Genomic DNA, 56,742 nt, shown 5'->3' with positions numbered 1-56,742 from the left:
GAGCCCGGCATGCAGGTCGCTCCGCACCCGCACATGGGGCTGCAGACCGTCAGCTGGCTGCACGCCGGCGAGGTCCTGCACCGCGACAGCCTCGGCAGCCTGCAGACGCTGCGCCCGGGGCAGTTGGGGCTGATGACCTCGGGGCGCGCCATCGCCCACGCCGAGGAGTCCCCGCGCGAGCACGCTCCCGTGCTGCACGGCGCGCAGCTGTGGGTGGCCCTGCCCGACGCCCACCGGCACACGGACCCGGCGTGGGAACACCATGCGGAACTGCCGCGCGTGACGGGCGGCGGCATCGACGCCACCGTCATCATGGGCGAACTCGACGGCACGCACTCCCCCGCCACCGCCTTCAGCCCCCTCGTCGGCGCCGACATCACCCTGCCCGCAGGCTCCTCGGCCCGCCTGCCGGTACAGCCGGACTTCGAGTACGCGGCCCTGACCATGTCCGGCGAGGCCGAGGTCGACGGCGTACGCCTGCCCCCCGGCTCCCTCCTCTACCTGGGCTGCGGCCGCCGCGAACTGCCGCTGCGCGCCGACGTGGACAGCGCGTTCATGCTGCTGGGCGGCGAGCCGTTCGAGGAACGGATCGTGATGTGGTGGAACTTCGTGGGGCGCAGCCATGAGGAGATCGCGCAGGCTCGGGAGGACTGGACGACGGGGTCCCGGTTCGGGGAGGTGCGGGGGTACGACGGCCCCGCACTGAAGGCGCCGGCGCTCCCGCCGGTCGCGCTCAAGCCGCGGGGAAGGGTGCGCTGAGCCCCGCCCACACACCCGCCCCCGGCCCCCGGCCCCCGGCCCCCGCCCAAGTGGCCAGTTCCCCCCAACCGTTCACACACCCCCCTTGTCGCACAGGTGTCCGTTTGCCAGGATGCGGTCACATGTGTGCCCACGACCGCTCCGAGTCGATCGCCCCGTATGTCCGGTGACTTCGAGGCTCACGCACAAGCCGCCGGTGTGATCCTCCTGTGGGTCGCCGTGCTGGTGCGGGCCCGTGGGGCCCTGCGATGTGCGGCGCAGCGGGCGCTCTGGCTCGCCGTCGGGACCGCGGCGCTTGCCATGACGTTGAATCTGCCCTTCGTGACGCGGACGGCGGCCGAAGTGTTCGGGCGGAGTGCCGAGTTGACCGTGGCCAGGAATCTGGTCGGCGTGGTCTCGGCCGGTGCCGTGCTGCATTTTCTGCTCGCCACCGCGGGGGTGCGGCGGGTGCCGCGGGTGCTCGTCCCGGCTGTCGGTCTCACCATCGTCTTGCTGGTGGTTCTCGACCGCTGCGCCGGGTCCGCGCCCTCCGCCGCGTACCGGGTCATCGTCATCTGCGTTCACATCGTGGTGAACACGCTCTGCGTGCTCGTGTGCTGGCATCACGGGCGGCGTACCGGGAACCCGTCCCTCGCCGCCGGGCTCCGGCTGTTCGGGCTCGGGACCGCGTTCGCCTGGGTGTACTGGGCGGGGCAGGGCGTCCGGCTCGCCGTCGGGGATGCAACCGCCCTTCCGCACCTCACCGTTGCCCTCACCCTGCACGCGCTGTTGCGGGCCGCGGCGATCCTCGTGCCGGTTTTCGCGGCCGCCCGCCGGCTGGCGTCCGATGCCCGTACCGCCTGGCGGCTGTGGCCGCTGTGGTACGACCTGATGGTCGCCGTGCCGCAGGTGGCGCTGACCGCGCCGCGGGGCAGGGTCGCCGAGCTCCTGCGGCCGCTCGTGCCCCGGAATCTGCTCGTGTACCGGAAGGTCATCGAGACCCGGGACGCCATCATCGCCCTGCAGGGCCACATACCGGCCGGGGCCGCCGGGCTCGCCCGGCAGTACGTCGCCGGCCGCAGTGTGCCGCCGCACCGGGCCGCGGCGGCCGAGCTCGCGTGTGTGGTCGCCGCGGCCCGGGCGGCCAGGCTCGCCGGCCGCCCGGAGCAGGTGGCGGATTTCGGTCACCCCGGGCCGGCCGGCGGCGGGCTCGATGCCGAGAAGGCCTTCCTCGTCGACATGGCCGCCGCCTGGCCGGGCATCGCCCGGGACTTCGCCGAAGGGTGATGCCTGCGTCAGCGGCAGTCGCGGACCGGGTTGTCGTGCGTCAGCGCGCATCCGATCCGGTCGCCCCGCTCCTTGCCGTAGCGCTCCGCCAAGAGGCCGCGGAAGTCCGCCCATTGGCGCCGCGTGTCCGCGACGGCCCCTTGGACCGCCCGGTCGAAGTTGCCCGCGACCTTCCCCCGGGGCGTGGTCGGGCCACTGGTGGTGCCGGTCGCCGGGTCGATCAGCCCGGTGTCCTTGTTGAGGGCGGCGTGGTCCACCCGGCTCGAACAGCCGCCCAGGAGCGAGAAGCAGCCGGTGGTGAGGTCCTCGGGGATCGCACCGGGCGACGGCGGCTTCCCCTCCGAGAGCTGCAACAGCGGGGACGGGGCCGCACGTTGCAGGCCGGGCGGGTTGTCCTTGCCGGTGGGACGGTCCGGGTCGGCCCGGTCGGTCCAGTTGCTGTGCGAGTAGAAGTCCTGCACCCCGTGCAGCGCGCGCCCGAAGCCCTCGATGGCATTGCACTTGCCGCGCCCGGGGATGCCGAGCGTGAAGACGCAGTCCTTGCCGAGGTCGACTTCGGCGGGTGCCACGGTGCCGTCGCCGCCGAGCACGCCGGAGGCGGTGTCCGCGCCCCTTCCGAAGCGCCGTTGCAGGTGCGTCACGCACGATATGAGCTGGCTCGACGCCTGCTCCCGGCTGGTGGGATAGCCGGGCCGGGCGAGGTGGTCGGCGTTGTCGCAGTGTGCGGCGGAGACGGTGATCTCGTCGGAGTCCGGGGAGCCCACTGCCCCGAACGTGCCGGTGTGTCCGGCGACTTGGTCCAGGGACCGCGGTTCGAAGCAGGATCCGTCCGAGGCCCGGCCCGGCGGGCAGGCCAGTGCGGCGCGGGTGATGCGCTCGTGCTCGGCATGCTGCCCCAGCGAGTTGATCGTGCCGAAGGCCGCCGCCGGTCGGGCCTGCCAGCCGAGCAGCACGGCCGCCGCCAGGGGAACCGCCCCCAGTGACAGCATGCCCCGGCGGACCGCTCTTGCCTTCTTCCCCATGCTTCGACTCCTCTTGTCGTCTATTCCGTCCGTGAGAAGGCCCTGCTGGCGGCCGCCACCACGACCGCGCAGAACGCCGCCACCAGTGCCACCGACAGCAGCGGCGGGACCGCGTGCCCGCCCCACCTGACGGGGTCGAAGAGGCGGCTGCCCGCCGGTGCGTCGTAGTGGGAGAGCACTGAGCGGCGCATCGCGTCGACGGCGTACGTCAGCGGGTTGACGACGGTGACGGCCGCCATCCACGCGGGCATCGCGCTCACCGGAAACATCAGCCCGGAGAGGAAGACCAGCGGTGCCGTCAGCACCGTGAGGACCGTGTGGAAGGTCCGTACGCGGCGGGTCCGCACCGCGACCACCGCGCCCATGACCGTCATCGCCAGTGAGGCAAGGACGAGTTCGGCGAGCAGTTCCGCGAACATCCCGAGCCGGTACGGAATCCCGGTCAGCCCCGCGCTGGCCAGCACCACTCCCCCCTGGCAGGCCGCCACGGTCGCGCCGCCCAGGCACTTGCCGACGAGCAGGGTGCTGCGGCGGACCGGCGCCACCAGCATCTCCCGCAGGAATCCGCTCTCCCGGTCCCACACGATCGAGGCGCCGACGGAGATCGCGGGCGCCTGGGCCGCCATCACCAGCACGCCCGGGAAGAGGAACACCATGTAGTCGGAGGACGAGCCGGGTCCGGAGAACATCCGGGACAGGCCGATCCCGAGGATGTAGAGGAAGAGCAGCGGCTGGAGGAGGGAGACGGCCATCCCCGTCCGGTTCCGCAGGAAGTGGATCATCTCGCGGCGCCACACCATGACGCCGGCGCGCCATTCGGCGGCGAACCGGCCCGGTTCCGGCGCGGCGGACGGTGCCGGGCCCACGGACGTCGCCGTCATGACAGGCCCCCCGCCCCGGTCCGGTCGTCGCGGATGTCCCGCCCCGTGAAGTGCAGGAAGACGTCGTCGAGGCTGGGCCTGCTGACCACGACCTCGTAGACGGCGACGTCGAGTCCGGCGCACACCGCCGGGACGAGCCGGGCGCCGTCGGCCACCCGTACCGTGATCCCGTCGTCCGCCACGGCCGGTTCGAGCCCGAACCGTGCGCGCAGGAGCGCGGCGGCGGCCTCGTCGTCATCCGTGCGCAGCTGCACCCGGTCGGAGCCGATGACGGCCTTCAGGGCGTCCGGGCTGCCCTCGGCGACGATCCGGCCCTCGTCGATGATGGCGATCCGGTCGCACTGTTCGGCCTCGTCCAGGTAGTGCGTGGTGAGGAAGACGGTGGTGCCCTCGCGGCGGCGGATCTCGGCCAGGTGCGTCCACACCTGGGCCCGGGTCTGCGGGTCGAGGCCGATGGTCGGTTCGTCGAGGAAGAGCAGGCGGGGACGGTGCATCAGGCCGCGGGCTATTTCGAGGCGGCGCTGCATACCGCCGGAGAACGTGCGCACCAGGGAGTTCCGGCGTTCTCGCAGCCCGACCAGGCCGAGCATGGCGTCGATCCGCCCGCCGAGGCCTGCGGCCGGCAGCGCGTACAGGTCGGCGTGGAAGCGCAGGTTCTCCTCGGCCGTCAACTCCGGGTCCAGGGTGGTCTCCTGGAAGACCAGGCCGAGGCTGCGCCGCACCTGCCGGGGTGCGGTGCGGGTGTCGTGGCCGGCGATCTCGATACTGCCCGCGGACGGTGCCGCGAGGGTGCACAGCATGCGGATGGTGGTGGTCTTGCCCGCCCCGTTCGGTCCGAGGAAGGCGAAGGTCTCCCCTTGTGCGACGGTCAGGTCGATGCCGCGGACGGCTTCGCGCCCCCCGTACGACTTGACCACGCCCCGCATGCGCACGGCCGGGGGGTCGGCGTGCGCGGCCGGTGCCGCGCCGGCCGCCGCGGGGCGGCGTGCCGCCCGCTGTCCTGCTCCGAACATCGTTCCTCCCGTTGCCGTACCCGGTCACCGGTCAGCCGCTGCGGCGGAGCCCGTCCCTCCAGTTCTCCGGGACGACGAAGCCGAAGCTCCAGCGGTGCCGGTCGGTCGGGTTGGCGATGCAGTGCCACAGCAGCTGTTCCGGGTCCTGGGAGACCTTGAAGAACCGCACGGTCCGGGGGCGTTCGCGCAGGGTGACGAGTTCCTGGGTGCGCGGGTGGAGGTAGCGGAAGAAGGAGGTCCGCCCGTCGTCGTCGAAGGGGCGGTCGAAGTCGACGACGTACATGCGCCAGCCCGGGTCGTCCTCGTTGGTGTGCCACAGCCGGTAGCTGTCCGGCGGGTACCACAGGGATCCGGAGCAGCGGACCTCGCCGCCGAAGACGTTCTCCAGGGCGGCCACCACCCGGCTCTTGGCCGCGAAGTACTCCTCGTAGCCGTCGTGTTCGACATGCTCGTCGAGGTTGATCAGATGGAAGTCGCGGCGGGGTGCGCCCGGTGTGCCGGGGTCGCGCCAGCCGTCCGCGGCGAGCTTGCGGTGCCAGGCCCGGTAGCCGGGGTCGGCGGGGTTGCGGGAGGTGGAGTCCAGGTCGTCGGCGCGGAAGGCGGCGGCGAACCGGGCCAGGTCCACGCCGGGCGGCATGGTCTTCAGGCGGGGCAGTTCGTCCAGCACGGGCGCGAAGCCGGGGAGTTCGGCGAGCTCGTACTCGTAGTGGGCGACGGTCGTCGGCCCCGTCGCGGCCGGGCCGGCCGGCAGCCGGGGGCCGGGGCCGTCGAAGGCCCTCGCCTTCTCCAGGAACTCGGCCACGGTGAAGCCGTAGCCGTGCCGGCGCCCGATGGCGACGACTTCCTCGACGGCCGTGACGGCCTTGAACTCGTCGCGGAACAGGTCGGGTTCGAGGGTGTCCCGGAGGAATTCCTCACAGGTCTTGAGCGGCATGCCGGTTCGGCTCCTTCACGGTTCGGGGTGCGGCAGCGGTTCGAGGAGCAGGGCGGAGGGCACCCGGTCGGGGGCGGCGAGGCGCAGGAGGTGCATCCCGAATCCGGAGATGCCGAGCATGAGGCCCGGGAAGAAGTCGGCGCTGTGCTCCGCCGTGCCGCTCTCGGCGTCCTCGAAGCTCCGCCAGAGCGCCTGGACCTGGACGTTCGCCTCCAGCTGGAAGGCGGGCTCCGCACGCAGCGCGGCGAAGCGGAGCAGGAGTTCGGCGTTGCCGGAGGTGCCGTGGCACAGGGTGTGGTTCTTCAGCCGGGGGAAGTTGCGCAGGGTCGCGCTCAGGGCGCGGTGGGCGTCGAGCAGCAGGTCGTCGTCGGTCTTCCCCAGGGCGGCCCAGCTGGTGATGCGGGCGAGGCCGATGCCGGCGGCGCCGTTGCACCAGGCGTTGGCGAAGTGCCGTGCGCCCTTGACGGCGGCCCCGTTGTCGGTGCGCAGGTCGTACCAGTCGTGTTCGGCGGTGTCGAAGTGCCGGTTCTCGTAGGCGAAGGCCTTGCGGCCGGCGGCCACGTACTCCGGGTGCCCGGTCGCCACGCCCAGGTGGACGAGCGCCCAGCCGATGCCGCCGGCGCCGTGCGAGAACCCGGTGAGGTCGGCGTAGGCCTCGTCGGGCGAGAAGGGCGGCCAGCTCAGCGCTCACACATCGGTTTCAGACCGCTTTCACAGCGGTCCTCGGTAATGCGCTCAGAATTCCCGGGAGTTGTCCCCGTGGAGTCCGGCGTCCCGCACGCACAGTGCGGCCTGCACCCGGTTGCCCACTTCGAGGGCCGCCAGTATGCGGCTCACATGGGCTTTCACCGTGCTTTCCCGCATGCCGAGGACGGCGGCGATCTCCGCGTTGGACGCCCCGTCGGCCAGCAGCTCCAGCACGTCCCGCTCGCGCGGGGTGATCCGCTCGATACGGGCCCTGGCGGCCTGCACGCGGCCGCCGGCCGTGCGGTGGTAACGGTCGACGAGGCGGCGGGCGGCCGACGGGTGCAGCATGGCCTGGCCCTCGGCGACGACGTGTACGGCGCGGACGATGTCGGACGGTTCGGCGTCCTTGAGGAGGAAGCCCGAGGCGCCCGCGGCGAGCCCGTCGTACACGTACTGGTCCAGGTCGAAGGTGGTGAGCAGGACGACCTGCGGCGGCCGGGGCAGGGCCCGCAGCCGCTGCGTGGCGGCGATGCCGTCCAGGCGGGGCATCCGCACGTCCATCAGCACCACGTCGACGCTCTGCGCGGCGGCCCGTTCCAGGGCTTCCCGTCCGTCGCCGGCCTGCGCGACGACCGTGATGCCCGGGTCGTCGTCGAGGATGTCGGCGAGGGCGATGCGGACCAGGCGGTCGTCGTCGACGATCAGTGTGCGGATCATTCGGCTCCCCGGGCGGGACGGATGTCGGCGGTCTGTTCCACGGGGAGTTCGGCGGACACGCTCCAGCCGCCGGAGCCGGACGGCCCGTAGTGCAGGCTGCCGTTCAGGGCGGCGACGCGCTCGGCCAGTCCGATCAGCCCGTATCCGCTGGCGACGACGGGCTCCCGGGCAGCCGTGCCCGGGCCGTTGCCGACCTCGACGGCGGACACCGGCGGGCCGTACTGCACGCTGACCCGCACCGGGGCTCCCGGCGCGTGTTTGCGGGCGTTGGTGAGGGACTCCTGGACGAGCCGGTGGACGGCGAGTTGGTGGCTGGCGGGGAGGCCGTCGGCGCTGCCCCGGACATCGGCCTCGATCCGCTGGCCCGTGGCGCGGGCCTCGTCGAGCAGCTCGGTCAGCTTCTGCAGACCGGGGGTGCGCGGGCCCCCGCCCTCGTGGTCGCGGAGCGCCCCCAGGACGTCGCGCAGATCGCCGAGCGCCTCGGTGGAGGTGGTGCGCAGCTGGGCGATGCGTTCGGCGACCGGCTCGGGGAGCTCGTGGGCGCGCCGGCGCAGCGCACCGGTGTAGAGGGCGATCAGGCTCAGGCGGTGGGCGAGGACGTCGTGCATCTCGGCGGCGATGCGGGCGCGTTCGTTCAACCTGGCCTGTTCCGCCCGGAGTTCGCGCTCCACTCGGAGCTGCTCCACCTGCGTGGTGAGACTCGCGACGAGCCGGCGCCTGCTGCTCGCCCACATCCCGAGGACCAGGGCAAGACCGAACGGCAGGACCGGGCCGTAGGAGCGCACGCTCCACAGCAGTTCGCCGGACTGCAGGAAGTGGTTGCCTGCGAGCGCCGCCGCCGCGCACAGCACGCCTGCCGCGATCCGGCCCCGGGAGGCGAAGTGGAAGACGGCGACCAGCAGCGGCATCGGATCGCCCAGCCAGGCGGCCGCGGCGGTGGTGACGACCGCCGTGACGGCGGGGAGACGGTACCGCAGGAGCAGCGACAGGCTGGCGACGGCCGCGACCGCGACCCGCGGATCGAACGGGTTGCCATCGGCCCCGATCACCGCCGTCTGCACCGACAACTCGCCGACCAGCGCGATCAGCAGGGCCTCCGCCCACCAGGGCCATCGTCGAACGTCCGCGCTCAGCACACGTACGAGCGTAGGTGTCCCCGATCTTCCCCGCATCCGGCGACCGGCGGTCCGGACCCCCTACTTTCGTAGGGTGCGGGCGGCGACCGCCGGCCGATGGCGCGGTGTGCTCCGCTTCCTAGCGTCGGGGTCATGGATCTGAAGCACGTGCCACCGCAGCCCGCACCCGTCCCGGCCACCCGGCCCCTGTTCCTCCGCGAGGCCGCCCGCACCTTCCGCACCACCGGGGCCGTCGCGCCCAGCAGCCGCCGTCTCGCCGACCGCCTGGCCGCCCCGATGTGGCCCTCCTCGATGGTGCGGCGCCCCGCGGCGGTGCTGGAGGTGGGTGCCGGGACGGGCCCGGTGACGCGGGCGCTGGCCGCCCTCACCGGGCCCGCCGACCGGCTGGACACCGTCGAGATCAACCCGCGTTTCGTGGAGATCCTGTCCGGATCGCTGCGCACCGATCCGGTGCTCGCCCCCGCGGCGGACCGCATCAGGATCCTGTCCGGGTCGATCACCGAGATGCCGCTGGACCGGGACTACGACGTCATCGTGTCGTGCCTGCCGTTCACCAACTTCGCGCCGGACGTGGTGCGTTCGATCCTGGACCGCTATCTGTCCGTGCTGGTGCCCGGGGGGCACCTGACCTTCTTCGCCTATCTCGGCACGCACACCCTGCGCTCGGCCTTCAGCAGCCGCGCGGAGGCCGCCCGGCACCGTGAAGCGGGCGCCGTCGTCGACGCGTTCGCCCGGCAGCACGGCGGGCGGCAGAGCGTGGTGTGGCGCAACCTGCCGCCGGCCCGGGTCTGGCACCTGCGCACCCCGGAGCAGCCGGGCCGGTACGCGGACGCCGCCTGATGCGGCTGCCCGCCGAACTCCTCACGGACGTACCGCCGTCGGCGGCGTACGCCACCGTGTTCGGCCTGGTGCTGCTCGAATCGGTCCTGTTCGTCGGCTCGTTCGTGCCCACGCTCAGCCTGCTGGTGTGCGCGGGAGCGCTGGCCCGGGCGGGGGTGCTGCACCTGCCCCTGGTGATCGCGACGGCCGTCACCGGAGTGGTGACCGGCGACCTGGTGGCCCAGCGCACGGGGCGGCGGCTCTCGGACGGGCTGCTGCACGGCCGGCTGGGGCGCCGGGTGCCGGCCGCGGCCCGGGAGCGGGTGGCCGGCCTGATCCGGCGCCGCGGCGGACCGGCCCTGCTGGTCTGCCGGTTCGTGCCGGTGGTGCGCACGTTCGCACCGTATCTGGCCGGTGCGGCCGGGCTGCGCTACCGGCAGCTCGCGCCGTACAGCCTGGCGGCGGCAACGGTCTGGGCGAGCGCGGAGGCGGGTGCGGGGTACGCGGCCGGGGCGTCGTACGGGCGCCTCGCGGCCCGGCTCGGCGGGGCCGGTGCGCTCGGGGTGACCGCCGGGGTGCTGCTGCTCGGCGCGGTCACCGTCCTGGTGCTGCGCCGGCGGGCACGGAGGTCAGGCGCCGCACGCGAGGAGGCTGCCGTCGGTGCGGAGCATCGCGAGGTGGAGCCGGTGCAGGTCGGCGCCGGGGTCGACGCCGAGTTCGGCGCGGAGGAAGCCGCGCACCTCGGCGTACACCTCCAGGGCCTCGCCCCGGCGGCCGCAGCGGTAGAGAGCCAGCATCAGCTGGTGCCACAGCCTTTCGTGGAAGGGGAACTTGGCGGTGAGCGTGCGCAGACCGGCGACGATCTCGTCATGGTGGCCCAGCGCGAGGCACACGTCGTGGTACCGCTCCCGCGTACTGATCCATTCCTCCGTGAGCCCCTGCACCACGTCACGGTGCAGCACCTCGGACCGGACGTCGGCGAGGGGCCGGCCGCGCCACAGCAGCAGGGCGTCGGCCAGCAGGGTCCGCTCGCACTCCAGGTCGCCGAGGCGGCCCGCGGTGCGTGCCCGCTGCGCCAACTGCCGGAAACGGTGCAGGTCGAGGGAGCCCGGAGGCACGTCGATGCGGTATCCGCCGGCCGAGGTGTGCAGCAGCCGTGACAGGTCCGCTCCCCCGCCGTCCAGCCCCTGGCGCAGCCGGGTCAGGGCCGTGTGCAGCGCCGGACGCGGCTGCCTGGGAAGGGAGTTGCCCCACACCGCCTGCACGAGGTCCTCGGGGGTGAGGGTCTCCCCCGCGTTCACCAGGAGAGCGGCGAGCAGGCTGCGCGGCCTGCCGCCCGGTATCGGGATCTTTCTGCTGCCGGATGCCACGTCGAGTGGCCCGAGTACACGGAAGGACATGTCGCGGCCCATGAACACTCCTCTTCGCCCCACCCGCCGCCCACTGGGCACGGCCGGAAGACTCCACGTTCACTGTCCACTTCAGCGGATGCTGCGGAGCTCGAGCGTACGCTGCCCCAAGACTCGATTGTCAACATGGGCGGATGGTTGGATGGTTTTCCGGACAACGGACGCCTACGGCAGCGGGCCGGCGGGCCCGGCCGGCCACCAGCGAAGACGGAGAACAGAGCATGGGCGGCAGCGAAGCGGCACCGGACCGGCCCGGCCGGCCCCTGGTGCGCAAGTTCGACCAGCGGCTCAACAAGCTGATCGCCACGATCTATCCGGACGAGCGCAGACGCCCCGGGTACAGCCGGCTCGCCAAGGAGATATCCGAGAAGACCGGCGGCACCATCTCCGGGACGTACCTGTGGGAACTGGCCACCGGCAAGAAGCGCAACGTGACCCTGGAGCAACTGGACGTCCTGGCCGAGTTCTTCGGGGTGCCCCCGGAGTACTTCCTCAACGACGAGGCGGCCGAGCGGATCGACGCCCAGCTGGCCCTGGCCGTCGCGCTGCGCGACGCCAAGGTGCGCAACCTCGCACTGCGCGCCGAGGGGCTCTCCCCGGCCAGCCTCGACGCGCTCATCACCATGGTCGACGAAGCGCGCAAGGTCCAGAACCTGTCTCCCATCGATGACGACGACACCGGGACGAAGGCACCGCCGGGCGGCCGTTGAACACAGCCGGCCCCGTCCCCGGCACCGCGTTCGCTCCCGCCGGCCGGGAGAACCGATGCCTCCGCGCGCGCATGCCCTCTATCACCGCTGCCCAGGATTCGGGGGACGGGAAGCCGTCATGCCTCAGCCCATTGCAGATCTGCGCCGATGTTGTCAGGACGTACTGGACCGGGTGGGGCCGCCCCGCCCGTTCTCCGTCGAAGCCCTCTGCCGCCACGTCCGCGCCCTGCGCGGACGCCCGTTGCACCTGCACCCGATGCCGATGCAGGCCGTCCGCGCGGGCGCCTTCGGCCTGTGGATCGCCACCGCGACCGACGACCACATCTTCTACGAGGAGCACACCAGCCGCCTGCACCAGGAACACATCGTGCTGCACGAGATCAGCCACATCCTCTTCGACCACCACTCGGTGACCGAGCACGACGGGCAGCTCCACCGGCTCCTGCGCGACCTGGACCCGCAGCTCATCCACCGCCTGCTCGCCCGCGCCGACCACTCGACGCACGAGGAGCAGGTGGCGGAGATGCTGGCCAGCCTGATGCGCACCTGCGAGCAGGCCGAGGGGGCGGAACGGCCGCCCGCACCCGGCATGCTGGGCCGGCTCCAGGCCGCGCTCGGCCTGGCCTCCGGTTGACCGGGCGGGTCGGGGCGGGACACGGAAAGTGTCCGAAGATCGACGACCGTGCCCGCCCACCGCGGCGGCGACGGGCGGGCAGGCGACCACTACCGCGCCGGCCGCTCCAGGTACCCGGTCGTGTAGAAGTACTCCAGGTACCGGTCCAGCAGCTCCGCATCCACCGGCGGGCACGCCAAACCGCTCCCGGCGAGGTCGCGTTCGACGTTGGCCCGTCCCAGGACGGGGAACGTGTCCTCGAAGTACATCTCCTTGACCGACATGTCGGCCTTGTTGCTGCGGTCCACGCACAGCGACACGAACGGTGCCGTGGCACTCGTCGGGTGCTCCGCCACGTGCCGGACCAGTTCCTCCACCCATTGCGGGTACGGGAGTTCGCGGACGGAGTGGCCGGCGGCGCGCATGCGGCCGAGCATGTCGTGGAAGTCCGCCGGGTGCGGGTTGGTCAGGTGGTAGGTGCTGCCGTCCGCGGGGCGCGTGGTGGCGATGTGCACGATGGCGTCGGCCAGATAGTCCACCGGGACGAAGTCCATCGGCAGCCGGATGTCGGGGGCGAGACCCGTCTCGGCGACGGTCTTGAACAGCGAGCAGATCGCGGTCTCGGTGTTGCAGGCACCCGTGCGCCGGTCCCCGGTGATCTCGTACGGGCGATGGACGGCCACCGGAACGCCCTGGCGCGCCGCGTCCTGCAGCACCTGTTCGGCGACCCATTTGCTCTCGGCGTAGCCCATGGTGAGCCGGTCGGCGTGGTCGAGCGGCAGGTCCTCGGCGACGTGCCGGACACCCGCGGTGCCGAAGCCGGCCACCACCGCGACGGTCGACAGGAAGTGCACCGGCACCCGGCGGCGGGCCGCGAGCCGGACGATCTCCCGCGTGCCGTCGACGTTGGCGCTGCGCAGCGCCTCGTACGGGTAGAGGAAGTTGACCTGTGCCGCGGAGTGGACCACGAGGTCGAGGGTGCGGGCGAGTTCCTCGGCGCGGTCGGCGTCCAGGCCGAGGCCGGGCCGGGCGAGGTCGGCGGGGAAGCACACGATGCGGTCGGCGTCCTCGGGGCGGGCCAGGCCGTACCGGGCCAGGTTCCGCAGGACCTTGTGCCGGGCGTGTGCCTCGTCGCGGCTGCGCACGGGGCAGTGGACGCGGGCCCCGGTGGTGCGCAGGAAGCGGTCGAGGAGGAAGGCGCCGACGAACCCGGAGGCGCCGGTGAGCAGGACGTCGCGGGGCTGCTGCCACCGGGGTTCGGGCCCCTGCCGCGGCGGCAGGCGGAAGCCGAGCCGGCCCTCGGCGCGGAAGTCCACGGCCCGGGCCTCGGCGGAATCGTTCCTGCCCTGGACGTCGGCGACGGCGGAGGCGAAGCCCTCCAGTGTGGGGCGGCGCAGCAGGCCGTGGATGAGGGTGCTGCCGTGCCGGGGGTCGAGGCCGAGCGCGGTGAGGGTGCGCGTGACGGCTTCCGCCGCCAGGAGCGAGTCGCCGCCCAGGCCGAAGAAGTCGTCGCCGGTGCCGGGGCGCACGGCCAGGACCGTCTGCCACACGTCGGCCAGTGTCGCGTGCAGGCCCGACAGCCGTGCGGGGGCGGCCGGTCGGGCATCGTCCGGGCCGGCCAGGGCGCGCAGCCGCCTCCGGTCGACCTTGCCCGCGGACGTCACCGGGAATGCGGCGACCTCCGTCAGCCGGGACGGCACCGCGGCGGCGGGCAGCCAGGCGGCGAGCTGCTTGCGGACGCGGTCGACGGGCACGGCGGTGCCGGGGCGGGCGGGCGTGACGTAGGCGGTCAGCAGGTCGCCGTCCAGCTCGACGACGGCCTCGCCGACCGCGTCGTCCGCGCGGATCCGGGCCTCGACCTCGTCCAGTTCGATGCGGTGGCCGCGGAGTTTGACCTGGCGGTCGGCGCGGGCGCGGTACTCCAGCGTGCCGTCCTCGCGCCGGACGGCGCGGTCGCCGGTGCGGTACATCCGGGCGCCGGGTTCGAAGGGGTCGGCGACGAAGCGTTCGGCGGTCAGTTCGGGGTCGCCGAAGTACTCCAAGGCCAACCCGGCTCCGCCGACGAACAGTTCGCCCTCTTCGCCCGGGTCCGTGACGGTGCCGTCCTCGCGCAACACGTGGCAGGAGGAGTCCTCCAGCGGGCGGCCTATGGGCACGGTGGTCGCGTCGGCGGGCACGTCGTGCACCAGGTGGGCGGTGGACACCACGCTGTTCTCGGTCGGGCCGTAGAAGTTGACCACCGTGGTGTCGGGGCAGGCGTCCAGCACGGCGCGCGCCAGGGCCGGGGCCATCGCCTCGCCGCCCGCCGAGACGAACCGCAGGGTGCGCAGCGCGTGCGGCCGGGTGCGTGCCACGTGGTGGAACACCCCGGTGGTCAGGTAGGCGAGGGTGACCCGGTCCTCCAGCAGCCGGGCCTCCAGCGCGGCGGGGGACAGCAGTTCCTCGCGGTCCACCAGGACCAGGCAGGCGCCGGCGAGCAGGGCGGACCAGATCTCGATGGTGGAGGCGTCCGAGGACAGGCCGTAGGCGTGCAGCACCCGGTCGCCGGGGCGCGGCCGCTGGGTGACCAGGTCGGAGGCGGCCAGCCGGAGGACGCCGCGGTGCGGGATCGCCACCGGCTTGGGACGGCCGGTCGAGCCGGAGGTGAACATCACATAGGCGCGGCCGTCCGGGCCGGGCCGGTCCGCCGAGTCCTCGGCGGGCGCCGGGCAGGCGGGTGCGGGGCCGTCGAGTTCGACACGGGTGCGCACCCGCCGGATGCGGCAGACGCTGCCCGGGAGCGTCACGACGGTGTGCACCCCGGCGTCCTCGGCCATGGCCTGCAGCCGCCGGGGCGGGGACGTGTCGTCGAGGGGGACGTAGGCCGCGCCCGCCTTGAGCACGCCGAGGAAGCCGGCGAGCGCGTCGAGGGAACGGCCGCCGTAGACGCCGACGTTGTCGCCGGGCCGGACGCCGGCGTCGCGCAGCCGGGCCGCCAGTGCGTCGGACCGGTCCTTGAGTTCGCCGTAGGTCAGCGTCGTGCCGTGGTGCACCGCGGCCGTCGCGCGCGGGCGCCGTTCCGCGCGGGCGTCGAACACCTCATGAAGAAGGCGGTCCGGCGCACCGGAATCCTCCGGGTCCCATAAGTCCTGCGGATTTCGCGTTTCCTGTACGTGCCTACCCCGCCCGGCGTGCAGAGCCGGCTCGGGACAAGCGATCGTGTCGGGCGACAGCAAGATGGACACACTCCCGTACTGCCTGTTTCCGGTGATGGACTGCCGTGCGTTCCGCGGATTTCCGGCGCGGCTCAGCTGAACTCCGCCGCGAATGCCGAGAAATCGGCGGTGCGCCACCGCTGCGGCCGCATGCGCAGGAGAATGTCCTCGGCCAGCTGGTGCCTGTTGGCCTCCAGATAGGCGGGCGCCGTGCCCGCGTCCAGGTACCGGTGCGCCAGGGCCTCCCGGTCGGCCGGCGGCACGGGATCATCGACGGCCACGACCGGCCCTTCCACGCTGACGTACCGGTACGGCGCCGTCTCGTCCTGCACACACAGGCTGAACCGCCCCGCGTCGCGGACGAGCCGGCCCTTCGCCGAATCCCGCCCGGTCTGGACGATCACCTCTCCGCCGGGGCGGTAGTCGTACCAGACGGGGACGAGCAACGGCGCGCTCACGCCCCGGGGATCGTCCACTCCCAGAACTCCGACGTGCAGACCGGCGAGAAAATTCTGCCGGTCCTCTACGGACATGCCAATGTCCATGACCACTACCTCACTTCGGGACGTCGTTCCGAACTGCCGACCACAATCGTCAGCAGCGCCTCGGCGGCCCCAAAAGCACTGCCCTGCCCCTCCTTTTTCAATCGCCCCGGGAAGTTGATTGTCCGAAAACGATCAGCGGATATCGGGGGTGGTTACCCGGCGTCTCGGACAGCTCAGACGGCTCAATCGACGTCCACCGCCGCCAGCACGGCCAGGCGGCGCCCGTCCGGTGTGAGCGCCGCGATGCCGTAGTCGAAGATCCGGTCGGCGAACCACGGCGTGTCCGCCTCGAAGCGGAACCAGTTGCAGGCGAGAGCCTGTTGTTCCACCTCCGCCGCCGCGGCGTCCTGCGGGGCGCCGCAGAGTCCGGCGACGGACCGCCATGCGGACAGGCGGCCCATGGCGCCGTGCACGCCCGGGCCCCACAGGCCGCCGTGGGCAGCGCTCGCGAACAGGATCCGCCAGGCCTCGGCGGGCGAGGAAGGAGCGGCCACGAAGCGGTCGTTGTCGCCGAGCCCCGCCAGGCAGTCCATCGGCAGCGCGGCCAGCACTCCCGTGACGGCATCCGGGCCGACGGGCTGTTCCGTCCTGAACACGCGCACCTCGTGGGCACCCCAGTTGCCCGCCTCGGCCGGTCCGCCGATCGACTCGGCCAGGTGCGCCGGGGTGGCCTCCTGCACGGGATGCGCGGCTCCGGCACGGCGGGCGGCCGCATCGACCGGCACCGGGTCCGCGATGCCCGCCCACGCGACGCCCGCACCGCCCCGGTACGAACGGCTGGGGAACGGTGCATCGCGCTCCCACTCCGCGAGCCGGCCGGGCAGCCGGGCGAGGCCGTTCCACTCGGGGATGCGGAAGGCTCCGCCCGCGCGCCGCCGCAGGTCCTCGGGATCGGCACCGCGCAGCACCAGTTCGTGGAACAGGCAGGCCGCCAACCGACCGTCGCCGTCGGCGGACAGGACCCGGGCGGCGTCGTCCGGCGACTGCGCCTCGGCGAGCAGGGACGCGAGCAGTCGCGGGTCCGGGCCGAGGTCCAGGTCCCGTTGGCCGGTCCACAGACGCACCAGCTGGTCCACGAACCGCCGGCCGGGTGTGAGGGCCAGGACGCGCAGCACATGGTTCAGGTCGCGGTCCAGGCCGCGGAGCCGCTCCCGGACTTCCCGCCGCTCCGCGGCGAGACCAAGCCCGAGCTCCGCGATCCGTTCCGCCTCCCCGTTCGCCGCCCATGTCTCGGCGGTCCCGTGCAGCGTGTTCGTCACGTTCGTTCCCTCATGTACGGTCCGGCATGGTCGTGGAGAGATCGTTTCACGGGTCCCGCGACCCACGGTCCGGGCGGCGCAACCGGCCGGGGAGACTGGTCACCATGACCGTCAAAGGTGTGCTCTTCGACTTCTCCGGAACCCTCTTCCGCATCGAGTCCGTCGAATCGTGGCTGCGGGCCGCGCTCGACCGGGCCGGAATTCCGCTGGGAGGGTGCGCGTTGCAGGCGCTGGCCCGGCGGCTGGAGGAGGCCGGGGCGCAGCCCGGTGGGCGGCTGCCGCGGGCCGTGCCGGCGCACCTCGCCGCGGCGTGGGCGCAGCGGGACGTGACCGCGGAGCAGCACCGCGCCGCGTTCACGGGGCTGGCCCGCGAGGTGCCGGTGCCCGATCCGCGGCTCCACGACGCGCTCTACGCACGCCACATGGAGCCGGCCGCGTGGGACCCGTACCCCGACGCGGCCGGTGTGCTGGCCGCGCTGCGCCGGCGGGGCGTGCGGACGGCCGTCGTGAGCAACATCGGCTGGGACCTGCGGCCGGTCTTCCGGGCGCACGGGCTCGACGAACTGGTGGACGCGTACGTCCTGTCCTACGAGCACGGCGTGCAGAAGCCCGACCCGCGGCTGTTCGAGGCGGCGTGCGCGGCCCTGCACCTCCCGCCCGCCGAGGTGCTGATGGTCGGCGACGACCCGCGCGCGGACGCGGGGGCGGCGGGCGTGGGGTGCGCGGTGCACCTGGTGGAGCACCTGCCGGTGGCGGAACGGCCCGACGGACTGCGGCCGGTGCTGGACCTGGTGGGGTGACGGCAGGCAACGGCCCCCGCGCGCGAGGGCCGTTGTCAGTGCCCCGTCCTACGCTCGTGAGCATGCAGTCCCCTTCCGACTCCCCCGCGCGCCACGATGCGGCCGCGCTGAACGCCGAGATCCGGGCGTTCCTCTCGGCACGCCGCGACCGTGCGCTGACGCGCGAGGAGCGCGCCGAGTACGAGGCGCTGCGGGCGCGTTGGGTGGAGGCGGTACGGGCCGGGCTGGGGACTGCGGCATGAGACGGGGCGCCTCGTCAGCCGGCGGAGGCGGGCTCCTCCGGGGCCGCGGCCGCGCCTTCCGCCCACGCCCGCAGCGCGGAACGGCTGCCGAAGCGGGCGACGTTGTGGTCGATGCCGCCGGACTCGCTGTACTGGTGGAACGTCCATGCGTGCTGCACGCCCGGGTGTCCGGCCGAGTGGTCGGGGTCGGCGATCCACAGGCCGTCGCCCGCGTTGTCCGTGGTGTCCCGGTGTAACCAGTAGTCGCGGTTGCAGTACAGCACGACCCGGTGACCGGGGGCCTTGGCCCTGGCGTCGGCGAGCCAGCGGTCCTTGTCGCGGCAGGGGACGCCGGGCTCCTCCCAGTCCAGGGCGAGGACGTCGCCCCGCCGTAAGGCGATCTTGTCGAGGAAGTAGCTGCACTGGGCCGACATGGAGCCGGCGGTGACGTAGTGGTAGTAGCCGACGACGAGCCCGTGTTCGCGGGCCCGGTTGCGCTGCGCCACCCACTTCGGGTTGACGTAGGACGTGCCTTCGGTGACCTTCACGAAGACGAAGTCCAGCCCGCTGACGGCGTAGTTCACACTGTTGTGGCTGCTGACATCGATGCCGTGGAGCATTCCGGTCTCCTCCCGGTGGGGCGGACGGAGCGGACGGGGATGTTCGAAGTATCGTTCCTGCACCCCGTTCCCGTAAGGGGCGCTGGGGGCACCTCTGGGGGTCCCCCCAGCGTTAGCTGGGGGAGGTAGCTGGGGGAGGAACTGCGCGAGCAACCACGACGCGCCCGCAGCCGACGTCCCCGGGGCCGCGCCCCTTACGGGGCGCCCCGGAAAGCCCGCAGCAAGCGCTCGGCAGCCACGCTCGCCGGCAACGCCCCCTCCCGCACCTGCTGTTCGAGGTCCGGTCCCAGGCGCCGCACCTCGGGGTGGGCGTGCAGTTCGGACAGCAGCTGGTCGCGGACCATGGACCAGGTCCACTCGACCTGCTGCGCACGGCGCCGCCCGTCCAGCTCGCCCGTCGCCGACAGCACCCGGCGGTGCTGCTCGATCCGCTCCCACACGGTGTCCAGGCCTGTGCCCTCACGCGCGCTGCACGTCAGCACGGGCGGGTTCCAGGAGGCGTCCGGTGCCTGCAACAACCGCAGTGCACCCGCCAGTTCGCGCGCAGCGGCCTTGGCGTCGCGCTCGTGGGGGCCGTCGGCCTTGTTGACGGCGACGACGTCGGCGAGTTCGAGGACGCCCTTCTTGATGCCCTGGAGCTGGTCGCCGGTGCGGGCGAGGGTGAGCATCAGGAAGGTGTCGACCATGCCGGCGACGGCGGTCTCCGACTGGCCGACGCCCACGGTCTCGACGAGCACCACGTCGTAACCGGCCGCCTCCATCACCACCATGGCCTCGCGGGTGGCGCGCGCGACCCCGCCCAGGGTGCCCGCGCTGGGCGAGGGCCGGACGAAGGCAGCGGGGTCGACGGCGAGCCGCTCCATGCGGGTCTTGTCGCCCAGGATGCTGCCGCCGGTCCGGCCGGAGGACGGGTCCACGGCCAGCACGGCGACCCGGTGGCCGAGCCCGGTGAGCATCGTGCCGAAGGCGTCGATGAACGTCGACTTGCCCACGCCCGGCACACCCGTGATGCCGATCCGGCGCGCCGCACCGGTGTGCGGCAGCAGTTCGGTCAGCATCCGCTGGGCGGCCGCCCGGTGGTCGGCCCGGGTCGACTCGACGAGCGTGATGGCCCGCGCGACGGCGGCCCGCTTGCCGTCGAGCACGCCCTTGACGTACGCGTCGGTGTCAATCGTGCGCGCCATGGGCGCTCACAGCTCGTGGCCGAGGACCCCGGCGAGGGTCTTCAGCAGGTCGTGGGCGGCGTCCGGGACGACCGTGCCGGGCGGGAAGACCGCAGCGGCGCCCATCTCCAGCAGGACCGGGACGTCCTGCGGCGGGATGACCCCGCCGACGACGACCATGATGTCCTCCCGTCCCTGCTCGGCCAGTTGCTCGCGCAGCGCGGGCACGAGCGTGAGGTGGCCGGCCGCCAGCGAGGAGACGCCCACGATGTGCACATCGGCCTCCACCGCCTGCCGGGCGACCTCGGCCGGGGTCTGGAACAGGGGGCCGACGTCGACGTCGAAGCCGAGGTCGGCGAAGGCGGTCGCGATGACCTTCTGGCCGCGGTCGTGGCCGTCCTGGCCCATCTTGGCGACCAGGATGCGGGGGCGGCGGCCCTCCTCCTGCTCGAAGGCCTCCACCAGTGCGCGGGTGCGCTCCACGCCGGACGATGCTCCGGCTTCCTCGCGGTACACACCGGAGATCGTACGGATCTGCCCGGCGTGCCGCCCGTACACCTTCTCCAGGGCGTCCGAGATCTCGCCCACGGTGGCCTTGGCGCGGGCCGCGTCCACGGCGAGGGCGAGCAGGTTGCCGTCGAGCCCCTGTCCGGGGGCCGAACCGGCGGCGCGGGTCAGGGCGTTGAGCGCGTCCTGGCAGGCCGCCTCGTCGCGCTCGGCCCGCAGCCGGCGCAGCTTCTCGATCTGCTGGGCGCGCACGGAGGAGTTGTCGACCTTGAGCACCTCGATCTGCTCGTCGCTGTCGACCCGGTACTTGTTGACGCCGATGACGGGCTGCCGGCCGGAGTCGATACGGGCCTGGGTGCGGGCCGCGGCCTCCTCGACGCGCAGCTTGGGGATGCCGGCATCGATGGCCTGGGCCATGCCGCCGGCCGCCTCGACCTCCTCGATGTGCTGCCAGGCGCGGCGGGCGAGGTCGTGGGTGAGCCGCTCGACGTAGGCGCTACCGCCCCACGGATCGATGACGCGACAGGTCCCGGACTCCTGCTGGAGCAGCAGCTGGGTGTTGCGGGCGATGCGGGCGGAGAAGTCGGTGGGCAGGGCGAGCGCCTCGTCGAGGGCGTTGGTGTGCAGCGACTGGGTGTGCCCCTGGGTCGCGGCCATGGCCTCCACACAGGTGCGGGCGACGTTGTTGAAGACGTCCTGGGCGGTCAGCGACCAGCCGGAGGTCTGCGAATGGGTGCGCAGGGACAGCGACTTGCTGTTCTTCGGGTCGAACTGCTTGACCAGCCGGGCCCACAGCAGGCGGGCGGCGCGCAGTTTGGCGATCTCCATGAAGAAGTTCATGCCGATGGCCCAGAAGAACGACAGGCGGGGCGCGAAGGCGTCCACGTCGAGCCCCGCGCCGAGTCCGGCCCGCAGGTACTCGACGCCGTCGGCGAGGGTGTAGGCCAGCTCCAGGTCGGCCGTGGCCCCGGCCTCCTGGATGTGGTAGCCGGAGATGGAGATGGAGTTGTAGCGCGGCATCTTCTGCGAGGTGTACGCGAAGATGTCGGAGATGATCCGCATCGAGGGCCGGGGCGGATAGATGTAGGTGTTGCGGACCATGAACTCCTTGAGGATGTCGTTCTGGATGGTCCCGGCCAGCTTCTCGGGCGGTACGCCCTGTTCCTCGGCGGCGACGATGTAGAGGGCGAGCACCGGCAGGACGGCGCCGTTCATCGTCATCGACACGCTCATGCGGTCCAGCGGGATGCCGTCGAAGAGCTGCCGCATGTCGTAGATCGAGTCGATGGCGACGCCCGCCATGCCGACGTCGCCGGTGACGCGCGGGTGGTCGCTGTCGTAGCCGCGGTGGGTCGGCAGGTCGAAGGCGACGGACAGGCCCTTCTGGCCGGCCGCCAGGTTGCGCCGGTAGAAGGCGTTGGACTCCTCGGCGGTGGAGAATCCGGCGTACTGGCGGATCGTCCAGGGCTGGTTGACGTACATCGTCGGGTACGGGCCGCGCAGGTAGGGCGCGATGCCCGGGTAGGTGCCGAGGAAGTCCAGCCCGTGCAGGTCCTCTTCGGTGTAGAGGGGTTTGACGCCGATGCCCTCGGGGGTCTCCCAGACCAGGTCGTCGGCGCTGTGGCCGGTGTGCTCCTTCAGGGCGGAGCGCCAGGCGGCGTGGTCCGCGGAGGGGACGGCCGGGCCGAGGTCGATGCCGGAGAAGTCAGGAATCCGCATCACGCCACTCCCATGCGGTCGAGGACGGAGGAGAGCACGGCGACCGCGTCGCCGCCCGCGAAGACGAACTCGTCGACTCCGGCTCGTACATAGGCTTCCCGCTGCTCCGCGCCCGGGCGTCCCGCGAGGAACACCTGCAGGGCGCCTGCGGACTTGAGCGCTGCGGCGACGTCCTCGGCCTGTTCGGCGTAGAGCTTGTCGGCGGAGCAGAGGCAGGCGACGCTCGCGCCGCTGCGGGCGAAGGCCTCGGCGACGGTCGTGGCGTCGACGGTGGCCGGTTCGTGGACGGGTTCGATGCCGCCGGCCTGGAAGAGGTTGGCGGCGAAGGTCGCCCGCGCGGTGTGCGCGGCGGCCGGGCCGAGGGCGGCGAGGAAGACGCGGGGCCGGGCGCCGGTGGTGTCCAGGTGGGCGTCGGAGCGGGCCCGCAGGGCCTCGAAGGCCTCGTCGCGGCGCACCTTCGGCAGCCCGCCGAGGGGCGGGGCGGGGGCGGGTTCGCGGTGCACCGGCTGCTCGCCGAGGTGCGGGAACTCGCTGACGCCGGTGATGGGTTCGCGGCGGGTGGCGAGGTCGGCGGAGCGGCTGCGCCAGGTGGCGGCGAGCCGGCCGGCCACCAGGCCCGAGCGCAGGGCGGCGGCCTGCCCCCCGGCGCGCTCGATCTCCTGGAACCAGGCCCAGGCCGCGTGGGCCAGTTGGTCGGTCAGGCTCTCGACGTACCAGGAGCCGCCGGCCGGGTCGATGACGCGGGCGAGGTGGGACTCCGCCAGCAGGACGGCGGAGGTGTTGCGGGCGATCCGGCGGGCGAAGGCGTCGGGCAGTCCGAGGGCCTCGTCGAAGGGCAGCACGGTGACGGCGTCCGCGCCGCCGACGCCTGCGCCGAGGCAGGCGACCGTGGTGCGGAGCATGTTCACCCACGGGTCCCGACGGGTCATCATCACCGCGGAGGTGACGGCGTGTTGGCGCTGCGCGCCGGACGCTGCGGCGGCGCCGCCGACCTCGGCGACCCTGGCCCACAGCCGTCGGGCGGCGCGGAACTTGGCGATGGTGAGGAACTGGTCGGCGGTGGCCGCGTAGCGGAACTCCAGCTGCCCGCAGGCCTCGTCGACGGTGAGCCCGGCGTCGGTGAGGGCGCGCAGATACGCGACGCCGGTGGCGAGGGAGCAGCCGAGCTCCTCGGCGGCCGAGCCGCCGGCGTCGTGGTAGGGCAGGGCGTCGACGGTGAGGGCGCGCAGGCCGGGGAGTTCGCGGGTGCAGCGGGCGGCCAGGGCGGCGGCCTCCGTCAACTGCCCGGCGAGGCCCGCGTCCTGCCCGGTGCGGGCGAGGGTGCCCAGCGGGTCGGCGCCCAGGTTGCCGGTGAGGGCGGTGCGGGGAACGCTGCGCTCGTCGCACAGTTGCAGCAGGGCCTCGGCGGCGGGCCCGGTCTCCGCGCCGGCATCGAGGACGACGGCGGCCAGATCCAGGTAGACGCCCTCCAGGGCGGTGGCCAGACCGGAGACGGGGAGGCCCGCGGGGCCGACGGTCAGCCAGAGGGATGTGGCCCCGTTCTCCAGGTCGGCCAGGACGGCCTCGTTGGCCTTGCGGGGGTCGGGATCGCGGTGCTGCTGGCGTACGTCCCAGCCGGACACGGCCGTTGCCCCCGGCCGGCCACCGCGGACGAAGGGCGGGAAGCCGGGGTGGCCGACGGCGCCCGCGCCGTTCTCGGCGGTGTAGAGCGGGCGGGTGGCGAGCCCGTCCTGGAGCGCGGTGGCCAGCGCGTCCTCGGCCGCCGCGCCCGCTGCGTCGGTGCCCGCTTTGCTCAGCACGCCTTCGACGAGGCGCTGCCATTGGTCGCGGGTCGCGTCCGGGAACTCGGCGGCCAGGGAGAAGCCATCATCAGGCAGGACCGTCATGGCACGAAGGCTAGGCGAGCCGTCGGGGCTCGCAGGAGGGGCAACTGCTGTGACCTTGGCCTCTTCCGGTGAATCCGGAGGCGGGGCGCCCCGTAGGGGCGCCTAGGCGCGACAGTCCCGCACCGGGTCGTCGTGGGTGAGGGCGCAACCGATCGCCGTGCCGCGTTCCTTGCCGTACCGCTCGACGAGGGCGGCGCGGAAGTCGGCCCATTGGCGGCGGGTGTCGGCGACGGCTCCCCGGACCGCGCGGTCGAAGTTGCCGTCGGCCTTGCCGCGGACGGTGGCGGGGCCGGCGGTGGCGCCGGTGGCGGGGTCGATGGTGCCCTCGTCCTTGTTGAGGACGGAGTGCTGGACGCGCCCGGAGCAGAACCCCGGCAGGAGCGAGAAGCAGCCGGTGGTCAGGTCGCGGGGGACTGCGGAGGCCTGGAGCGGGCGACCGGCGGCGAGGTCGAGCAGCGGGGAGGGGGCGGGCAGGTTCAGGCCGGGCGGGTTGTCCTTGCCGAGAGGGCGTGAAGTATCCGTTTTGTCGGTCCAGTTGCTGTGGGCGTAGAAGTCCTGCACGCCGTGCAGGGCGCGGCCGAACCCCTCGATGGCCTCGCACTTGGCGCGGCCGGGCAGGCCGAGGGTGAAGGTGCAGTCCCGGCCGAGCCCGGTCTCGCGGGGCGCGACGGCGCCGCCCTCCTCCAGGGTGCCGCCCGCCGCGGATATGCCCTCGCGGAAGCGGGTCTGCAGCTTGGCGACGCAGGACTGCAGCCGCTCGGTGGCCTGTTCGCGGGTGCGCGGGTAGCCGGGTGCGGCGAGGAAGTCGGCGTCGTCGCAGTGGGCGGCGGGGACGAAGGACTCGTCGGAGTCGGGGGCACCGACGGCGCCGAAGGTGCGCTGGTGGCCGGCGACCTGGTCCAGGGAACGCGGCTCGAAACAGCTGTCGTCGGAGCGCGTTCCGGGTGCGCAGGCGAGGGCGGCACGGGTGATGCGCTCGTGCTCGGCGTGCTGGCCGAAGGCGTTGACGGTACCGAAAGCCTGCGCCGGTACCGCCTGCGCGGTGAGCAGCAGGGGGGCGGCGAGCGCGGCGGCGCCCAGTCCGAGGGCGGATCTGCGCAGGGCGGTGCGCGGGGAAGTCGACATGGTTTTCGGCCTCTTCGAGGGGGGTGCCGGGGCAAAGAGGCAAGTGGAACCCGATCTTGTCGGAAAGGCAATCCAGCAGCGCCCCGTAAAGGGCGCGGGGCGCTAGTGCCTTCCCGGCACCACAAACTCGCACCACACCGACTTACCGGTGCCGCGCGGCTCCACGCCCCACACATCGGCGAGCCGGTCGACCAGCAGCAGGCCCCGGCCCGAGACCCCGGACTCGCCGGGTTCCCGGCGCCGCGGCAGGACGCTGGACCGGTCCTCGACCTCGACGCGCACCCGGCGCTGCGGGCCGGTGAGCATGCGGATCGTCACCACGGCGGCGCCCTCCGTGTGCAGCAGCGCATTGGTGACCAACTCGTCGGCCACGAGCTCGATTTCGTCCGAGCGCTCCCGGGCGCCCCAGGCCCGTACGGCGGCGCGGATCATGTGCCGGGCGGCGGAGAGGGCCTCGGGGTCGGCGGGGGCGATGTGCTGCTGGAGCCGGCCGCCGCCGCGGGCGGGCGCGCCGTGGCGGCGCAGCAGCAGCACGGCCATGTCGTCCTCGCCGATGCGCTCGCCGCCGGCGGTCTCGCAGAGCCGGTCGGCCAGGCTCTGCAGCTCGTAGGGCCCGTCGCGGACGACGGCCACGAGTTTCCGCATGCCCTCGTCGAGGTCGGCTCCGGGTTCCTCGACCAGGCCGTCGGTGAACATCAACAGGGTCTCGCCCGGGTCCAGTTCCATGGTCGTCACGGGGTAGTCGAGCGGCCCGAACTCGGCCGAGAGGCCCAGCGGCAGCCCGCCGGCGACGGGCAGCCGCCGGCAGGTGCCGTCGGCGTGCCGCAGCAGCGGGTCGATGTGCCCGGCGCGCACGAGCTGGACGACGCCGGTGGAGAGGTCGGCCTCGGCGTAGGAGCAGGTGGCGAAGCGGTCGGTGTCGAGTTCGTGCAGGAAGGTGGAGGCGCGGGCCATCACGGTGCCCGGCGCGTGCCCCTCGGTCGCGTAGGCGCGCAGGACGATGCGCAACTGGCCCATCACGGCGGCGGCCTGGGTGTCGTGGCCCTGGACGTCGCCGATGACGGCCCCGACCCGGCCGCCCGGCAGCGGGACCACGTCGTACCAGTCGCCTCCGACGTCGCGGCCCATGCTGGCGGAGCGGTAGCGGACGGCGATCTGTGCGCCGGGGATGTCCGGGATGCGGCGCGGCAGCATGGCCTGTTGCAGGCCCTCGGCGAGGTCGTGCTCCTGGTCGAAGAGCATGGCCCGGGCGAGGGCCTGGGCGAGGCTGCTGCTCAGTGCGATGAGCAGGTTGCGTTCCTGCTGGGTGAAGCCCCGGGTGTCCCGGTAGAGGATGCCGAGGGCGCCGATGGGCCGGCCCTGGGCGACGAGCGGCAGGTAGGCGGCGGAGCAGATGCCGATGCCCTTGATGTTGTCCCACAGCCAGGGGTAGCAGGCGGCCCACTCCTCCCGGGACTCGATGAAGCGCGGGGTGACGGTGCGGATGACATCGCTCATGGGGAGGTTGTCGTCGACGCGGGTGTAGAGCGTGCCGGGGATGTAGTGCTCCGCGGGACCCTCGGCGACCAGGTGGATGCGCCCGGTCTCGACGAGGCCGAGGACGAGGAGGTCGGAGCCGAGGTGTTCCACGGACCGGGGGTCCTTGAAGAAGTCGATGACGTCCTGGACCGTCCTGGCGTGGGCGAGGGCCGCGGTGGTCCGCTCGACGACGCTGGTCTGGTGGCGGTGGAACTCCTCGGGCCCGGACGGCCGGGCGGAGTGCCCGAGCTCGTCGGTGGCGTCGCGGAGGATGCCGATGACACGGCAGGGGCGGCCCCGGTCGTCGCGCCGGATGTGGCCCTGGGTGTGGGTCCAGCACAGGGAGCCGTCGGCGTCGCGGACGCGGAAGTAGGCGCCGTAGGAGTCGCTGCCGTCCTTGAGGGCCGTGGAGATCAGGGTGTCGAGGCGGGCGCTCTCGGCGCGCGGCACCGGTCCGAGGAGCGAGGTGGGGTCGCCGTCGAACTCCTCCGGGCGCATCCGGAGGACGGCGAGCGCCCCCTGGTCCAGGTGCAGCCGGCCGCTGTCGAGGTCCCAGTCGAAGCTGCCCATGCGGTTGAGGGCGAGGCTCGTCCCCGGGCCCGCGGGCCAGTCGTCCGGCAGGGACGCATCCGGCCTGGCTGCGGCGTCCCGCATCGGTGCGGCGGCCGGTGTCGCGTCCCGGTCAGCCGCTCCCCGATCAACCATAGGGCCACTCTGCCACCATTTGCCCGTTTCTTCGATGTGACTGCGTACGGTGACGAAGCCGCCCGCGGGGTACGGAGTGGTACGGACGCCGGGGAGGGGTCACCGTGGAGTCCGGGGCCGCCGGGAAATCCGAGGAGTGCGGGATGGAGTGGTTCACGGCATCCGGCTACTGGCTCAGCCGGCTGGTGCTGCAGCGCATGCTCGCCGTCGTCTACCTGGTGGCCTTCCTGTCGGCGGCCACCCAGTTCCGCGCACTCATCGGGGAACGGGGCATGCTGCCGGTGCCGCGGTTCGTACGGTACGTGCCGCTGCGCCGGGCGCCCAGCGTCTTCCACCTCCACTACTCGGACCGCTTCTTCGCCGCCTGGGCCTGGACCGGCGCCCTGCTGTCGGCCGCGGTCGCCGCCGGTGCCGCCGACGCGGTCCCGCTGGGGGCGGCGATGGCGATGTGGGCGGTGCTGTGGGTGCTGTACCTGTCGATCGTCAACGTGGGGCAGACCTGGTACTCCTTCGGCTGGGAATCGCTGCTCCTGGAGACGGGCTTCCTGGCCGTCTTCCTGGGCAACGCCCGTACGGACCCGCCGGTGCTGGTGCTCTGGCTGCTGCGCTGGCTGGTCTTCCGCGTCGAGTTCGGCGCGGGGCTGATCAAATGGCGCGGCGACCCCTGCTGGCGCGATCTGACCTGCCTCTACTACCACCACGAGACACAGCCCATGCCGGGGCCGCTGAGCTGGTTCTTCCACCGGCTGCCGCGGCCGCTGCACCGGGTGGAGACCGCCGCCAACCATGTGGCCCAGCTGATCGTGCCCTTCGGGCTGTTCCTGCCGCAGCCCGTGGCGAGCGTGGCGGCGGGGCTGATCATCGTCACCCAGCTCTGGCTCGTGGCCTCGGGCAACTTCGCGTGGCTGAACTGGATCACGATCGTCGTCACCCTGTCCGCCGTCGACGGCAACGCCGCCGCCGACCTGTTCTCCCTGCCGCGCCACTCCCCCGGCCCCGGCGCGCCCGTCTGGTACGAGATCCTCGTCCTCGCCGTCACCGTCTTCGTGCTCGCCCTGAGCTGGTGGCCGGTGCGCAACATGCTCTCCCGCCACCAGCGGATGAACATGTCCTTCAACCCCTACCACCTCGTCAACACCTACGGCGCCTTCGGCAGCGTCAACCGCCGCCGCCACGAGGTCGTCGTCGAGGGCACGGACGAGGAGCACATCACGCGGGAGACGGTGTGGAAGGAGTACGGCTTCAAGGGCAAGCCCGGCGATCCACGGCGTGTGCCACGGCAGTTCGCGCCATGGCATCTCCGCCTGGACTGGCTGATGTGGTTCGCCGGAATCTCGCCCGGGTACGCGGAGGACTGGTTCGGCCCGTTCGTGGAACGCCTGCTCACCAACGACCCTGCAACGCTGAGGCTGTTGCGCCACAACCCCTTCCCCGGCACCCCGCCCACGCACGTCCGTGCGCGGCTGTACCGGTACCGCTTCACAACGTGGCAGGAGCGGCGCGAGACGGGGGCGTGGTGGCACCGGACGCTGGAACGGGAGTGGCTCCCACCGGTGAGGCGCGCCCCGTAAGGGGCGCTGGGGGCACCTCTGGGGGTCCCCCCAGCGTTAGCTGGGGGAGGTAGCTGGGGGAGGAACTGCGCGACCAGCCACAACCGACCCGCAGCAGCCGGGCTCAGACCCGAGCCAACCCCCACCGCTCCCGCTCCGCCGCAGTAATCGGCGGCTCCGCCGAGGGCCGCCGCCCAGGCCCCCGCAGCACATGCACGGCAACGCCCGGAGCAAACAGCCCGGACAACGGCCGCGACAGCGTCATCACCTCCAACAGCGGCCGCGTCACAGCCGGATTGGCGGTGGCGGTCAGCATCGTCCGCTGCACATACCCCCGCAGCAGCCGGGCCGCAACGGGTGGCCGACCGCCCACGGCCCCGGGGTAGTTGAGGTCCTCACCGGTCGCCAGGTCCCAGGCGGGCCCCGCCGCCGCGGCGGCCGCCTGCTGCGCACGCCGGGCGAACCCGGATCCGTCGCCCGCCCCCTCCGTCCGCAGCGCCGCCCGCAGGGCAGCCGCACCGTGCGCGGCCACCGACATCCCGTGCCCGTAGACCGGGTTGTACGCGGCCAGCGCGTCGCCCATGACGAGGAAACCGGCAGGCCACTCCGGGAGGCGCTCGAAGTAGCGGCGCCGGTTGACGGTGGAACGGGTGACGTACACCTCGGTCAGCGGCGCGGCGCGGGCGATGAGGTCGGCCACGATCGGGTGCCGCAGCGTGCGCGCGTAGGGCTCGAACTCCCCCGCGTCCCGGGTCGGTTCACCGCCCCGGGTGCCGGCGAGGGTGACGATCCAGCGGCCGCCCTCGATGGGCATCAGCGTGGTGCCCCGCCCCGGCCGCGACGTGCCCGTCTCGGCCTGGACGCTGACCACCGGGACGTCCTCCGCCCCGGGCGGCGCACGGAACACCCGCGTCGCATAGACCAGGCCCGAGTCGACCGTCTCCTCGCGGACGGCGGGCAGTCCGAGCCGCGCCAGCCACTGCGGGGCCCGGGAGCCGCGGCCGGTGGTGTCGACGACGAGGTCCGCCGCGAGGTCCTCGGCGCCGCCCTCGCCGTGCAGGCGCACGCCCGTCACCCTGCGTGCGGTCCCGAGCAGGCCCGCGGCCTCGGCGCCCTCGTGCAGCGTGATCCCCGGCCGGGCCAGGACCAGTTCGCGCACGACCGCGTCGAGCAGATCGCGGCTGCAGGCGATGAGGTACTCCATCTCGGGCCAGCGCGGCAGCCAGCCCTGCGCCAGGAGGGAGACCAGGCCGGTCGGCAGGGAGATCCGCCGGGCCCCCGCCGCCAGCCACCGCTCGGCGGCGCCGGGCAACAGGGTCTCGACCACGCGCGCGCCGCCGGACATCATCAGGTGCGCGTGACGGGCCTGCGGCACCCCTCTGCGCGCGCGGGCGGTGTCGGGCAGCCGGTCGCGCTCGACGACCACGACGTCGTGACCGTGGTCCGCGAGCACCGCCGCGGCCAGCATTCCGGCCATCCCGCCGCCGAGCACCACCGACCGGCGGTCGTTCGCACTGCTCATCCCGGACCTCCTGACGGCTGTCTCTCCGGTCTCCCCATACCGCGCCCGGTCCGAACACATGCGGGCGAACCCGGCGTGGCGCACGGTGGGGTGAGGAGGTGGCTGCCGTGGACGCTGTCGGACCGGTGGAGGCGCTGGAGCGCATCGCGTTCCTGCTGGAACGCGACCGGGCGCCCACGTACCGGGTCAAGGCGTTCCGCACGGCGGCCGCGGTGATCGCCGCCATGCCGGAGGAGGAGGTCCACCGGCGCGCGGCCGACGGCTCGCTCACCGAGGTGAAGTCCATCGGCCCCAAGACGGCCGCGGTGGTCGGCGAGGCACTGGCCGGCCGGGTGCCCTCGTACCTGGCGCACCTGGAGCAGGAGGCGGGCGGCCCGCTGGCCGAGGGCGGGGAGGAGCTGCGGGCGGCTCTGCGCGGCGACTGCCACCTGCACTCGGACTGGTCGGACGGCGGCAGCGGCATCGAGGAGATGGCCCGAGCGGCCCGGGACCTGGGCCACGAGTGGGCGGTGCTGACCGACCACTCCCCCCGGCTGACCATCGCCCGCGGCCTCTCGCCGGAGCGGCTCCGCTCCCAGCTCGACGTGGTCGCCGAGGTGAACGAGCGCCTGGGCGACGGCTTCCGGCTGCTGACGGGCATCGAGTGCGACATCCTCGCCGACGGCTCGCTGGACCAGGAGGAGGAGCTGCTGGAGCGGCTGGACGTGGTGGTCGCCTCGGTGCACTCGAAGCTGCGGATGGACGCGGCGGGCATGACCCGCCGTCTGGTGGCCGCCGTCGCCAGCCCGCTGGTGGACGTGCTGGGGCACTGCACGGGCCGGCTGCTGGCCGGCCGGGGGCGGCCCGAGTCGGAGTTCGACGCGGACATGGTCTTCGCCGCCTGCGCCCGCTTCGGCACCGCCGTGGAGATCAACAGCCGCCCCGAACGCCTCGACCCGCCACGCCGGTTGCTGCGCCGGGCGCTCGACGCCGGGGTGCTGTTCTCGATCGACAGCGACGCCCATGCGCCTGGTCAGCTGGACTGGCAGATCTACGGCTGCGCCCGCGCGGAGGAGTGCGGAGTGCCGGCGGGCCGCGTGATCACCACGTGGCCCGTGGAACGGCTGCTGGAGTGGACGCGGTCACCGTGAGATGCGCCCTGTAAGGGGCGCGGGGAACTGCGCGACAAGCCCCCACCGGCCCGCAGCCGCAGGGATCCGGGGCGAAGCCCCGGGTACCTTGACTGCGGGCGCGTCGTGGCTGGTCGCGCAGTTCCCCGCGCCCCTGACAGGGCGCCGTGGTTACCGCGTCACGGAAGGTGCCCCCGCGTCGCGTCCGCCGTCAGCGGCGCCAGCAGGTCGCCGAACTCCTCGGTGCGGTCGAGTACCTGCTCCGGCGTGAAGGCGAGCTCCGCAGGATCCCGGCAGGCCGCGACCTCGTCCCACGTGACAGGGGCCGCCACGGCCGGGCGCTCGCGCAGCCGAAGGGTGTAGGGAGCAGCGGTGGTCTTGGCGCTCGCATTCTGCGACCAGTCGATGAGCACCTTCCCGCGCCGCTCGACGCGCGTCATGGAGACCACGACCAGACCGGGATGCTCCCCCATCATCCGCGCGGCCAGCTCCTTGGCGTAGCCGCTGACCGCCCGGCCGGAGGCGGGGTGGACGGGCGCGTAGAGGTGCAGCCCCTTGGAGCCGGAGACCACGGCGTGGGCGGTGAGGCCGTCGTCGTCCAGCAGCTGGCGCAACCGCTGGGCGACACGGCAGCAGACGACGAGGTCGGTGCCCGGCCCCGGGTCCAGGTCGAGCACGAGCCGGTCGTGCCGGTCCGGCCCGGCCGCCGCCGTCCACTGCGGGACGTGCACCTCGTAGGCGCCGAGATTCACCATCGCGACGAGCGCGGCGGTCGAGTCGATCACGACCTGCCCGGCCACTTCCTTCCGGCGGTGCTCCACAGGCACCACCCGCACCCACCCGGGCGCACCCGGAGGGGGATTCTTGGCGATCCAGCTCTCCCCTTCCGGCCCCTCGGGCGCCCGCACGAACGAGGCGGGGCGCCCGGCGGCGTGCGGCACCATCGCGGGGGCGATCCGCGCGTAGTACTGCAGCACCTGCGCCTTGGTGTGGCCCGTGGCGGGGAAGAGCACCCGGTCGAGATGGGACAGCGACAGCCGGCGGCCCTCGATCTCCACCACCTGCCGGTCCGGAGTGACAGGCATAAGGTAGGAATTCCCCGCGGAGGGACAAATCCATGCGCACCATGTGGAAAGGCGCGATCGGTTTCGGCCTCGTCTCCGTGCCCGTACGCCTCTACGCCGCCATCCAGGAACACGGCATCAAACTGCACCAGGTCCACGCCGAGGACGGCGGCCGGATCCGCATGAAGCGCGTGTGCGACAGCTGCGGCGAGGAAGTCCCCTACGAGGATGTCGCCAAGGGCTTCGAGGACGACGAGGGGCACACCGCGGTCGTCACCCAGAGCGACCTCGAGAGCCTGCCGCTGCCGAGCAAGAAGCTCATCGACGTCCTGGCCTTCGTCGACGCCGACCGCATCGACCCCCTGCAGCTGTCGAGCACCTACTACCTCGCACCGGACAGCACGGCCGCGAACAAGCCGTACGTCCTGCTGCGCGAAACCCTCAAACAGACCGACCGCGTCGCCGTCACCAAGATCGCCCTGCGCACCCGGGAGTCCCTGGCCCTGCTCCGCGTCCACGAGGATCTGCTGACGCTGCACACCATGTACTGGCCCGACGAGATCCGCTCCGGCGCCGACCTCGCCCCGCCGGCCTCGGTGACGGTGCGACCGCAGGAACTGAAGATGGCCACGAGCCTGATGGACACGCTGTCGGAGGACTTCGACCTGGAGACCCTGGAGGACGAGTACCAGGTCGCCCTGGACGAACTCATCACCGCCCACCTGGACCACCGCCCGGTCGCCAAGAAGGCGGCCACGAAGGCGCCCGACAATGTCATCGACCTGATGTCCGCCCTCCAGGAGTCCATCGACCGCGCCGCCGGGAAGCCCGCGGGGGCGAAGGCGGCGGCGAAACCGAAGAAGGCGGCGGCGGGCGGCGGGACGAAGGCGGCCGCACCGAAGACGCGCGCGGCGGCGAAGAAGGCGGGGACGAAGAAAGCGGCGGCGAAGAAGAGCAGCAGCGCGAGGAAGAAGGCGGGCTGACGCGCGACGCCCTGTGAGGGAGGCGCGTGTCAGCCCGTCCGGCGTGGTCAGACCGAGGACGCCAACTCGGTCCTGGCCCGGTCCGCCAGCCCCTCCGCCCCGCACACCTCGGCGAGTTCGAGGCCCTCCCGGAGCTGCCCCGCCGCCTCCTCGTCACGGCCTGCCCGGCGCAGCGCGGCGCCGCGCTCCACCAGGGCGGACGCGTACTCGAAGCGGCACGGCGACTTCCGCAGATACTCCACCGACCGGTCGAGCTTGACCAGGGCGTCCTCCGGCGTGGCCACGCGGGCGGCACGCCGCAGTGCCTCGCCGATGGCGGTGTCGGTGCCGAACCGCATGGCGTGCTGCACGGCCTGGTCCGCGAGGGCGCGGGCGCGTTCGGGTTCCTCGGGTGCGACGGCCGCCGCCAGGTCCAGGGCCCACGGAGCCCACAGCGTGTTGTGCCGTCCGCGCTCGCTCAACCGCCGCCCGGCGGCTTCCAGTTCGGCGATGGCCTCCTTGGTCCGCCCGACGGCGAGCAGCAGCTTCCCGGCCACCGACGCCGCATCCGGCATCACCATGGCCTGCGGATAGGGCGGCCCGAACGCGTACTTCTCCGCGACGGCCTGTGCTTCGTCGATCCGGCCACGGGCCAGCAGGGTGTCGACGAGCATGCAGGTGCCGTCCCACTGGATCGGCAGCCCCGGCCCCAGCCGGTCGGCGAGGCGGAGCCCCTCGCGCAGGTACTCCTCGGCACGCGCCAGCATGCCCCGGCGGAAGTGGACGAGTCCGAGGTACTCATGGGCGAAGGCCAGGTGGGCACCGCGCCATCCGGAGATCTCGAACGCGCGCACGGCGTCGGTGAAGAGCTCCTCGGCCTGGTCGAGCCGGTCCGTGAAGGCATAGGTGATGTCGATGATGCTGGGGATCTCGAAGCCCCACTCCGTGTTCGTCCACCCCAGGCCGGCGGGCAGCCGGTTGCCCGTCAGGGTGCGGTCGGCGCGGTCGACGACCTCCATGGCGTCGTCGCCGCGGACCATGCCGTCGAAGGCGTGGAGCGCCAGCAGGGCCCGCTCGGAATTGTCGCGCCCGCGGAGGCGGTTGGCGAGCTCGGCGACCTCACGGGAGCGCTCGTGCGCCCCGTCCTCCTCCAGCTGGATCCCCTTCCAGAGGAAGTGGGCGGCCTGCAGCCGCATCCGGTCCGGGCCCGTCGGTGTCCTGGCCGCCTGATCGGCCACGACCTTCGCGGCTTCGGCCAGTTGGCTGTTGTGCGCGTACGCCTGCGACAAGCGGTACGTCGCATCGACGCGCAGCCCGTCCGGCAGCCCCGGCAGATCGAGTGCCGCCCGCAGGTGGTTGATGGTGGCGGGCGGCGAGGTCAGCAAGGTCGAGCAGCCCAGCTCGTACAGCACGCTCGCCCTCTCCTCCTCGGGCGGCGGCTCGGCCAGTGCCCGCTCCAGGCAGCGGGTCGCGGCCTCGGGGGCACCGACGGCGAGGTGCTCCTGTGCAGCTCTGCGCAGTTGCCGCACCAGGTCCGGGTCGTCGTCGGGGTGGACTTCGAGGAGGTGCCGCGACGCAATGGCCGCGCCCTGTCCGGCGTTGGTGACCGCCCAGGCCGCGAGCCCGTGCATCGCGGTGCGCGTGGCGGGCGGGATGGCCTGGTAGACGGCGGTGGCGATCAGCGGATGAACGAATTCGAGCTCGGTGACGCCGACGAGGATGCGGGCCTCGCGCAGCCGGTCCGCGCAGGCCAGACCCTCCGCGGGGCTCATACCGGCGACCATGGCGGCCATCCGGGGCGCGATCTCCGTACCGAGCACGGCGGCGGCCCACGCGAACCGGGTGGTGGCGGTGCCCAGTTGTTCGAGCCGGGTGATCAGCCCGCTTCCCCGGGCGGCGGCACCGAGGTCGCGGAGCAGGGCCGCGGACTCCTCCGTGGGCTTGAGTCCGCGGTCGCGGGACTTGGCGATCAGTTCGACGGCCTCGTACGGATTGCCTCCGGTGACGGCCCAGATCTCACGGCAGAACGGGTCGTCGGACCCCGCCCCCAGAGCGCCGCGCACCAGCTCGGCCACGGCTGCCGGGGTGAGCGGATGCAGGACGACGGGGCGGTGGCCGCGGCCGTCGACGAGTTCCGCGAACGCAGGCACCTGTTCGGGCAGTTCACGGGGTCGGTAGGCGGCGACCAGGAGGACCGGAAGTTCTCCGAGCCGCACCGCGAACGTGCTGATCCAGTTCAGCGACTCCGCGTCGACCCAGTGCGCGTCGTCGACGATCAGGATCAACGGGCCGCGCTGCATGGCGAACTGGGCGACCATCCAGTCGAGACCGTCGCGCACGCCCTGCGGGTCGGGCTGATGCGCCCCGGCCGGGGGTGCGATGCCCAGGGCCGGACCCGAGATGCCGCGCCAGTCGCCGAGCAGCTCCATGCGCTCCGCCTGGGTCATCGGCGCCAGGACCGGCTGCAGCAACTGCCGGACGACATGGAAGGGAACGGTTTCCGCACCCTTGCTGCCGCGGGCGGACAGCACGGTGCAGCCGCCGAGCTCGTCCGCTATCCGCCGCACCTCGCCCAGCAGCGCGGTCTTCCCGGTGCCGGCCTCGCCGCTGCAGAGCAGCAGCCCGCCGCGGGGCCGGTCGCGGCCGGGTCCGCCGCACAGCTCCTCGACCGCCTGCCGGGCCGCCTCGATCTCCCGCTCGCGCTCGAACAGGGCGGTGTGCGGGCGGCGTTCGTCCTGTTGCCCGGTCATGACACTGCCCTCCCATATGTGTGTGATGAGGCGAGCCTAGCCGCGGCGGCGAGCGTTGGGGCGAGGTTCGCGGGACAGGACTTCCCTCGGGCACAGGCGGGCAGCCGTGCGCACAGATCCACATCATTCAAATACCTTTTCGATAATGGCCGATGCAGGGGGCATTGTGATGCCTTTCGAATTCCTCCGTCACCCCGTTCTGCGAATATGACAACTTCCCGTCGGAGCACCGCGCGACCGGCTACGCTCCATCTCGCGCAGCGGGTTGTGGCGACTGCAGCACGCTGCCGTCTGCCGCTGCGCTGCCGCGACCGGAGAACCTCCTCATCCTCATTCGCGCTCGGGCGGCTCCTTCTTTTCCCATGTCGCCCCCACGACTTGTTTCCAAGCGCCCGAGGTTTCGATGGTTGGTACTGGATCGTCACATCAAGGCAGGCGGCCCGCCTCCGCACTCATATGGCTGGTCCCTCCTGTCGTGCTGGCGGTCTGCACGGTCACCGCCGCCTTCCTGGCCCCGGTGGGCGTGCGCGCCCCGGCCGCCTGGTGCGGATCGGCGGCCACCGCAGCTGTCGCACTCACCTCCTCCGAGGCGGTCCGCCGAGGGCGGGTCATCGCCTCCCTGCGCCACCGGTGCGCGGAGCAGGAAGCGGTTCTCAAGCATCGGCTCGTGCAACAGGAGCGCGAGACCCAGCGGTTGGCCCGTGAGCTGCTGCCCCACACGGTCACCCTGCTCCAGAGCGGCGCCGGTGCCGAAGAGGTCCTCGGTGCCGTCTCCCGGTCGAGCCCGCTCGACCCCGCATTCGCCGCCGCGCACCGGTCGGTTCTGCGCTCCGTGATCGAGGCCGTGCAGGCGGAGGAAGGCCTGCGCGACTCGGCGCACCGCGCGTTCGTCAACATCGCCCGCCGTATGCAGGCCATCGTGCACCAACAGGCCACCGACCTGCGGGAGATGGAGGACCGGCACGGCAACGAGCCCGAGGTCTTCAGCGACCTGCTCCACCTCGACCACGGGACCGCGCTGATCGGGCGCCTCGCCGACAGCATCGCGGTCCTCGGCGGTTCGCGGCCCGGCCGCCAGTGGAAGAACCCGGTCCCCCTCTACAACGTGCTGCGGGGCGCCATGTCCCGGGTGATGGACTACCGGCGGGTGGACCTGCACTCCGTGGCGGACGTCGCCATCACCGGCCCCGGCGTGGAGCCGCTGATCCACGCCGTCGCCGAGCTGCTGGACAACGCCACCCGGTACTCCCCGCCGCAGACCCGGGTCCATCTCACCGCCGTCGAGGTGCAGTCCGGGGTGGCCGTCGAGATCGAGGACGCCGGCGTCGGGCTCACCGACGAGGCACGGCGCCGCGCCGAGGCCGTGCTCGAACTGGCCGACCGCGGCCTCGACCTCAACGACCTCGGCGAGACCCCGCGCCTGGGCCTCGCCGTCGTCGGCAAGCTCTCGAAGATGTACGGGTTCAGGGTGTCGCTGCGCTCCTCCGCCTACGGCGGGGTCCGCGCCGTTCTGATCGTTCCGCAGAACCTGGTCACGGCGAGCGCCACCCCCGGCGGCGAGATCGCCCGTGCCGCCACCCTGCCGCCGCCCAAGCCCAGGAAGAAGCCCGGTCGGCCCCTGCCCCCGCCGCCGCACCTCGAGCTGCCCGGCCAGGCCTCCGACTCCCCGGGAGGACTCCCGCAACGCCGGCGGCGGGTGCCGGGCATGAGCCCCCGGACCACGCGCGGGACCGCGGCCGACCGGACCACGGGCAGCCACCGGCCGCCCGCACCGGCCGAACCCGTGCAGCCGGGCATCTGGCTGTCCGCCTTCACCGACGCCATCAACGGCAAGGAACCCACGGGCGGCCGGGGCACCGAACAGTGATGAATCGTCAGACAAGGAAGAGTGGCCAAGTGACGCAGCAGCGGTTCAACATGGACTGGATGCTCAAGGATCTGGCATCCAGCGTTCCGCAGACCCGCCACGTGATCGTGCTGTCCTCGGACGGCCTGCGCATGGCTCAGCACGGTACGGACACGGACGCCGCCGACCGGCTGGCCGCCGCCTGTGCAGGGCTGCAGAGTCTGTCGGCTGCCATCGCGGCCGAATTCCCGCAGGGGGACGGGCAGATGCGCCTCGTGGTCATCGAGGTCGACGGCGGCTTCTTCTATCTGATGGCCGCCGGCGCGGGTGCCTACCTGGCGGTGCTGGCGGACGACGACGTGGACGCCGGCCTGATGGGGCAGCAGATGCGGGACCTCGTGGCACGCATCGGCGAACACCTCACCAGTCCGCCCCGCGTCACCGGGCCGGTGGCATGAGCAAACCCGAAAGGGCATGGGATCCCGGCAATCCGGACCGCCTGTACATCCTCACCAGCACGAGCGACGGTACGGGCAAGGAAGTCAGAATCGACCTGGTGACGCTGATCGTCTCCCGCACGGAAGGCGACCCCGGTCTGCAGCCCGAGCACTGCGCCATTGCGCGGATGTGCGACTACCCCCTGTCCGTGGCCGAGATATCCGCCTATCTCACCCTGCCCGTCAGCACGGTCACCGTTCTCCTCAAGGACCTGCTCTCGCGCGAACTCGTGGAGGCCAGACCGCCGGTCCCGGTCGCCACGGTGCCCGACACCCGACTCCTGGAGGCGGTGATGCATGGACTACAGAATCTCTGATTCGCCCGCAGGGCCCCGGAGGGAGGACATCCTCCCGGCCACGACCGCGGCAGCCGTCAAGGTGGTGATCGTCGGTGGTTTCGGGGTCGGCAAGACGACCCTGGTGGGCACCGTGAGCGAGATCAGGCCGCTGACCACCGAGGAGACGATGACACAGGCCGGTGTCGGCGTGGACGACCTCGCCGGCATCGAGCAGAAGATCGAGACGACCGTCGCGATGGACTTCGGGCGGATCAGCATCAACGAACAGCTGGTGCTGTATCTGTTCGGCACCCCCGGCCAGGAGCGCTTCTGGTTCCTGTGGGACGGCCTCTTCGAGGGCGCCCTGGGGGCCGTCGTCCTGCTCGACACCCGCCGCCTGGAGGTCAGTTACGAGGTGGTCGACCTCCTGGAGGAGCGCGGGGTGCCCTTCGTGGTCGCCGTCAACAGCTTCCCCGGTGCGCCCGTCCATCCCATGCCGGAGCTGCGGGCCGCCATGGACCTTCCCGACGAGGTGCCGGTGTTCCCCTGCGACGCCCGTGACCGCATCTCGTGCCGCGACGCCCTGATGACCCTCATGCGCTACCTGTACACCCTCGCCAACCGATCCCCGGAGCCACGGTGACCCCACCAGACGAACACCCCCGCACCGAGACCGCCACCGCACCTCCGCCGCAGTGCCCGGCGCACGCCTACGGCACGGGCGGCGTGGCGCGGCTGTACGGTCCCGCCGCGGAGGCCGACCCGATGGGCCTGTACGAGCAACTGCGCGAGCGGTACGGCGCGGTGGCACCGGTGCTGCTGCACGGCGACCTCCCGGCGTGGCTGGTCCTCGGCTACCGCGAGAACCTGGACGTCATGCGCACCCCCTCGCGCTTCTCCCGCGACTCCCGCAACTGGCGTGACATGCGCGAGGGCAAACTTCCCCCCGAGCACCCGCTGGCCCCGATCTCCACCTGGCAGCCCATCTGCGCCTTCGCGGACGGCCAGGTGCACGAGCGCTGGCGTGGTGCCATCAACGACTCCATCGGGCGTTTCGACCGGCGTGGCATGCGCCGGCACATCACCCGGTTCGCGGGACAGCTGGTCGACCGGTTCTGCACCGCGGGCAAGGCCGACCTGGTCGACGACTTCGCCGAGCACCTCCCCATGCTGGTGATGACCCAGCTCCTCGGCATGCCCGAGGAGTACGGTCCGCGCCTGGTCAAGGCCGCCCGCGACATGATCAAGGGCACGGAGACGGCGGTCTCCAGCAATGCGTACGTACAGGAGACGCTGCGCAAACTGGTGGTGCGCAAGCGGGCCGACCCGGGGCCGGACTTCACCAGCTGGCTGCTGGAGCACCCGTCCGAGCTCACCGACGACGAGGTCCAGCAGCATCTGCGCCTGGTGCTGATCGCCGCGTACGAGACCACCGCCAACCTCATCGCCAACACGCTGCGCATGGTGCTGACGGACCCGCGCTGCCGCGCCAACCTGGCGGGCGGACATATGACGCTCCCGGACGCGGTCGAGCAGATCCTGTGGGACGAGCCCCCGTTCACCACCATCCTCGGCCGCTGGGCGACCCAGGACACGGAGCTCGGCGGACACAAGATCAAATCCGGTGACCCGCTGGTGCTGGGCCTCGCCGCCGCCAACCTGGACACGGCGATCCGGCCCGACCCCACCGCGCCCGTGCACGGCAACCGCTCCCACCTCGCCTTCAGCGGAGGGGCCCACGAGTGCCCGGGCCAGGACATCGGCCGGGCCATCGCGGACACCGGTATCGAGGCGCTGCTCACCCGGCTGCCCGACATCCGGCTGGCCGTTCCGGAGGACGAACTGACCTGGGTGTCCGCGCTGATGTCACGTCACCTCGTCGAGCTGCCCGTGGAGTTCACGCCCCAGCAGCCCCAGCCGATGCCCGTTCCCGAGCTGCCGGCCCCGGCCCCGGCGGCGGATGCCGAGGAGCCCGTCGGTTCCGCCGCGGACCAGGAGGTACCGGCACTGCCGGCCGCGGAGCGACGGTCCTGGTGGGCGTCGCTCACGCGGTGGCTGCGCAGGCGGTGACGGGAGCGTCGAGCTGCTCCCACCACCAGGCCGCCGACGCTATGGGCAGCGGCTCGGTCCCGGTGTCGCGCGGACTGTCGCGCCAGGTGATGCCGTAGGTCGCTCCCGGAACCGGAAGGTCGTACCGGTTCCGGGGGCTGGCATAGCGGGGAGCCGCGTCCATCCACCGGATGCAGCCGGAGATGTAGTGCCCCAGTGCCTCCAGGTAGCGCCGCAGGTGAAGGCCGGCGTTCCTGGCGATCTGCGCCCGCAGGTCCAGGAAGAGCGTCATGGCCCGGTCCCTGATCACCAGGGCCTCTTCGAGAGCCTGCTCCGCCGGGCAACGCCGCTCGTGGGCCAGGACGTTGACGATGTTCTGGTCCGTCGTCTCCTGGCTGTCCTCCTTGGCGTAGGAGAAGAGGTCGTTGTCGCAGCTGACGATGAAGCCGGCCGCCTCGGTGAGCGCCTGGACCGGGGCCGAGTACAGCTCGTGGTCCGGGATGCGGATGCCGCCCGCGATCTCGCTCCAGGAGAGGGAGAACCGGGTGCCGTTGATGGAGGGCCGCATCGCGACGTAGTCGGACAGGCTCGGCATCACGCCCCGTTCGACATTGCTGACCTGCCATGCGGCGCCGAAGAGCCAGTCCCGCAACCCCTCGGTCACGCGCCGGAGTTGTACGGGCGTGGTCATGGCGCGGGTGCGGGCGGCGAGGTCCTCGAGTGCCGCGTCGAAGGGGCTGCTGCCGAGCATGCCGGAACCCGGCACCTCCAGGCAGCGTGCTATCCGCGCGTTGAGGTCGACGATCGTGGCGGTCCGGATGTCGGCCGAACCGGTGTCGTGGCAGATGTCGTCGAGGGCGAAGGCCCAGTGGTTCCACTCGATGAAGAGCAGCAGGGGTTCGTCGTCGCCGTAGGGGATGATGCGGCAGCTGAAGTCGGTGCTGTGGGTCGCGATGCTCCAGGCCCGGTCCCTGGCGTTGCCGAAGATGCCCCTGGAGTCGAGCCAGGCGATGGCCCGTTGTTCGAGCTGGCCGGCCCTGGGGTGGACGGCCGGTTCGATCGGGCAGTAGAAGGGCGGCAGCCGCCAGCCGATGGCCGACGGGCGAGGGCGCGTCGAGGTGTCCGTCATGGAGTTCACCCTCCCAATCGGAACAGCAGCATCCGCGTCTCCACCGCATGATCGCGCCACGCGCGGAACAACTTCCCGTGCGCCAGCGCCGATTCCACCAGCCGCTTCTCGTCGATCGGCGACGCCACCCCGGTCCGCTCGGCACGGTCCAGCTCGGCCGTCGTCCAGGCCATGGACTGGACCCAGAACTCGGCGACCCGGTCGGTGATGTCCTCGTCCTGCTCCAGCTCGAAGCCGGCCGTCTCGGCCGCCGCGATGTACTCGGCGAGGGTGCCGAGCCGGGTCTTGTAGTAGCCGTCGATGAAGGACGTCCACTCGGGGCGGCACAGGAAGTGTTCCTGGATGCCGAACCAGCTGCCCGGCCTGAGGGCCTTGGCGACCACCGAGAAGAGCCGTTCGCGGTCCATGTAGCCCGAGCTCTCGATGGCGACGGCCGCGTCGTAGCGCTGTTCCTCGCAGAGGTCGTGGATGTCGCCGAGGACGGGCGTCACCAGGTGGTCCACACCGGCCTGCGCGACCAGGTCCGCCATCACGGGGACGTGCTTGGCCGTCACGGTCATCGCCGTGACGGCGCAACCGTACTCCTGCGCCCAGTAGATGGAGCCGCCGCCGAGTCCGCAGCCGATGTCGAAGAGGTGCGACGGCGGGGCATCCTTGACGCCCCAGCTGAGGGCGGCGTGGTCGAGGGCCGCTTCCTGGGACTCGAACAGGCGGCGGCGCAGGACGCTCTGGGCCACGGTGGTGTTGGGGGCGACGGCGGTGTCGAATAGGCCCACATGGAAATGGACCCGTGGTCCGGGTCCGTACTTGTGCAGGATGTCCGCGGTCTTCCGCGAGTAGTACTTCGGCACCTGTGTCTCGTCGCGCCCTGTGGCAGGAGCGGCGGTCACCTCGGCGACAAGGTTCTCCATGTTCCCTCCGAGACATCGGCTGTCGATGGACGCAGGAACGACGTCGGGCGCTGGGTGATCACGGACGTGAGTCACGCCGCCGCCCGGCGACAAACGACCAGCATTCCTGTCCACTTTTGCGCGGTACCTGCCCAGGCCCGCCCATCGATAACCCGCATTACGTACCGACCTGCGCCTTTCTGGCGCTTCTTCTGTAGATCGTCTGGGATCATTTTGTAGCGAAACGCGAAGCTTGAGGACCACTCAGCGATCGGAATGGCTGAAAGCTGCGCAGCGTTGTCGGAGTTTTGGCCTGTCGGGAGACAACGATCCGGACGCGCGGCGTTTGGCCGGATTTCGCGTGTCCACGAGGTGTACGGACGATTCCGGGGGGCGCCCGACTATGCACGCGCCCCTTGACCGCAGGGAAAGACGGGCAAGTCGGCAATTCGCGGGGGTGCCGTGGCATCGTGGGATCCTCACCCAGCCGGAGCGAGGGAGGCGCGGACATGGTTCCGTCGGTCGGCCTGACGAAGCGGTTCCGGTTCTCCGCCGGGCAGGAACACCCGCACCGGCCCTGGCTGCGCGCCGCGGCCGCGGTCGTGGCCGGTGCCCTCCCCGCCCTCGCCTTTCCCGCGCCCGCCCTGTGGTGGCTGGCCTGGCTGGCCCTGGTGCCCTGGCTGCTGCTGGTGCGTTCGGCGGGGACGGCCCGGCGGGCCGCCCTGGAGGGCTGGCTCGGCGGCGCGGGGTTCCTGCTCGCCGTGCATCACTGGCTGCTGCCCAGCCTGCATGTCTTCATCCTCGTCCTGGCCGCGCTGCTGGGATTGCTGTGGGTGCCGTGGGGGCTGCTGGTGCACCGGCTGCTGGGCGGTTCGCCCGGTCCGGGACGGGTGGCGGCGGCCCTGCTGGTGGTGCCCTCCGGGTGGCTGCTGGCCGAACTCGTGCGCTCCTGGCAGTACCTGGGCGGGCCGTGGGGGCTGCTCGGGGCGAGCCAGTGGCAGGTGGCGCCCGCGCTGCGGGTGGCGTCGGTGGGCGGCGTCTGGCTCGTCGGATTCCTTGTCGTCGCCGTCAACACCGCACTGGCCGCGCTGATTTCGGCCCCCGGCCCCCGCGGCCGCATCACCGCCCTGGCGGGCGGGCTCGCCTGCGCGGCGGTCGTCGGCGGGATCTGGCTGGGCGCGCCGCTGCCGCAGGGCGCCGGGGCGGTGCGCGTCGCGGTCGTCCAGCCCGGGGTGATCGAGGGAACCGACAGCGTGCAGCGGCGCTTCGCCCGCGAGGAGGAGCTCACCCGGCAACTGGCCGGGCAGCGTGTGGATCTGGTGGTGTGGGGCGAGAGCAGCGTCGGCGAGGACCTCGGGCAGCAGCCGCGGCTGAGCAGCCGGCTCGCCGCGCTGTCGCGTACGGTCGGCGCAGACCTGCTCGTCAACGTGGACGCCCGGCGCTCGGACCGGGCGGGCATCTTCAAGAGTTCGGTGCTGATCGGACCCGACGGGCCGACCGGCGACCGCTACGACAAGATGCGGCTGGTCCCGTTCGGCGAGTACATCCCCGCGCGCTCGCTGCTGGGCTGGGCCACATCGGTGGGCAAGGCCGCGCAGGAGGACCGCAGGCGCGGCGACCGGCAGGTGGTGATGCGGCTGCCGGAGGGGAGCGGGGGCGGGCTGCGCATCGGCCCGCTGGTGTGCTTCGAGTCGGCGTTCCCGGACATGAGCAGGCAACTGGCCCGGAACGGCGCGCAGTTGCTCGTCGCCCAGTCGGCGACCTCTACCTTCCAGCACAGCTGGGCACCGCTCCAGCACGCCTCGCTGGCCGCGATGCGCGCCGCCGAGACCTGGCGGCCGATGGTGCACGCCACACTCACCGGCGTGAGCGCGGTCGCGGACGCGCGCGGGCGGACCGTGGGCCCGTGGCTGGGCACCGGGCGCAGCACGGCGGCCGTCTACAACGTCCCGCTCGCCCGGGGCACGAGCCCGTACGTCCGGACCGGCGACTGGGCGGCCGACGGTGCACTGGGCGTCCTGGTCCTCTTCTGCGCCGTGGAGGCGGTCCGCGTCGGCAGGCGGTGTGCCAACCCGCCCGCGCGCTCACCCCGTTGACGTCACCCGGTGATCTCCATGACGATCCGCTCGCACAGCTCGTGCGTCTGCAGCGCATCTTCGGCGTCGAGCACCTTGCCCGCCTCCACCGCTTCGAGGAAGGCGAGTACGCACGGCTCGACACCGCGCTGGCGGGCCACCGGCACCCAGTCGCCGCGGCGGCGGATGCTCGGTTGGCCCTTGTGGTCCACGATGTCGGCGAGGTTGAGCACCTGCCGCTTGCTGTCCTGGCCGGAGACCTCCAGGATCTCCTCGCCCGACCCGCTCATCCGGTTCATGGTGCCGATGGCGGTGAAGCCGTCGCCGGACAGCTGCAGCACCACGTGGTGCACGAGTCCGTCCCGCACTCTGGCCCGGACGCCCACGTGGTCGACGGTTCCCGGCACGAGGAAGCGCAGGGTGTCGACGACGTGGATGAAGTCGTCGAGGACGAGCGTGCGCGCGTCCTCGGGCAGGCCGACGCGGTTCTTCTGCATGAGGATCAGGTCGCGCGGGTGCTCCAGGCACTGCGCGTAGGCCGGTGCGTGACGGCGGTTGAAGCCGACTGCCAGGGAGATCTGTCGGTCCTGCGCAAGGCGGACGAGCCGCTCGCTGTCCGCGAGTTCGTAGGCGAGCGGCTTGTCGACGAAGACCGGGATCCCCGCCTCCAGGAGGCGGGTGACGAGGGCGGGGTGCGCGGCGGTCGGCGCGTGCACGAACGCGGCGTCGAGGCCGGCGGCGAGCAGCGAATCGAGATCGGCGTGCCGGTGGGCGGCGGGCACCCGGTGGGTGTCGGCGACGCGGTGCAGGGTGGCGGGGGTCCGCGTGTGGAGGTGCGGCTCCAGCCCCGGCCGGGCGGTGAGGACGGGCAGATATGCCTTCTGCGCGATGTCCCCGAGTCCGATGACGCCGACCTTCACCTGTGGCCTCCTTGCCGTTCCGCCTCCGCCCCCGTCCCGGCAGCATACGTGGGGGCCGGCGGGCACCAGTCGGTGATCCCTGCGTAGCCGCGCAGGAGCAGGCCCGGGGCGAAGCGGCCGGCCGCGGTGAGCAGGGCCTGGCGGAGGAGCAGGCCGGGGGCGCCGCCGGCCATGGCCAGCCGGCCGGTGCGGGCGGAGCGGCGGACGATGTCCGTCGTGCGCGGCAGCCGGTCGCGGGTGTAGGCGCCGAGGGTTGCGGGGGCGCCGGGTGCCGCGTGGTGGGCGAGGACGACGGCGTCCTCGATGGCCTGGTTGCCGCCCTGGCCGAGGTTGGGGGTCATGGCGTGGGCGGCGTCGCCCAGCAGGGCCGTGCGGCCGCGGTGGTACGCGGGCAGCGGCCGGGTCATGGAGCGGACGTCGTGGCGGAGGACGTCCGCGGGGGCGACGGCCGCGAGGATGCCGGGGACCGGGTGGTGCCAGGTGCCGAAGAGGCGCAGCAGCTCGGCCTTTTCGTCGTCGGGGGCGCGGCCTCCCTCCGGGGCGAGGGCCGAGGCGTAGGCGTAGACCCGGCCGTCCTTGAGCGGCTGGGTGCCCCAGAGCCTGCCCCGTCCCCAGGTCTCGTGCGGCGGGAACGGCCGTTCCGGGGCGGGGACGACGACGCGCCAGGTGGTGAATCCGGCGTACGCGGGACGCGGGTGGCCGGGGAACAGGGCGCTGCGGACGGCGGAGTTGATGCCGTCGGCGCCGACGACGAGGTCGGCCTCCAGCTCGCCGTCCGCGGTGGCGACGCGGGCGCGCCGGTCGTCGTCGCCGGGGTCGGTCAGGCGGGCGGCGGTGCCGGTGCGCAGCGCTCCGTCGGGCAGCCGGGCGGCGAGCAGGCCGGCGAGGGTGGCCCGGTGCAGGAGGACGAGGGGGCCGCCGAACCGTTCCGCCACGGCGGCGCCGTCGGTACGGGCCAGCCAACGGCCGCCCGGGGTGAGCAGTCCGGCGTCGCCCTGCAGGGCGACGCGTGCGCGGATCTCGTCGCCCAGGCCGATGACGTCGAGGGCGCGCTGGGCGTTGGGCGAGAGGGAGATGCCGGCGCCGACCGGTTCGAGGGAGGGCGCGCGCTCCAGGACGGTGACGTGCCAGCCGCGCGTGTGCAGGGCGGCCGCGGCGGTGAGGCCGCCGATTCCGGCGCCGATGACGACGGCTCGGGGGGTGCGGGATGTGTGCACGGTGGGGCTCCTCGCCACGCGATGCCGCGGGCACTACATCTGTAGTGCCCGCAGCCGAAATTACTACACCCGTAGTGAGGTGGCTAGATTGGCCCCCATGAACACCGCACGCCCCGGCCGCACCCCTGACCGGTCCCGCGCCGACCTGGTCGCCGACGCCGCCATCACCCTCCTCGCCGGGCGCGGCCTGCGGGGCCTGACCCACCGGGCGGTCGACGAGGCCGCCGGACTGCCGGCCGGCTCGACGTCCAACGTCGCCCGCACGCGCGCGACCCTGCTGGAGGCGGCGGTGCGGCGGCACGCACAGCGCGAGGCGGAACTCCTCCTTCCGCACGAGATGCCGGATCCCGTCGGCGGGCTCGACGCCCTCGCCGACGTCCTCGCCCTCGCCCTGCACCGCTCGCTGACCCGCCACCGCGAACTGGCGCTCGCCCGCTACGAACTGGCGCTGGAGGCGAACCGCCGGCCCGAACTCCGCACCGTCTACGACACGCTGGGCCTGGGCTTCCGCGCACCGCTCATCGCCCTGATGACGGCCGCCGGTTCCGCCGAGCCCGAGCGGCACGCGATGTCGGCACTCGCGTGGTACGACGGCATGCTGTTCTCCTGCGTCGCCGGGCAGTACCACACCGAGGTGCCGGAACAGGCACAGCTGCGCGCGGGGTTCGCCGAGCTGCTGCGCGGCATGCTGGACGGATGACCTGCGGAGAGTCCGCGGAGAATCCGCGGTCGGCCCGCGGATAACCGGTGGCGCGGCAGCGGGCGGAGCGTCAGGATGACGCGCATGACCACCCCGGAACGCACGTACCCGCCCTACATCGCCGACGAGCGCAGCAGCCTGGAGAGCTGGCTCGACTTCCACCGCGCCACGCTCGCGGCGAAGTGCGCAGGCCTCGACGACGGGCAGCTGCGCGAGGCTTCCGTGCCGCCGTCGATGATGACGCTGCTCGGGCTCGTGCGGCACATGGCCGATGTGGAACGCGCCTGGTTCCGCCGGGTGTTCGCGGGCGACACGACGGCCGAGCCGCTGTTCTACACGGACGAGGACCCCGATGCGGACTTCCGGGTCTCCGAGAAGGACACCTGGGACGAGGCCGATGCCGCCTGGCAGGCGGAGATCGCCGCGGCCCGCGAGGTGGTGCGGGGCCACTCGCTGGACGACGTCAGCACCGGCCGCCGGCACCGGGACGGCGCCCAGGTCGACCTGCGCTGGATCTACGTGCACATGATCGAGGAGTACGCGCGCCACAACGGCCACGCCGACTTGGCCCTGGAGTCCTAGCCCAGACACCAGCCGCAAAGTAGCCGGGTGATCACGTGCTCGCCGCTGTGGCGGCCTGCTCGTCGTGTTCGCGCAGCATGCGCATGACGGTGGCGGGCGAGGGGTGCTGGCCCTTCTTCTTGCCGGTGGTGATGACGAGGCGGGTGGCGATGTCGCGCAGGCTCATCTTCTGGCCGCGCAGGTGGAGGGCCATGGCGAGCATGGCGTCGTCGGTGACGGCGGCGCCGCCGATGGACTTGCCGCGCGTGCGGGCGGATTCGTGGCCTTCGAGGGTGCGGTCGCGGATGTACTCGCGCTCCATGCCGGAGAGCGCGGCCAGCACGGTGAACACGACGCCCGAGGGGTCGTGGGAGCCCTTGAGCTCGCCGGTGAGGAACTCCAGCCCGATGTCGTGGGTCTTGAGCTCTTCGGCGAGGGTGGCCAGGTCGATGCCGCGGCCGAGCCGTTTGTGCTCGTGGACGACGAGGGTGACGGCCACGCCGGAGCCGCGGATGTCGCGGGCGAGCTTGACGGCGGCCTCCAGTTCGGGCCGCCGGGCGGCGCGGGTGGAGATCTTCTCTGAAAAGACGCGGGTGACGCCGGCCTCGGCCAGGGAGTCGAGCTGGGTGTCCAGCGACTGCCGTGCGGTGGAGGCGCGGGCGTAGCCGATGCGGACGTGACCCACCGGCTGGTCGCCGGCGTTCCGGGGCCGGGGCAGTTCCGCCCAGGCAGACCCCGGCTTGCGGACGGCGGGGGTGGGAACGTTGAGGGCCTTGGCGAGTTGGGGCACTAGCCGAAAACGTGCGGTGTGGTACTGGATGGCCACTTTGCCCTTCGTTGTCCGGCAAGGAGAACCGGCGGGGGCGCCGCAGGTGGACATCGGACAGGTATGCGCTTCCACGCGCGCGAAATCGTCGCTCACGACCCGTCAGTGTTTCATGAGACGTTTCAAACTGTCGAGCCGTTTGCAACAACCCATGAAACGAGAAACGCCCTGCACAGCGGTCTGCGGTCCGCGCGTTTCACAGGCGACCACCTATGAAACACGGCCACCGGTTTCCTGATCCCCTCCTATCCGCACCCGAGGCTGGGAAGCTGAAGCGGCCGACACCGGCGCATGGTCGATCTCCGCGTACGCCGTCACTCAGGGCTACTTGTCTTGTGGTGTCAGTTCCGGGAGTGCAGAGCACAGCTCTCAACCTTGCGGGTTTTCACGATCGATCCGGTTCAGGAGTGTCAGAGCGGTATTGAGGGGCAAGCCCAGGGCCCTACGGGCCTGGGGCTCCTTCTCGCCGGTCCGGGTGATCAAAATGATGACCTCGGTGAGGGCTTGGCGAGCCGTGGCGGGCGGAAGAAGCTCGACGACTCGCGCCATGGCCACGATCGCAGCCTCGACCGTGCCCTGGAGCAGGTTGCTGCCGACACGCGTACACAGTCCGACGCTGAGGGCACAGCACACCAGCAGCGCATCGGCGTGCCCGGCTCGGCTGGCGACCAGGACGAGTCTGGCCAGTGCTGCGGCCGCCTTCTCCCAGTTGCGAAGCTCGTGAAAGTCGATCAGAGCCTTGTTGGTCCACTCGACTGCGCCCTGCCAGTCACCGGTGAGTTCGCAGATCCGGGCCAGGTCAAGTTTGAACGCTGCGGCCGAACTCCGCTCACCCAGGTCAGCCGCGTCCCTGAGCCCTTGCTGAGCCATGACGTGCGCTTGCGTCATGTCGCCCCTGTGCAGGTGAAGGCCGACGAGATGGCCGAGCGCCGCGAGGGTGCCTCGGGGGGTGCTAGCCGACCGGCTCAAGACCAAGGCTTGTTCGGCAACCTCCAAGGCTTTATCGAGATCGCCCAGTTCCAGGCGAATCTGGCTCACGTCGACCAGGAAACTGGCCTTCTCGGCAACGTCGGCCAGCCTGTCCGCGAGCTCGGTGCCGGCGGAGGCCGCGTCGAGGGCTTCCTCGAACCGGCGCAGTCGGCGAAGGATCTGGCACTGTAGGCCCAGACAGGCCAGGCGTCCGGACTCGTTTCCTGCACTGGTGAAGCCCACGAGTGCCTGGCGGATATTGTCGAGGGCCAGGTCCCACGATCCCTGGTGCGTCAGTGCCTGAGCGATTCGCAGCAGCGCGGGTGCGTCCGAGGCCGCTTGCGGCCTGGGTTGCTGATAAGCGTCGAGAGTGGCCTGGGTCTCGCTGCGTCGTTCCCTCAGGGTCGCGACGGCATCGCGGTGCCGCTCCAGCCGATGCTGCCGGTCGAGGTCAGGCAGGTCGATGGTGTGCAAGTCGGACAAGGTTTCGTCGATGAGCCCCGGATCCTTTTCCAGGCATCTCAGGGCGAGGTCGCTGCGACTGAGCAGTTGCAGTTGATCCAGCATCAGGTCGGTGAGGTCCGCAGTGGGCGCTGCCAGTGAGGCTCTGACGGTTCGCCGGAGCCTGCCTGTTTCTCCGTACAGAATGTCGGGCAGTCGGCCTTGTGAGCTGCCGTGTCGCGATGCCCACTGCAGCAGGCCGGCCATGGCGCTGAGCAGCGCCTTATATGCCTGGACTGCCGCGTCGGGCGGCAGGGTGGTGTTGTCCACGCGCCCGTTTACCGTGCCGATGTAGACGTACGCCCGGCTGGTGATGTGCGGCAAGCGGGTGCCGAGGATGGCCTCGGCTGGCGGCAGTCCTGTGGAGGCCACACGCTGGGTGACAATGCGCGCGAAGTCGGCCGCACCCTGATCGGGCACATCCCACAGTGTGCCGATGTAGCCGCGTGCGCCGGCGCGGACGAAGCTGCGGCCGACGCCAGTCAACGAGCGGCAGGAGTTGTTCAGCACCACCGGCCTGCACGCGAAGTAGACCCAGTTGTCGATGTAGTGGGTCTGCAGCCATCCCTCGTGGAGTCGGATAGCGCCTTCCTCGCCGTGGGTGGCGAAGAATACGAACTCCAGCGGGAGGGCAACGACCGCGTCCATCAGAATGCGCAAGGTGGCGTCCTCACCACTGAACACGACGGTGTGCGTGAAGCGGGAGGCAGCGTCCCGCACTCTGGGGACTTCGGCGGCGGGCTGGCCCCCGTCCGGCCCCAGAACGTGGGGGTCGAACACGGCTGTCAGTGCTCCGCCGCTTGCGGGGTCGGCCAGGTGCACCAGTTCACGCAGGACGATCAGGTCCGGGTCTGCTATCACGTGCCCGATGGGCTTGGAGGACCAGTCGTGACCCGGAGCGTTCACGAAGGTATAGGGCACGCCTGCGGTGAACGCCGTCAGGCGGCGCTCCCCGACAGCCCGAAGGGCCTCCTCGGGAACCTGGCTGGTCACGGCGCGCTCGATACGAGCCAACATCTGCCGGTTTACGAGATTGGAGACGTTAGTGCTCACCCAGCCGCGGGTCGTCTCACCAGCCTCCTCGGCCTGGGGTGGTTCGGGCCCGTCGCCGTGCTTGTCGGCGGCTGCCGCCGCCCGGGACAGAACCTCCTTGTCTCGACGGATAGTCTGGTCGACCAGATCGGTGTCCGGGCATAGCGTGATGACCAGCCGGGCGGCACGCAGGTGAGCGTAGGAGGCCGCATACAGAGCCAGCGCGTCGCACGCGTTATCGATCAGGACAGCCTCGTCCTGACCACACGTCGCATCTCCGTCCTGCAGCGGGTCCACCAGCGGGCGCATCTGCCAGGCGGGTGAAAGGGGTCTTCCGGTGCGTAATGCATCAAAGAGCCCCGCGACATACGCCTTGGCATCCGCGCCGCAGGGCACGCGGACCGTCTGTTCGGGCATAGGGGCTTGATCGCGAAGGAGACGCCAGACGGCCTCGGGCAGCGAAGGCAGATCGCGGTAGTAACGGCGACTGCCCAGGTCATTGTCCGGTTGCCCAGGGAGCAGGTACACGCTCTCCAGCCCCCACAGCAAGGGCTCGATGCGGTCCTCTTGTTCGTCCTGTCCTGCACCGCTCCCGGCCGCAGATTCCCTGCCAGTGTCAAGAGCGGGGTCGAAGGTGAGCAGGTCTTCCGGAACCGCCTCGAAGAGCAGCACCGCGCGGGAGCAGCCGAGCTTGTGCAGGGTGCCGTTGAGCATGAGGTTGCGCTTGAACCAAGCGCGCATGCCTGCGATCTCGGCGCGTGCAGCGCCAAGCCGTTTCCGCAGCGCGTAGAAGGGAGCCGAATGTTCCTGCTTCCAGGGGTCCAGCTCGTAGAGCTCCTCCTGAGCCGCATGGAGGTCTGCCACGTTGCGCAGGTGGTCCTCAAGCGACTTCGGCGGTGAGGTGACGACGATAAGCGGGGTGAAACGGTCTGTTGGCAGACAGGAAAGGACCACGGCCGCTTCCCGGAACTGCTCCGGACGACAGACCACAACCGTTTCCGACACGCCGTGATGTTGATCAGGTGCGTCCAGCATGCCGTTCACAGACCTCGCACGAAGGACTCGGCCAGCCCTGCTGCACTGGGGCCGGAGCGGGTCGGCTGTTTTGCCGCGTCCATGGCCCCCTTCGCGATGCTGTTGACGAGCACCGGTGTGGAGGCCCCGATGTAGATCGCGCCAAACAGTGTCGTCGCGGGAAGCACGAGAGCCAAGAGCCCTCCGAGAGCCGCGAAGGCCAGCGAGGCGCCCACGAAGAACCACGACCAGCGGACGGCACCCGCTTTCTCCCGTAGGCGGTACAGCCTGACAATCTCCGGAGCCAAGGCTCCTACCATGCCGAGGGAGTAAATCTGAACGGTGTGCTCGGTCATCGCGTCTCCGTGGTTGATCGGGCTGCGGTGTCAGCCGGGGTGCGGGGGCGGGGCACGGCAGCGGCCGGCGCCAGGTCGAGCCGCTTGTTCATGTCCAGGCGGAAGGTGCCGTACGGGTTGACGTTGGACCAGAACAGTGCGGTCAGGCCGCGCCGGTCCTCGGCGCTGAGTATCTTCGCCCAGGCCGGTTCGGCGAGGACCTGCTGCACCAGCAGGGTGTTGACGTGGACGAGCGCGGACTGGAGCAGGTGGAGCGCGAGCATGGACGTCTCGGTGTGCTCTTTGTCCGGGCCGGTCAGGGCTCCATCCTTGCCGTAGTGGAGCACGGAGTTCGCGCTGTTCCAGTTCTCCACGACCTGGAGCCCGCCGTGGATCTCGCGGCGCAGGCCGGGGCTGGCCAGGTAGTCGCACGCGAAGATCGTGCGTACAGCGCGGCCGAGCTCTTCGAGGGCCTGGTAGGTGGGGTGCTTGGGGCCGCCACGGGTGAAGCGCCGCAGCACCTGCTCCGCTTCCGCTGTCCCGAGCCGGAGCGCGGTGGCGTACTTGACCATCTGGTCATACTGTTGCTCGATCAGTTCCCAGCGGATCGGCCGACTCAGTGAGGCGCCGAGAGCGGGCCAGCCGGGCGGGGTGTCGTCAGGGCGGTACAGGCGGATGCTGCCGATGTTCTTCAGCCGGGGCAGCAGGCGGAAGTTGAGCAGCTCGGTGAAGGCGAAGCCGACCACGCTCGTGCCGTGCGTGTCGACGTAGTTGGATTCGATCTCGGCGTCGGTGCAGTGCCGCAGCAGTCCTTCGATCATCGCCGCGACCTCGGACGACGAACAGCTCTTGAGCTGGGAGTAGATGCAGACGTTCTTCCGTTCGACGTGCCAGTAGATCATCACGCCGTTGCCGCCATAGCGGGCGTGGTACTCGGTCATGAAGTTCGAGGACCAGGACCCGAACTTCTTCGAGTCCGACGCGCACGCGGTGCCGCGGCCCCACCATGAGGTGTCGCGGGCGGCGAAGGTGGAGTTCACCAGCCTGGTGACGGCGGCGCGGAGGTTGTCGACGGTGATGAAGTGCCGACGGACGTGCCGCAGCGCGGCCTCGCTCTCGCCGTGCTCGCCGGTGGCCACGATCGCGCGGATGCCCATGTTCGTGCCCAGCGCGAAGAGGGCCAGCAACAGGCGCCGCTGGAGGACGTCACGCTCGATGCGCTCGTAGGCGGCCACGGAGGAGAACTCCTCGGTGAAGCCGGTCAGGAAGTCGGCGTTTTTCAGTACGTCCAGGAGGTCCAGGACGCCCCAGCGGCGTGCGACCTCTTCCTTGAGGGCCGCCAGTCCGGTGGGCTCGGCCAGCGGCTCCAGCTTGGGCACGGTGATCCACGGCTCGCCCTTGCGGGTGGTGACCTTCACGCCGCCCGCGCTGCCGTCCGCGAGCGAGGTGGAGAGCCGGTCCAGGCCCGCGGTCATGCGATTCTTCAGGTCCGCGATGAACGCCCTCGGGTTCAGGGGCTGGCGGATCGCGGCGTAGTGCACGGCGCGGGTGGCCTCGAAGTCGCCGGGCAGGTCGTCCTCCGGATTGCGCCAGCGGGCTGTGCCCTCGACGTAGATCTCGCGGCGGCGGACCGCGTCCCGCAGCGCGACCAGGACGCACATCTCGTACGGGATGCGCTCGACCTTGCCCTTGTCGTCGACGACCGCCTCGCGCCAGTCCTTGCGCACCACGCCGTCCATCGGCACCGCATCGCCGGCGTCGTAGAAGCGGGTCTTGCCGTCGACGTCGGCGTACCTCTTCAGTAGCTTCATCGCGTCCATCACCGGCCGATAAGCGGTGTTGTTGCACTTGAAGCCCAGCGTGTTCAGCAGCGGCGGCAGCATCTGCCGGTAGTACGAGCTGTAGGAGGAGCGCAGGGTGGTACGGACCTTGGCCTTGAAGGCCTTCTCGTTCGCCTTCGCCTCTGCGACCAGCTCGCGCAGCGTCTTCTCCCCGACCACCGGGAACAGGGCCCGGCGTACGACGTCGTCGGGCTTGTCGACGGCGGCTGTCGCCAGCTTGAAGAGGATGCCCTCCTTGCCGCGGACCTTCTTCAGCTCGGCGGTGAGCTGCTTCTCCACCCGTCGCTCGGCGCGGGCGTTGATCTTGTGGACCAGGGCGATCAGCAGATCGACCAAGGCGTCGGTGATCTCCGCCTGACGAGACGAGCACAGCGCCGCAAGCAGGGTGATCCGTATGTCCTCCGCCGTGTCGCGGAAGTCCGAGGGATACATCTTGATCGCCCGTGCCCGCCAGGCGGCCACCAGCTTCTCCGAGCAGTCCGCGAACAGCCCCTCGGGCAGCCCGAGCTTGCGCACGTCGTTGAGCTTGGTGATCTCCGTGAGTAGGGAGTCCAGGCCCACTGCGCCGGGGTCGCGCTTGAGTGCGGCCAGCAGCGCGGTCCCCGCCTCGTTGTCCTCGGCCACCAGGGCCAGTAGCCGGGCCGTGCCCGCCTTGCCCAGGCGGCCGATCGTGCGGGCGCAAAACGTCTTCTCCCACTTGCCTCGCGCCGCGACGAGTACCTTCTCGACCCGGGTCCGGCCTGGCGGCTCGACCTTCCGGGCCCGGCACTCGACCAGCAGGGCCTCGCGCTGCCGATTCTCCACCAGCTCGACCGGACAGACCTCCGCGGCCAGCCACTCGGCCAGCGCCTTCTCGTCCGCGACCGTCGACGGCCTAAACCCCAGGGCCTCACGGATCTGCTTGCGGTGGTACTCGGCAGTCCGGCCGATCAGCGTGTACTTCGTGAAGTCGGTGGCCGGGACCTTCACCAGGTCGGCGACGTACTCCACCGCGGCCGGCGGGACCTCTTCCAGCACATCGGGGAACCGGCCTTCCAGCTCGAAGAACTTCAGCAACAGGCTGAAGCCGAGCCGGGTCGCCCCGCTCTTGTTCGCCACCAGGTCCCAGTCGCCGTCTACCAGCGTCCAGTTTGCCAAGAGCTCCTCTGGCGACCACTCTTGCCGCACGCCCGCCCGCCCCTTTGGTCTCGATCACTCGATCAGACCAACGACGGCGCCCAGGACCGGGAAACGGGACGCATCCGGCTACCCGCGACCTACTTTGCGGCTGGTGTCTGAGCTAGGACACCGGGGCCGACTTCCTGCGCGAGCGCATCGACGGCGCGACCGGCGCCTGACCGGAGCGCGGGCGGGCGGATGCCTCCGCCTCACCCCTGCGGGGCCTTCCCAACTCCCGCCGCCCGCAAGCAGGGTTGGGCGAGTGCACCGAATGCCCGCAGCGGCAGCCCTGGTGGCGGTGGCGATGTCGGCCGCCGTCGGCTGCGTCTCCGTCTCCCCGCACTCTTCCGCGCCCGGCGGCCGGCCCGCCGCCCGCCCCGGGATGATCCAGGGAAGTGCCCGTGAGGGCCTGACCCTCACCGGCCCCGGCGCCTCGGCACCGGCAGCGCAGCCGTCGGCCCCGGCGGCCGACGGGGCCCAGGGCAGGGTGCAGGGCCCGGTGGGCGATCCGCGGGATCCGCACGACCCTCGCGCCCCCCACGACCCTCGCGACCCGAAGGACCCGGCCGAGCCGCGGGAACCGGCCGTGCCCGGGGAGCCCGGGGCCGTATCGCATCCCGCGGGCCCCTCGCCCGCGGACCCCCCGTCCGCCGCCGGCCCGGACCGCAGCACGGGCCCCGCGGACTCCCGCCCGGCCCGCCCGCCGGCCTCGGCCCCCG

46 protein-coding genes and 2 pseudogenes (1 of these 48 only partly in view) are annotated in these 56,742 nt (G+C 72.0%); 20 read left to right on the top strand and 28 right to left on the bottom strand.

The genetic code is table 11. The features are described from left to right. On the top strand, positions 1–759 hold the 3' portion of the coding sequence (locus tag HG542_RS17435; protein WP_171082449.1) for a pirin family protein. 207 nt of this gene lie to the left of the window's left edge; the window shows 759 of its 966 coding nt (coding positions 208–966); its start codon lies off the left edge, out of view; the stop codon is at positions 757–759. Between the two features lie 159 nt (positions 760–918). Then, positions 919–2,025: an MAB_1171c family putative transporter gene (locus HG542_RS17430; protein WP_171082447.1), complete on the top strand. Its 1,107-nt coding sequence runs from the start codon at positions 919–921 to the stop codon at positions 2,023–2,025. Between the two features lie 8 nt (positions 2,026–2,033). On the opposite strand, the gene HG542_RS17425 is transcribed toward HG542_RS17430, so the two are convergent. Genes HG542_RS17425 through HG542_RS17395 form a run of 7 tightly spaced genes read right to left on the bottom strand, consistent with a single transcriptional unit; the run spans position 2,034 to position 8,415 of the window. Continuing rightward, on the bottom strand, positions 2,034–3,047 hold the full coding sequence (locus tag HG542_RS17425; protein ID WP_229922433.1) for a CinY protein: 1,014 nt from the start codon (positions 3,045–3,047) through the stop codon (positions 2,034–2,036). Positions 3,048–3,067: 20 nt separating this feature from the next. Continuing rightward, a complete protein-coding gene (locus HG542_RS17420) occupies positions 3,068–3,928 on the bottom strand; it encodes an ABC transporter permease (protein ID WP_171082445.1) in 861 nt (286 codons plus the stop codon). Continuing rightward, positions 3,925–4,941: an ABC transporter ATP-binding protein gene (locus tag HG542_RS17415; RefSeq protein WP_171082443.1), complete on the bottom strand. Its 1,017-nt coding sequence runs from the start codon at positions 4,939–4,941 to the stop codon at positions 3,925–3,927. Before HG542_RS17415 ends, HG542_RS17420 begins: the two co-directional genes overlap by 4 nt. A 31-nt stretch (positions 4,942–4,972) precedes the next feature. Further along, a complete protein-coding gene (locus tag HG542_RS17410; RefSeq protein WP_171082441.1) occupies positions 4,973–5,875 on the bottom strand; it encodes a Nif11-like leader peptide family natural product precursor in 903 nt (300 codons plus the stop codon). 15 nt (positions 5,876–5,890) lie between these two features. Next, positions 5,891–6,559 (bottom strand): lanthionine synthetase LanC family protein, encoded by a 669-nt coding sequence (locus tag HG542_RS17405; RefSeq protein WP_171082581.1) that lies wholly within the window; start codon positions 6,557–6,559, stop codon positions 5,891–5,893. Positions 6,560–6,610: 51 nt separating this feature from the next. Next, positions 6,611–7,279, bottom strand: coding sequence for a response regulator transcription factor (locus HG542_RS17400; protein ID WP_171082439.1), 669 nt, complete (start codon positions 7,277–7,279; stop codon positions 6,611–6,613). Continuing rightward, a complete protein-coding gene (locus HG542_RS17395; RefSeq protein WP_229922432.1) occupies positions 7,276–8,415 on the bottom strand; it encodes a sensor histidine kinase in 1,140 nt (379 codons plus the stop codon). The genes HG542_RS17400 and HG542_RS17395 overlap by 4 nt, the downstream gene beginning before the upstream one ends. Positions 8,416–8,547: 132 nt before the next feature. On the opposite strand from HG542_RS17395, the gene HG542_RS17390 reads away from it, so the two are divergent. Beyond that, positions 8,548–9,255: a class I SAM-dependent methyltransferase gene (locus HG542_RS17390; RefSeq protein ID WP_171082435.1), complete on the top strand. Its 708-nt coding sequence runs from the start codon at positions 8,548–8,550 to the stop codon at positions 9,253–9,255. Next, positions 9,255–9,725, top strand: a pseudogene (locus HG542_RS36045) (DedA family protein); the annotation flags it as partial. The gene HG542_RS17390 and the pseudogene HG542_RS36045, both read left to right, overlap by 1 nt. A gap of 138 nt (positions 9,726–9,863) precedes the next feature. Here the strand turns inward: HG542_RS36045 and HG542_RS36040 are convergent. Continuing rightward, the gene (locus HG542_RS36040; protein WP_368857185.1) at positions 9,864–10,634 is read right to left on the bottom strand and encodes an AfsR/SARP family transcriptional regulator; all 771 of its coding nucleotides are present in this window, start codon (positions 10,632–10,634) and stop codon (positions 9,864–9,866) included. A gap of 230 nt (positions 10,635–10,864) precedes the next feature. Between HG542_RS36040 and HG542_RS17375 the strand changes: the two genes are divergently transcribed. Both HG542_RS17375 and HG542_RS17370 read left to right on the top strand, forming a co-directional pair. Beyond that, on the top strand, positions 10,865–11,353 hold the full coding sequence (locus HG542_RS17375; RefSeq protein WP_171082433.1) for a helix-turn-helix domain-containing protein: 489 nt from the start codon (positions 10,865–10,867) through the stop codon (positions 11,351–11,353). Between the two features lie 118 nt (positions 11,354–11,471). Beyond that, positions 11,472–11,987 (top strand): hypothetical protein, encoded by a 516-nt coding sequence (locus HG542_RS17370; protein WP_229922431.1) that lies wholly within the window; start codon positions 11,472–11,474, stop codon positions 11,985–11,987. Positions 11,988–12,076: 89 nt separating this feature from the next. Here HG542_RS17370 and HG542_RS17365 read toward each other — a convergent pair whose 3' ends face one another. The 3 genes from HG542_RS17365 to HG542_RS17355 form a co-directional block, all read right to left on the bottom strand. Then, complete coding sequence (locus HG542_RS17365; RefSeq protein ID WP_229922430.1) at positions 12,077–15,043, bottom strand: amino acid adenylation domain-containing protein; 2,967 nt, start codon at positions 15,041–15,043, stop codon at positions 12,077–12,079. A 209-nt stretch (positions 15,044–15,252) separates the two neighbouring features. Beyond that, entirely contained in the window at positions 15,253–15,693 is a 441-nt protein-coding gene (locus HG542_RS17360) for a pyridoxamine 5'-phosphate oxidase family protein (RefSeq protein ID WP_229922429.1), read from the bottom strand. A gap of 194 nt (positions 15,694–15,887) precedes the next feature. Next, entirely contained in the window at positions 15,888–16,964 is a 1,077-nt protein-coding gene (locus tag HG542_RS17355; RefSeq protein ID WP_171082430.1) for a DUF6183 family protein, read from the bottom strand. A gap of 104 nt (positions 16,965–17,068) precedes the next feature. Here HG542_RS17355 and HG542_RS17350 point away from each other — a divergent pair, with 104 nt between their 5' ends. Next, positions 17,069–17,764, top strand: coding sequence for an HAD family hydrolase (locus tag HG542_RS17350; RefSeq protein ID WP_171082428.1), 696 nt, complete (start codon positions 17,069–17,071; stop codon positions 17,762–17,764). Positions 17,765–17,826: 62 nt separating this feature from the next. Beyond that, a complete protein-coding gene (locus HG542_RS17345) occupies positions 17,827–18,006 on the top strand; it encodes a hypothetical protein (protein WP_171082426.1) in 180 nt (59 codons plus the stop codon). 14 nt (positions 18,007–18,020) lie between these two features. Here HG542_RS17345 and HG542_RS17340 read toward each other — a convergent pair whose 3' ends face one another. The 6 genes from HG542_RS17340 to HG542_RS17315 all read right to left on the bottom strand — a co-directional run bounded on the left by HG542_RS17340 (position 18,021) and on the right by HG542_RS17315 (position 27,177). Beyond that, the gene (locus tag HG542_RS17340; RefSeq protein ID WP_171082424.1) at positions 18,021–18,605 is read right to left on the bottom strand and encodes a glycoside hydrolase family 25 protein; all 585 of its coding nucleotides are present in this window, start codon (positions 18,603–18,605) and stop codon (positions 18,021–18,023) included. Between the two features lie 194 nt (positions 18,606–18,799). Then, a complete protein-coding gene (gene meaB, locus HG542_RS17335) occupies positions 18,800–19,789 on the bottom strand; it encodes a methylmalonyl Co-A mutase-associated GTPase MeaB (protein WP_171082423.1) in 990 nt (329 codons plus the stop codon). A gap of 6 nt (positions 19,790–19,795) precedes the next feature. Beyond that, positions 19,796–21,994: a methylmalonyl-CoA mutase gene (gene scpA, locus HG542_RS17330; RefSeq protein WP_171082421.1), complete on the bottom strand. Its 2,199-nt coding sequence runs from the start codon at positions 21,992–21,994 to the stop codon at positions 19,796–19,798. Further along, positions 21,994–23,880, bottom strand: coding sequence for a methylmalonyl-CoA mutase small subunit (gene mutA, locus HG542_RS17325; RefSeq protein ID WP_171082419.1), 1,887 nt, complete (start codon positions 23,878–23,880; stop codon positions 21,994–21,996). The genes scpA and mutA overlap by 1 nt, the downstream gene beginning before the upstream one ends. Before the next feature lie 102 nt (positions 23,881–23,982). Continuing rightward, positions 23,983–25,005 carry a CinY protein gene (locus HG542_RS17320; RefSeq protein ID WP_171082417.1) on the bottom strand — a complete coding sequence of 341 codons (1,023 nt, stop codon included), beginning with the start codon at positions 25,003–25,005 and terminating at the stop codon, positions 23,983–23,985. Positions 25,006–25,107: 102 nt separating this feature from the next. Next, positions 25,108–27,177, bottom strand: coding sequence for a SpoIIE family protein phosphatase (locus HG542_RS17315; RefSeq protein ID WP_229922488.1), 2,070 nt, complete (start codon positions 27,175–27,177; stop codon positions 25,108–25,110). A 194-nt stretch (positions 27,178–27,371) separates the two neighbouring features. Between HG542_RS17315 and HG542_RS17310 the strand changes: the two genes are divergently transcribed. After that, entirely contained in the window at positions 27,372–28,799 is a 1,428-nt protein-coding gene (locus HG542_RS17310) for a lipase maturation factor family protein (protein ID WP_171082413.1), read from the top strand. Between the two features lie 103 nt (positions 28,800–28,902). On the opposite strand, the gene HG542_RS17305 is transcribed toward HG542_RS17310, so the two are convergent. After that, positions 28,903–30,300 carry an NAD(P)/FAD-dependent oxidoreductase gene (locus HG542_RS17305; protein ID WP_171082411.1) on the bottom strand — a complete coding sequence of 466 codons (1,398 nt, stop codon included), beginning with the start codon at positions 30,298–30,300 and terminating at the stop codon, positions 28,903–28,905. Positions 30,301–30,398: 98 nt separating this feature from the next. On the opposite strand from HG542_RS17305, the gene HG542_RS17300 reads away from it, so the two are divergent. Next, positions 30,399–31,430, top strand: coding sequence for a PHP domain-containing protein (locus HG542_RS17300; protein ID WP_373313048.1), 1,032 nt, complete (start codon positions 30,399–30,401; stop codon positions 31,428–31,430). A gap of 158 nt (positions 31,431–31,588) precedes the next feature. Here HG542_RS17300 and ligD read toward each other — a convergent pair whose 3' ends face one another. Next, positions 31,589–32,494, bottom strand: coding sequence for a non-homologous end-joining DNA ligase (gene ligD, locus HG542_RS17295; RefSeq protein WP_171082408.1), 906 nt, complete (start codon positions 32,492–32,494; stop codon positions 31,589–31,591). A gap of 32 nt (positions 32,495–32,526) precedes the next feature. Here ligD and ku point away from each other — a divergent pair, with 32 nt between their 5' ends. Next, positions 32,527–33,456, top strand: a complete 930-nt coding sequence (gene ku / locus HG542_RS17290; RefSeq protein WP_171082406.1) for a non-homologous end joining protein Ku — start codon at positions 32,527–32,529, stop codon at positions 33,454–33,456. Between the two features lie 47 nt (positions 33,457–33,503). On the opposite strand, the gene HG542_RS17285 is transcribed toward ku, so the two are convergent. Then, positions 33,504–36,185, bottom strand: a complete 2,682-nt coding sequence (locus tag HG542_RS17285; protein WP_171082404.1) for an ATP-binding protein — start codon at positions 36,183–36,185, stop codon at positions 33,504–33,506. Positions 36,186–36,588: 403 nt separating this feature from the next. On the opposite strand from HG542_RS17285, the gene HG542_RS17280 reads away from it, so the two are divergent. Genes HG542_RS17280 through HG542_RS17260 form a run of 5 tightly spaced genes read left to right on the top strand, consistent with a single transcriptional unit; the run spans position 36,589 to position 40,876 of the window. Then, complete coding sequence (locus tag HG542_RS17280; RefSeq protein WP_171082402.1) at positions 36,589–38,052, top strand: sensor histidine kinase; 1,464 nt, start codon at positions 36,589–36,591, stop codon at positions 38,050–38,052. Positions 38,053–38,081: 29 nt separating this feature from the next. After that, entirely contained in the window at positions 38,082–38,489 is a 408-nt protein-coding gene (locus HG542_RS17275; RefSeq protein WP_227724268.1) for a roadblock/LC7 domain-containing protein, read from the top strand. Beyond that, positions 38,486–38,845 (top strand): DUF742 domain-containing protein, encoded by a 360-nt coding sequence (locus tag HG542_RS17270; protein ID WP_171082400.1) that lies wholly within the window; start codon positions 38,486–38,488, stop codon positions 38,843–38,845. The genes HG542_RS17275 and HG542_RS17270 overlap by 4 nt, the downstream gene beginning before the upstream one ends. Further along, positions 38,826–39,449 carry a GTP-binding protein gene (locus tag HG542_RS17265; RefSeq protein ID WP_171082399.1) on the top strand — a complete coding sequence of 208 codons (624 nt, stop codon included), beginning with the start codon at positions 38,826–38,828 and terminating at the stop codon, positions 39,447–39,449. The genes HG542_RS17270 and HG542_RS17265 overlap by 20 nt, the downstream gene beginning before the upstream one ends. Next, entirely contained in the window at positions 39,446–40,876 is a 1,431-nt protein-coding gene (locus HG542_RS17260; RefSeq protein ID WP_171082397.1) for a cytochrome P450, read from the top strand. Before HG542_RS17265 ends, HG542_RS17260 begins: the two co-directional genes overlap by 4 nt. On the opposite strand, the gene HG542_RS17255 is transcribed toward HG542_RS17260, so the two are convergent. Further along, positions 40,851–41,984: a terpene synthase family protein gene (locus HG542_RS17255; RefSeq protein ID WP_171082395.1), complete on the bottom strand. Its 1,134-nt coding sequence runs from the start codon at positions 41,982–41,984 to the stop codon at positions 40,851–40,853. The two genes, HG542_RS17260 and HG542_RS17255, sit on opposite strands and share 26 nt — an antisense overlap. Before the next feature lie 5 nt (positions 41,985–41,989). After that, entirely contained in the window at positions 41,990–42,895 is a 906-nt protein-coding gene (locus HG542_RS17250; protein WP_171082393.1) for an SAM-dependent methyltransferase, read from the bottom strand. A 488-nt stretch (positions 42,896–43,383) separates the two neighbouring features. Here HG542_RS17250 and lnt point away from each other — a divergent pair, with 488 nt between their 5' ends. Next, entirely contained in the window at positions 43,384–44,970 is a 1,587-nt protein-coding gene (lnt, locus tag HG542_RS17245) for an apolipoprotein N-acyltransferase (RefSeq protein WP_171082391.1), read from the top strand. 2 nt (positions 44,971–44,972) lie between these two features. Here lnt and HG542_RS17240 read toward each other — a convergent pair whose 3' ends face one another. Both HG542_RS17240 and HG542_RS17235 read right to left on the bottom strand, forming a co-directional pair. Further along, positions 44,973–45,869 (bottom strand): Gfo/Idh/MocA family protein, encoded by an 897-nt coding sequence (locus HG542_RS17240; RefSeq protein ID WP_171082389.1) that lies wholly within the window; start codon positions 45,867–45,869, stop codon positions 44,973–44,975. Further along, positions 45,866–47,086: an FAD-dependent monooxygenase gene (locus HG542_RS17235; RefSeq protein WP_171082387.1), complete on the bottom strand. Its 1,221-nt coding sequence runs from the start codon at positions 47,084–47,086 to the stop codon at positions 45,866–45,868. Before HG542_RS17235 ends, HG542_RS17240 begins: the two co-directional genes overlap by 4 nt. Positions 47,087–47,183: 97 nt before the next feature. On the opposite strand from HG542_RS17235, the gene HG542_RS17230 reads away from it, so the two are divergent. Both HG542_RS17230 and HG542_RS17225 read left to right on the top strand, forming a co-directional pair. Then, positions 47,184–47,786, top strand: a complete 603-nt coding sequence (locus tag HG542_RS17230) for a TetR/AcrR family transcriptional regulator (protein ID WP_171082385.1) — start codon at positions 47,184–47,186, stop codon at positions 47,784–47,786. Between the two features lie 84 nt (positions 47,787–47,870). After that, complete coding sequence (locus HG542_RS17225; protein WP_171082383.1) at positions 47,871–48,368, top strand: DinB family protein; 498 nt, start codon at positions 47,871–47,873, stop codon at positions 48,366–48,368. Between the two features lie 31 nt (positions 48,369–48,399). Here the strand turns inward: HG542_RS17225 and HG542_RS17220 are convergent, their stop codons facing one another. The 4 genes from HG542_RS17220 to HG542_RS17205 all read right to left on the bottom strand — a co-directional run bounded on the left by HG542_RS17220 (position 48,400) and on the right by HG542_RS17205 (position 56,032). After that, positions 48,400–49,248 carry a recombinase family protein gene (locus HG542_RS17220; protein WP_438816700.1) on the bottom strand — a complete coding sequence of 283 codons (849 nt, stop codon included), beginning with the start codon at positions 49,246–49,248 and terminating at the stop codon, positions 48,400–48,402. Positions 49,249–49,542: 294 nt separating this feature from the next. Then, on the bottom strand, positions 49,543–52,710 hold the full coding sequence (locus HG542_RS17215; RefSeq protein WP_171082379.1) for a CHAT domain-containing protein: 3,168 nt from the start codon (positions 52,708–52,710) through the stop codon (positions 49,543–49,545). 5 nt (positions 52,711–52,715) lie between these two features. Further along, the gene (locus HG542_RS17210; RefSeq protein ID WP_171082377.1) at positions 52,716–53,045 is read right to left on the bottom strand and encodes a hypothetical protein; all 330 of its coding nucleotides are present in this window, start codon (positions 53,043–53,045) and stop codon (positions 52,716–52,718) included. Beyond that, positions 53,042–56,032 (bottom strand): Tn3 family transposase, encoded by a 2,991-nt coding sequence (locus tag HG542_RS17205; protein WP_171082375.1) that lies wholly within the window; start codon positions 56,030–56,032, stop codon positions 53,042–53,044. The genes HG542_RS17210 and HG542_RS17205 overlap by 4 nt, the downstream gene beginning before the upstream one ends. A gap of 262 nt (positions 56,033–56,294) precedes the next feature. Here HG542_RS17205 and HG542_RS17200 point away from each other — a divergent pair. Beyond that, a pseudogene (locus HG542_RS17200) lies at positions 56,295–56,742 on the top strand (hypothetical protein); the annotation flags it as partial.

Source organism: Streptomyces morookaense, from assembly GCF_013030945.1.
Taxonomy (GTDB): Bacteria; Actinomycetota; Actinomycetes; order Streptomycetales; family Streptomycetaceae; genus Streptomyces; species Streptomyces morookaensis.
This window is presented reverse-complemented; position numbering and strand designations above follow the sequence as displayed.

What these genes read in the sequence shown, in the direction of transcription:
- HG542_RS17430 (WP_171082447.1), top strand. Translation starts at nt 919, where the DNA reads ATGTCCGGTGACTTCGAGGCTCACGCACAAGCCGCCGGTGTGATCCTC.
- HG542_RS17425 (WP_229922433.1), bottom strand. Translation starts at nt 3,047, where the DNA reads ATGGGGAAGAAGGCAAGAGCGGTCCGCCGGGGCATGCTGTCACTGGGG.
- HG542_RS17420 (WP_171082445.1), bottom strand. Translation starts at nt 3,928, where the DNA reads ATGACGGCGACGTCCGTGGGCCCGGCACCGTCCGCCGCGCCGGAACCG.
- HG542_RS17415 (WP_171082443.1), bottom strand. Translation starts at nt 4,941, where the DNA reads ATGTTCGGAGCAGGACAGCGGGCGGCACGCCGCCCCGCGGCGGCCGGC.
- HG542_RS17410 (WP_171082441.1), bottom strand. Translation starts at nt 5,875, where the DNA reads ATGCCGCTCAAGACCTGTGAGGAATTCCTCCGGGACACCCTCGAACCC.
- HG542_RS17400 (WP_171082439.1), bottom strand. Translation starts at nt 7,279, where the DNA reads ATGATCCGCACACTGATCGTCGACGACGACCGCCTGGTCCGCATCGCC.
- HG542_RS17390 (WP_171082435.1), top strand. Translation starts at nt 8,548, where the DNA reads ATGGATCTGAAGCACGTGCCACCGCAGCCCGCACCCGTCCCGGCCACC.
- HG542_RS36040 (WP_368857185.1), bottom strand. Translation starts at nt 10,634, where the DNA reads ATGTCCTTCCGTGTACTCGGGCCACTCGACGTGGCATCCGGCAGCAGA.
- HG542_RS17375 (WP_171082433.1), top strand. Translation starts at nt 10,865, where the DNA reads ATGGGCGGCAGCGAAGCGGCACCGGACCGGCCCGGCCGGCCCCTGGTG.
- HG542_RS17370 (WP_229922431.1), top strand. Translation starts at nt 11,472, where the DNA reads ATGCCTCAGCCCATTGCAGATCTGCGCCGATGTTGTCAGGACGTACTG.
- HG542_RS17360 (WP_229922429.1), bottom strand. Translation starts at nt 15,693, where the DNA reads ATGTCCGTAGAGGACCGGCAGAATTTTCTCGCCGGTCTGCACGTCGGA.
- HG542_RS17350 (WP_171082428.1), top strand. Translation starts at nt 17,069, where the DNA reads ATGACCGTCAAAGGTGTGCTCTTCGACTTCTCCGGAACCCTCTTCCGC.
- HG542_RS17345 (WP_171082426.1), top strand. Translation starts at nt 17,827, where the DNA reads ATGCAGTCCCCTTCCGACTCCCCCGCGCGCCACGATGCGGCCGCGCTG.
- HG542_RS17340 (WP_171082424.1), bottom strand. Translation starts at nt 18,605, where the DNA reads ATGCTCCACGGCATCGATGTCAGCAGCCACAACAGTGTGAACTACGCC.
- meaB (WP_171082423.1), bottom strand. Translation starts at nt 19,789, where the DNA reads ATGGCGCGCACGATTGACACCGACGCGTACGTCAAGGGCGTGCTCGAC.
- scpA (WP_171082421.1), bottom strand. Translation starts at nt 21,994, where the DNA reads ATGCGGATTCCTGACTTCTCCGGCATCGACCTCGGCCCGGCCGTCCCC.
- mutA (WP_171082419.1), bottom strand. Translation starts at nt 23,880, where the DNA reads ATGACGGTCCTGCCTGATGATGGCTTCTCCCTGGCCGCCGAGTTCCCG.
- HG542_RS17320 (WP_171082417.1), bottom strand. Translation starts at nt 25,005, where the DNA reads ATGTCGACTTCCCCGCGCACCGCCCTGCGCAGATCCGCCCTCGGACTG.
- HG542_RS17315 (WP_229922488.1), bottom strand. Translation starts at nt 27,177, where the DNA reads ATGCGGGACGCCGCAGCCAGGCCGGATGCGTCCCTGCCGGACGACTGG.
- HG542_RS17310 (WP_171082413.1), top strand. Translation starts at nt 27,372, where the DNA reads ATGGAGTGGTTCACGGCATCCGGCTACTGGCTCAGCCGGCTGGTGCTG.
- HG542_RS17305 (WP_171082411.1), bottom strand. Translation starts at nt 30,300, where the DNA reads ATGAGCAGTGCGAACGACCGCCGGTCGGTGGTGCTCGGCGGCGGGATG.
- ligD (WP_171082408.1), bottom strand. Translation starts at nt 32,494, where the DNA reads ATGCCTGTCACTCCGGACCGGCAGGTGGTGGAGATCGAGGGCCGCCGG.
- ku (WP_171082406.1), top strand. Translation starts at nt 32,527, where the DNA reads ATGCGCACCATGTGGAAAGGCGCGATCGGTTTCGGCCTCGTCTCCGTG.
- HG542_RS17285 (WP_171082404.1), bottom strand. Translation starts at nt 36,185, where the DNA reads ATGACCGGGCAACAGGACGAACGCCGCCCGCACACCGCCCTGTTCGAG.
- HG542_RS17280 (WP_171082402.1), top strand. Translation starts at nt 36,589, where the DNA reads ATGGTTGGTACTGGATCGTCACATCAAGGCAGGCGGCCCGCCTCCGCA.
- HG542_RS17270 (WP_171082400.1), top strand. Translation starts at nt 38,486, where the DNA reads ATGAGCAAACCCGAAAGGGCATGGGATCCCGGCAATCCGGACCGCCTG.
- HG542_RS17265 (WP_171082399.1), top strand. Translation starts at nt 38,826, where the DNA reads ATGGACTACAGAATCTCTGATTCGCCCGCAGGGCCCCGGAGGGAGGAC.
- HG542_RS17255 (WP_171082395.1), bottom strand. Translation starts at nt 41,984, where the DNA reads ATGACGGACACCTCGACGCGCCCTCGCCCGTCGGCCATCGGCTGGCGG.
- HG542_RS17250 (WP_171082393.1), bottom strand. Translation starts at nt 42,895, where the DNA reads ATGGAGAACCTTGTCGCCGAGGTGACCGCCGCTCCTGCCACAGGGCGC.
- lnt (WP_171082391.1), top strand. Translation starts at nt 43,384, where the DNA reads ATGGTTCCGTCGGTCGGCCTGACGAAGCGGTTCCGGTTCTCCGCCGGG.
- HG542_RS17230 (WP_171082385.1), top strand. Translation starts at nt 47,184, where the DNA reads ATGAACACCGCACGCCCCGGCCGCACCCCTGACCGGTCCCGCGCCGAC.
- HG542_RS17225 (WP_171082383.1), top strand. Translation starts at nt 47,871, where the DNA reads ATGACCACCCCGGAACGCACGTACCCGCCCTACATCGCCGACGAGCGC.
- HG542_RS17215 (WP_171082379.1), bottom strand. Translation starts at nt 52,710, where the DNA reads ATGCTGGACGCACCTGATCAACATCACGGCGTGTCGGAAACGGTTGTG.
- HG542_RS17210 (WP_171082377.1), bottom strand. Translation starts at nt 53,045, where the DNA reads ATGACCGAGCACACCGTTCAGATTTACTCCCTCGGCATGGTAGGAGCC.